The organism is Serratia sp. LTN-2, assembly GCF_059740205.1.
The window spans coordinates 342,612-399,556 of sequence record NZ_JCAXDO010000001.1; the positions used below are offsets into that span (position 1 = coordinate 342,612).

Consider the following 56,945-nt stretch of genomic DNA (forward strand, 5'->3'; position numbering starts at 1 on the left):
CAAGCATTCTAATAAAAGTTTAGCTGCTAGCTAACTGTGTACTAGAGAAGCCATTCCCCACACCCCCGTGGGGATTTTTTTGTCACTCGCCACCACCGTCGCCTTCCCTTCACCGTACCAAGCCCCCAGCGCAGCCCGACAGCGGCGATTTTGACCCTGTCGGAAATGGCTAACCAATTGTCGAATTTACTAAAATCTGTTAAATTGATCACAAAATCACGGTGGAGAAACCACGATGAAATTGGCGATATACAGTACCAAACAGTATGACCGTAAATATCTCGAACTGGTGAATCAGCAGTTTGGCTATGAGCTGGAATTCTTCGACTTTTTACTCAGCAAAAAAACCGCCAAAACGGCCGCCGGGTGCAAGGCGGTGTGTATCTTCGTCAACGACGACGGCAGCCGTGAAGTGCTCGAAGAACTGGCGGCGCTGGGGGTCGAGATCCTCGCCCTGCGCTGCGCCGGTTTTAATAACGTCGATCTGGACGCCGCCAAAGAGCTGGGCATCAAGGTGGTGCGCGTGCCGGCCTACTCGCCGGAGGCCGTGGCGGAACACGCGGTTGGCATGATGATGTGCCTGAACCGCCGTATTCACCGCGCCTATCAACGCACCCGCGACGCCAACTTCTCGCTGGAAGGGCTGATCGGTTTTAACATGCACAACCGCACCGCCGGCGTGATCGGCACCGGTAAAATCGGCGTGGCGACGATGCGCATTCTGAAAGGCTTCGGCATGAAACTGCTGGCCTACGATCCATTCCCGAGCGAACAGGCGCTGGAGCTGGGTGCGGAATATGTCGATCTGAAAACGCTGTACGCACAGTCCGACGTGATCACCCTGCATTGCCCGCTGACGCCCGAAAACCACCATCTGCTGAATGCCGACGCTTTCGCGATGATGAAAAACGGCGTCATGGTGATCAACACCAGCCGCGGTGCGCTGATTGACTCGACCGCCGCCATCGACGCGCTGAAGCAACAGAAAATCGGCGCGCTGGGGATGGATGTCTACGAGAACGAGCGCGACCTGTTCTTTGAAGACAAGTCTAACGACGTGATTCAGGATGACGTGTTCCGCCGCCTGTCGGCCTGCCATAACGTGCTGTTCACCGGCCATCAGGCCTTCCTGACCGAAGAGGCGCTGACCAGCATTTCGCAAACCACGCTGCAGAACATCAGCCAGTTGGATCGCGGCGAAACCTGCCCGAACCAGTTGAACGCCTGAACCTGATCTCAGGGCGCCGCCAAGGCGCCCTGTTTATTTGAGAGAGCGACGATGAGAAAAGTCACGACGGCCGCCCTGGCGGCGTTGGCCTTAGCGGGGTGCAATATGAAACCGCACGCGACCGTCACGCCCGGCGACCTGCTGCATCATAATTTCGTGTTGCAGAGCGTGGATGGCGAAGCGGCAAAAGCCCCAACGGGCAGCGGCCTGCTCAATCTGGAGTTCGGCGAGCACCTGCACGTGTCCGGCACGATGTGCAACCGCTTCTTCGGGCAGGGGCAATTACGCGACGGTGTGCTGACAGTGAAACCGCTGGCCACGACGCGCAAGCTGTGCCCTGATGCGCAGCGCAACCGCTGGGATCACGTCATCGGCGCCGTGCTGGAAAACGGCGCCGACGTGACGCTAAACGCCCAACGGCTGACGCTGAGCGGCAGCGGCCACACGCTGGTTTATACCCTGCGCGACTGGGTGTATTGACCTGCGCGCCGGGTCTGGCGCCGCGGGCTTATCCGGCGCAGCTGCCCAGGCCCAGCGTGCGTTCCTCACACTGTTTGCCGTTCGGCATCTGGCACATGCGCAGCGCTTCGCCGTTCAAGTTGTGCGCGATGGTGGTGACGCCGCCGACTGCCGCGCAACCGGCGCTGGTCTGCAACGTATTGATTCTGGCACTGTTACCCTGCTGTACTGGCTCTTCGTTATTGCTGCTGCAGGCGGCTAAAAGCAGCACGGCGCTGGCAAGCAGCCATTTTGATGTCGTCATTATCCCACTCCTGAACCCGGAACTGCGCTGTGTAAAATCGCCATTGCTGATAACGCGCGTCACTTGGCGGACACGTTTCGCTATCTTTGATGCAAACTTGTTTAATCTAGCTCGATATATAAATAATGAAAATATATTCCGGCCATTATTTATCGTTTTTTTGCGCCGGCCGGACATTTATTTTGTTTGCAGAATATTTCCGTCGCGGCGCGAAGCGCCAAACGTGACGGCGCCACCCGCGGTCTGGGCCCGGAGGCAGGCAGAAAGTGATAACGTCACCGCTGCCGGCTGCGCCGCTTTTAGCGGCGATATGGGTATTAATTAGCCCCGCGTGCTTTCGCCATGACGGCGCATTTTTTGCTACCGGAGAGAACGATATTTACGTCTATGCTGACGGCGCTAACTAATTAGCATTCCACTATTTTCAGTGAATGATGGCTGAATTCTTCAACCGGCGCGGCTCGCTGTCACGCCGGTTTTTTTTTACATCAAAATAACACTCAGTGCACCGAGGCTTTCGACAGTAAATTAATCACCAGCACGCCGGCAATAATTAATCCCATGCCGACGATCGCCGGCCAATCCAATTTTTGCTGATAAACGAATACCGCAGCAACTGACACCAGCACGATCCCCATGCCCGACCAGATCGCGTACACGATGCCCAACGGCATGCTTTTCACCACCATCGACAGCCCCCAAAATGCCACGCCGTAGCCCAGCACTACCAGCAACGACGGCCACAGGCGGGTAAAACCCTCGGAGGCTTTCAACATGGTGGTGGCGATCACTTCTGCGACGATCGCCATCGCTAAATACATAAATGCGCTCATGGTTTTCTTCTGTCAGTTTACCGATAGGCAATTATGACCCGCCGGAAATAAATTGTCTTTAAACGGCGAAAACAATTTATTGGCGTGACGTTTCTCCGCAGGGAAAATAGCCGCCCCCGGCCGCATTGCCGATTTATCGCTCGCCACACAAATGCGATAAAGCCACGTTCAAACCCTCTGTTAGACTTTTTTCCATTACTGCGAAAGCGTGCTTTCGCGGCTTTGTGAGCAATGAAAAGGTAACGTCGATGATAACTACAGATGGTAATAATGCAGTCGCTTCCGTGGCCTATCGCACCAACGAAGTGATTGCCATCTACCCTATCACGCCAAGTTCTACCATGGCTGAGCAGGCGGACGCCTGGTCCGGCGATGGCCGGCAAAATATCTGGGGCGATATCCCCCGGGTGGTGGAAATGCAGTCGGAAGGCGGCGCGATCGCCACCGTACACGGCGCTTTGCAAACCGGTGCGCTGTCGACCTCGTTCACCTCATCGCAGGGTCTGCTGCTGATGATCCCCACGCTGTACAAACTGGCCGGCGAGCTGACGCCATTCGTACTGCACGTCGCCGCGCGCACCGTGGCTACGCACGCGCTGTCGATCTTCGGCGACCATTCGGACGTGATGGCGGTACGCCAGACCGGCTGCGCCATGCTGTGCGCCGGCAGCGTGCAGGAAGCGCAGGACTTCGCGTTGATCTCGCAGACCGCCACCCTCAACGCGCGCGTGCCGTTTATTCATTTCTTCGATGGGTTCCGCACCTCGCACGAAATCAACAAGATCGTGCCGCTGAGCGACGATACGCTGCGACAAATGCTGCCGCAGGGAGCGATCGACGCTCACCGCAGCCGGGCGCTGTCGCCGGATCATCCGGTGGTGCGCGGCACTTCCGCCAACCCGGATACCTATTTCCAGTCGCGCGAAGCCACCAACCCGTGGTATGACGCCACCGGTCAGCACGTGATCGAGGCCATGGAAGCCTTCGCCGCCCTCACCGGCCGTCACTATCGGCCGTTCGACTATTACGGCCATCCGCAGGCCGAGCGCGTGGTGGTGGTGATGGGGTCCGCCGCCGGCACCTGCGAAGAAGTGATCGACACCCTGCTGACCCGCGGCGAGAAAGTCGGCGTGCTGAAAGTTCGGCTGTTCCGGCCGTTTTCCGCCAAACACCTGCTCGGCGCACTGCCCGACAGCGTGCACAGCGTCGCGGTGCTCGACCGTACCAAAGAACCGGGCGCGCTGGCCGAACCGCTGTATCTGGACGTGATGACCGCGCTGGCGGAAGCCTACAGCCGGGGGGAGCGCGCCACGCTGCCGCGGGTGATCGGCGGCCGTTACGGGCTGTCGTCGAAAGAGTTCGGCCCGGACTGTGCGCTGGCGGTGTTCCGCGAGTTGGCGCAGCCGCAGCCGCGCCCGCGTTTCACCGTCGGCATCTTCGATGATGTCACCGGCCTTTCGCTGCCGCTGAGCGACGAAATCCTGCCGCAGCGTGCCTCGCTGGAAGCGCTGTTCTACGGTTTAGGCAGCGACGGCTCGGTCTCGGCCACCAAGAACAACATCAAAATCATCGGCAACGCCACGCCGCTGTACGCCCAAGGCTATTTCGTCTACGACTCCAAAAAAGCCGGCGGCCTGACGGTATCGCACCTGCGCGTCAGCGAGCAGCCGATCAACTCGGCCTATCTGGTCAGCCGCGCGGACTTCGTCGGCTGCCACCAGCTGCAGTTTATCGATAAGTACCAGATGGTCGAACGCCTGAAGCCCGGCGGCACCTTCCTGCTCAATACCCCTTACGGCGCCGACGAGGTCTGGTCGCGCCTGCCGCAGGAGGTTCAGGCGCTGCTGCACCAACGCCAGGCGCGTTTCTATATCATCAACGCCGCCAAGCTGGCGCGTGAATGCCGGCTCGGCGCACGCATCAACACCGTGATGCAGATGGCGTTCTTCCATCTGACGCAGATCTTGCCGAGCGACGTGGCGCTGCAACAGCTGCAGGACGCCATCGCCCGCAGCTACAGCAGCAAGGGCCAGGAGATCGTCGAGCGCAACTGGCAGGCGCTGGGCGCCACCCGTGGCGCGCTGATTGAAATTCCGCTGCAGCCGGTCGACGGCAGCAGCCCGATGCGCCCGCCGGTGGTCTCGGACGCCGCCCCGGACTTCGTCAAAACCGTTACCGCGGCGATGCTGGCCGGGCTGGGCGATGCGCTGCCGGTTTCCGCCTTCCCGCCGGACGGCACCTGGCCGGTGGGCACTACCCAATGGGAAAAGCGCAACATCGCCGAAGAGATCCCGGTCTGGCAGCCCGATCTCTGTACCCAGTGCAACCACTGCGTCGCCGCCTGCCCGCACTCCGCCATTCGCGCCAAGGTGGTTCAGCCGGCCGAGATGGAACACGCGCCCGCTTCTCTGCAGTCTCTGGATGTGAAAGCGCGCGATATGCGCGGGCAAAAATACGTGCTGCAAGTGGCGCCGGAGGATTGTACCGGCTGCAACCTGTGCGTCGAGGTCTGCCCGGCGAAAGATCGCCAGAACCCGGAGATCAAGGCGATTAACATGGCTTCGCGCCTCGATAATCTGACGGCGGAAAAAGACAACTACGACTTCTTCCTGCAGCTGCCGGAAATCGATCCGGCGCAGCTGGAGCGCATCGACATTCGCACCTCGCAACTGATCACGCCGCTGTTCGAGTACTCCGGCGCCTGTTCCGGCTGCGGCGAAACGCCGTACATCAAACTGTTGACCCAGCTCTACGGCGATCGTTTGCTGATCGCCAACGCCACCGGCTGCTCGTCAATTTACGGCGGCAACCTGCCGACCACGCCGTATACCACCAACGCCGAAGGGCGCGGGCCGGCGTGGGCCAACTCGCTGTTCGAGGACAACGCCGAATTCGGCCTGGGCTTCCGCCTGACGGTCGATCAACATCGCGCGCGGGTGCTGCGCCTGCTGAACGCGCTGGCGCCGCAGCTGCCGGAGCAGTTGGTCAACGCTCTGCAGATGGCCGACGTGGCGCCGGAGCCGCGCCGTAAGCAAATCGCCGAACTGCGCACGCAACTTGCGAGTATTGAAGGCGCAGACGCGCGTCAGCTGGCGGCCGATGCCGACTATCTGGTGGATAAATCCATCTGGCTGATCGGCGGTGACGGCTGGGCCTACGACATCGGCTTCGGCGGTTTGGATCACGTTCTCAGCCTGACCGAGAACGTCAACGTGCTGGTGCTCGACACCCAGTGCTACTCCAATACCGGCGGCCAGCAGTCGAAGGCCACGCCGCTCGGCGCGGTGACCAAATTCGGCGAACACGGCAAGCGCAAAGCGCGCAAGGATCTGGGCGTCAGCATGATGATGTATGGTCATGTCTACGTCGCGCAAATCTCGCTGGGGGCGCAGCTCAATCAAACGGTGAAAGCGATTCAGGAAGCCGAGGCCTATCCGGGGCCGTCGCTGATCATCGCCTACAGCCCGTGCGAAGAGCACGGCTACGATCTGGCGCTCAGCCACGATCAGATGAAACAGCTGACCGCCACCGGCTTCTGGCCGCTGTACCGCTTCGATCCGCGCCGCAGCGCCGAGGGCAAGGCCGCATTGGCGCTGGACTCCCGGCCGCCGAACAGCAGCCTGGCTGAAACGCTGCTGAACGAGCAGCGCTTCCGTCGCCTGAACTCGCAGCAGCCGGAAGTGGCCAGCGCGCTGTACCAGGCCGCGGAAAAAGAGCTGAAGGAGAAATACGACTTCCTCAGCCTGCTGGCCGGCAAGGCGGAAAAATCTGCCGCCGAGTAACCCCATCAGGGCGCGAGCGATTCGCGCCCTGTTTTTTACCGCTGACGTAAGCCGTAGCGATAAAACCTGCTGGCATTCCTGCGCGCAATCCGTACCATACAGGCCTCGCGTCGGGTGTATGGATGCATGATGATGAATAATGATCAAAATCGACCGGTTGAATGGTAAACTTGCGGTCTAAAACGCCATGCCCCTAGTGCCCCCCATTGAGAATGAGCACGATTTAAATGTCAGAAAAGCAATCCGTTAGCCAAAAAGAGCAATACAACCTGAACAAATTGCAAAAGCGCCTGCGCCGCAACGTGGGCGAAGCGATCGCCGATTTCAATATGATTGAAGAAGGCGACCGCATCATGGTCTGCCTGTCCGGCGGCAAAGACAGCTACACCATGCTGGAAATCCTGCGCAATCTGCAGCAGAGCGCGCCGGTCAACTTCTCGCTGATCGCGGTAAACCTCGATCAGAAGCAACCCGGCTTCCCGGAGCATATTCTGCCCGCCTACCTGGAAAGCCTGGGGGTGGAGTACAAGATCGTCGAAGAGAACACCTACAGCATCGTCAAAGACAAGATCCCGGAAGGCAAAACCACCTGCTCACTGTGCTCGCGCCTGCGCCGCGGTATTCTGTACCGCACCGCCACCGAGCTGGGTGCCACCAAGATCGCGCTAGGTCACCACCGCGACGACATTCTGCAGACGCTGTTCCTCAATATGTTCTACGGCGGCAAGATGAAAGGCATGCCGCCCAAGCTGATGAGCGACGACGGCAAGCACGTGGTCATTCGCCCGCTGGCCTATTGCCGCGAGAAAGACATCGAGCGTTTCTCGATCGCCAAAGAATTCCCGATCATCCCATGCAACCTGTGCGGCTCACAGCCTAACCTACAGCGCCAGGTCATCGGCGATATGCTGCGCGACTGGGACAAACGTTACCCGGGCCGGTTGGAAACCATGTTCAGCGCCATGCAAAACGTGGTGCCTTCGCATCTGAGCGATATCAACCTGTTCGATTTCAAAGGCATCCAACACGGTAGCGCCGTGGTGGACGGCGGCGATTTGGCCTTCGATCGTGAAGACATTCCGATGCAGCCGGTCGGTTGGCAGCCGGAAGACGTGGATGACGCAGCGCCTGCGCCGGAGCGTTTGAACGTGCTGGAAATCAAATAACGCCCTTCGCCGCTTGCCCCCTGCAAGCGGCGACATTTCTCTCTCTCGACGATCTCGATCCTGTTCACAGTTTGCGCAAATTTTACTGGGCTGTGCCGTTTTTACCCTATACTGTGTATTTATACAGTCATATGGAGATCGCGCAATGAATATCACCCCCTGCCTGTCCCACGTCTCGCTTGGCACCAACGATTTCGCTGCCGCCGCCGCCTTTTACGATCGCACGCTGGCCGCCCTGGGTTGCCGCCGCGTACTGGAGCATCCCGGCGCTATCGGTTATGGCCGCGACTACCCGGAGTTCTGGCTGCAGGTGCCGATCGACGGCCACCCCGCCTCGCTCGGCAACGGCACGCACGTCGGCTTTTTCGCCACCAGCAAGCAACAGGTAGATGAGTTCCATCGCCAGGCGCTGCTGGCCGGCGCCGTCGATGAAGGCGCACCCGGTTCGCGGCCGCACTACGGCGAGGCCTACTACGGCTGCTTTGTCCGTGATTTGGATGGGCACAAGATTGAAGCCAGCTTCTGGGATGAAAGCGCGGCCTGAGGAAGCGAGAAAGCGGAATAAAAAAATGCCGGTGATTAAACCGGCATTGTACGAATCAAATGTGCTATGCAGTAATTCAAAAATAAGAAAGTAAGACAATTATGGAGCGCAACGCCCATCGCTTGACGTTGCATTCACCTGCGAGAGAGATCATGCCCCATTTGCCCCGGCTAAATGTTGATATTGCTCAATGTTAACCGGGTTTTCATCATTTTTGCCTATAGCCAGCGGCTGCGCTTCAGCCACCAGGCTACGCCTCCTACCAGCGCCAACAGCATTAGGCAGAACGTACCGAAACCAAATGGTGCCGTGTTGCCCGGGATGCCGCCCAGGTTGACGCCGAACAGCCCGGTCAGGAAGGTGGTGGGCAAAAATACCATCGCCAACAATGACATGGTGTAAGTGCGGCGGTTCATCGCGTCGGCCATCACCGTGGTGATTTCGTCGGACAATATGGCGGTGCGCGCGATGCTGCCGTCCAGATCGTCCAACCCCCGCCCCAGCCGATCGGCGATGTCCTGCATGCGGCGGCGATCGTCATCGCTCATCCACGGCAGGCGGTCGCTGGCCAGCCGCGCGAAGACGTCGCGCTGCGGCGCCATGTAACGACGCAACACGATCAGCTGTTTACGGATCAATGCCAGCTGGCCGCGCTCCGGCACCTGCTGCTCCAGCAATGCGTCCTCCAGGTCGATAATCCGGTCGTGCAGATCTTCGATGAATTCGCTGGTGTGATCGGTCAACGCATCGGAAATTTCCACCAGCCAGTTGCCGCTGTTGGTTGGCCCGGCGCCGCTTTGCAGATCGTTCACCACCTGATCGATGGAATAGACCTTGCGATGCCGGGTGGAGAGAATCAGTTTGTCGGTGATGTACACGCGGATGGTGACCAGCTGATCCGGCCGCGAGTTGGCGTTGAAGTTGATGCTGCGGAGGGTGATCATGGTGCCTTCGCCCTGGCGACTGACGCGCGGCCGTGAGCTTTCGCCGGAGAGCGCTTCACGCACCGAGTCCGGCAATAACGGTGTGGTGCTCAGCCATTCGGCGCTGGCCGGGTGCGCGTAATCAAGATGCAGCCAGCACGGTGCGTCGCAGGTAATCTTGTCATCCTGCTCGATCGACGTTACGCCCCCCTTACCGTCCAACTGGTAGGCGTAAACCGCATCGGCGACCTGCAGCTCGCTCCCCTCAATCACATCCATTCATTTATCCCCTCAAGTCTTGCTTATGTTGCTGAGTCTAGCGTTAACGCCTTGGAGATCAAAGGCCAAGCTGTAACGCCAGTTTTCACGTCAGACTAAAAGCGTGTTCTATACTTCTGGCCCAAGGAACGAATGGCAGTACGACAGGAGACAGCTATGTTAGAGATAAGCGCCGCAGATATTCTTAAAATCGGCTTGACCGTTATAACCATGTTCATCGCCGTGGTTAAAACCCCCTTCCGCATCCGGCGGGAAAACCACGACAAACTGCTCAAGTTGCTCGAATCCGTCGAAAAACCCCACAGTGAACCGGTTTGCCTGCTGCTGTTCCGGGATTACATCGGCAGTAAAACCGTCGGATTGGCGGAGTTGCGGCAGTTACTGGCGTTGCCGGACGGCGTAACGGCGCTGGAACGCTATAGATTCACCGGCGGCCGTCAACAGATCCTGCGCACCACATCTGCGGGTTTCGTTTTGCAGCGCCGTGCCGACAGTGCGTTAAAACGCTCCCTGCTCTCCTGCCGTTATCTGTTGAAATATCTGTTATTCGTCACGCTGCTGGTGCTAATGCCGATGCTGGCGCAATGGGGTCTGCGGCAGCTTGGCGTGCTGGTTATCCCGCCTTCGCTGGTGTTTATGTCCGGTGGGTATATCACCGACGGCTGGCAGCTGCTGTTCCCCGGCTTATTATTTATTATCATTATGCTCAGTCTGACATACTTAATCTTCAGGCAGTTGGCGCTGGCGGGCAACCTCAGCTCGGAACGCGCCTTTTATCGCTACTATCAACAGGCGCGTGAGGAACAAAGATGCCGGGAAGTATTGAGCCAACTGCGCGACGCTCTGCGCCAAACCTGACGGTGCTGCTCTGCAGCGTGATAGCGATGCTGTTGCCCATCAGCCAACCGGTGCGCCCCGAACCGATGCCAAAGCGCCCCGTCGCCACCTACCGCGTGGCGACGGTTGCCGGTGATTTACCTTACTTTGTCGCTCACGATCACACCCCCCAACCAAACGTCGCACTGGTGGTGATGCACGGTTATCCACGCGATGTCGCTAAGACGTTGCAAGCGGCGATCGACGCCGCGCAAGCAGCAGGAGCGGGAAGCGATACCCTGCTGGCCGCCCCGCTGTTCCAGGTACCGGAAAAACTCGCCACACACTGCCATTCCACCGGCCTGCCCCGGCCACAAGACGGCGATGCCCTGTGGCGCTGTGGCTCCTGGATCGAAGGCGGTTTGGATAATGGTGGGAAAGCCGGCTCGTTCAACGCCATGGATAAGCTGTTGGCCGATCTGCATCGGCGCTGGCCGTCGCTGCAGACGATAACCCTGGCCGGTTTTTCCGCCGGCGCCCAGTTCGTGCAGCATTATGTCGGCTTCGCCAACCCGCCGGACGGAGTGCGTGTGCGTTATGTGGTGGCCGATCCCGGCAGCTGGCTCTATTTTGACAGCCTGCGGCCCCAGCCGACAAACTGGGAGAACTGCACCAGTGAAAAAACGTGCCGTTTTCACTGGCAAACGGCGGACGCCGGACAGTGTCCACAGGCCAACCGCTGGAAATACGGCCTGGAAACGTTTCCCGCTCACCTGCAACGCACCGCCGACGCGGCCCGCCGGCGCTACGCCGCCGCCGATATCACCTATCTGGCCGCCGCCGATGATACCGGCGCCGTACCGGGTGCCTACTATCGGATACTCGACAAGTCCTGCGCCGCCGAGCTACAGGGTCCCTATCGGCTGCAGCGCGCCCTGGCCTATACTGACTATGATCGACGTTATTTGGCGCCGGATAAACCGCATCGGTTAACGATCGTACCCGGCTGTGGGCACAACGTCGCCTGTGTCTTTCCAGCTCCGGCGGCCAGGCCGGCGCTCTTTCCCATTAATGCAGACTAATAATAACGGCAATGAAATAAACCACCGCCGATAAATCAGACAATATCGCCGATAAAGCGCTGGCAATGCCGTTATTATTATGACTTAACATATTGCTATCAATTTTAATTCAAAATGATAATAATAAATCAACACAAAGCTGTTTCAGCGCAAATTTTAGGGGCATATACTTTTCTCACTACGAGGAGGTAGTTATGTTACGCGACCATTTAAAAATAAACGCCAGCGATACGTTGGAAAAAATCAGCAATATTCATTTGCAAAACCAGGGCCAGGAAGAGATCAGTGAGTTTGTCGTGAAAAACGCCGCCGGCCTGCAAATTGGCAAGGTTTCCGTTCACGATCGTTTCAGCACCCGCCGCTCTTACCCCACCAGCTACCGCATCACTCAAACCGATATGAGCGGCCGCGTGGTGGTGGATGCCATGCGGGACTGCCTATAAGCGTAGCCGCACTCTGAAATAGCGAAACAATAATGTGATGATAGCCGCCCTGTTTATTATTAAACGGGGTTTATCGCGTGGAAAAATTAATTACCTTCGCCATTGCAACGCCGAAAAAATAAAGCCCCCGCATTAGCCGGGGGCGATAAATAAACCGGTTCAGTGTTTGATGATATACATCGTCTGGCTGTAGGCCACGTCTTCCGGATTGGTGATCGGGTAGCCTTTTACCCACGGTTTGATCAGGCGGCCGTTAGTGTATTGATATATCGGCGCGATCGGCGCCTGATCGGCAATGATCTGTTCCATCTTGTTGTAATCGGCGGTCACCGCCGCCGGGTTGGTTTCCCGCCCCGCCTGCGCCAGCAGCTTGTCATAGTCCGCGCTCTTGAATTTGGCGATGTTGCCGCTGTGGGTTGAGGTCAGCAGCGACAGGAAGGTCGACGCCTCGTTATAATCCCCCACCCAGGAAGCGCGGATCACATCGAAATTGCCGGTATTGCGGCTGTCGATATAGGTCTTCCACTCCTGGTTTTGCAGCTTGACGTCAATCCCCAGCTTTTTCTTCCACATCGAGGCCACGGCGATGGCGATCTTCTGGTGGCTTTCCGAAGTGTTATACAGCAGCGTCAACTTCAGCGGGTTGTTCGGGCCGTAACCGGCCGCCTGCAGCAACGCCTTGGCCTGTGCGTCCAGTTCCGCCTGCGATTGCTGTTGCAGCAAGCTCGCTTCCGGTTTGAACCCGGCGGTCACGTCCGGGGTAAAGTGGTAGGCCGGTTTTTCGCCGGTACCCAACACTTTTTCCGCGATAATCTTGCGATCGATGGCGTAGGACAAGGCCTGACGCACCCGCACGTCGTTGGTCGGCGCGCGCTGGGTGTTGAACGCGTAGTAATAGGTGCCGAGCTGATCCGGGGTGTACACCTGCCCCGGAATGTCTTTCAGCAGCTTCTGATACATATTTTTCGGGAAGGATTCGGTGATGTCGATGTCGCCCGCCAGGTAGCGCTTGGTGGCGTTGGATTCCTGATTGATCGGCACGAAGGTCACTTTGGTCAGCACGGTGCGCGCATGATCCCAGTAATGGTCATTAGGCGTCAGCACCAACTTCTCGTTCACCACCCGCTCCTGCAGTTTGAACGCGCCGTTGCCCACCAGATTGCCGACCTTGGTCCAGTCGTTGCCGTATTTTTCCACCACCGCCTTATTCACCGGGAACAGGCTGAAATTGGCCGTCAGGCTGACGAAGTACGGTACCGGCTTATCCAGCTGCACCTTCAACGTGTAGTCATCGGGCGCCGACACGCCCAAGCGATCGGCCGGCAGCTTGCCGCTGATGATCTGCTCGGCGTTCTGGATCCCCGCCAGCTGGGCGAACCAGGCGAACGGCGACAGGTTTTTCGGCTCGACCAGCCGTTGCCAGCTGTAGACGAAATCCTTCGCAGTGACAGGGTCACCGTTTGACCAGCGCGCGTCTTTGCGCAGATGGAAAATATAAGTCTGGTTATCGCTGGTCTGCCAGCGGGTGGCGACGCCGGGGATCACTTTCCCGGTGGCGTCCTGGTTGACCAACCCTTCGAACAGATCGCGCGCCAGCTGCGCCTCCGGCAAGCCCACCGCTTTGATCGGGTCGAGCGAGGCCGGTTCGTCTTTAATGTGGCGCACGATTTCCTGTTTGTCCGCCAGCGCGGTGCCCGGGGGAACCTGCGCCGCCATGGCGCTGCTCATACAGGCGCCGATCGCCGCCGCGCAAAGCGCCAAACGAAAACCCCGTTGCATTTTTTTTCCCGTCATTGTGATTTGTCCCCCGTTAACCATCTGAATTTTTTATCATATAGCACAAGATCCGTCCGGCCTAGAGCCCGCGGCCGAGAAGTTGCAAAAAGTGCGATTCAGGCGATAAAAAACCCGTGCGGCGCAGGGCGGCACGGGTGGTGTTTACAGCAGCGACCGTCAGTCGTACAGGTGGATGCTGTTGATGCGGTAGCTGAACTCTTCACCCTCTTCTTCATCGAATACGGTGAAAAAGCCTTTCTCGGCCAGCGGGCGGGCCGAGATATCGGTTTTTTGCAGCTGACGCGCGTCGGCGTCATCGTAGCCGTAGTCGAGATAGAAGGCATCTTTCTGATAATCGATGTGCAGGGTGAACGGATAGTTCGATTCGTCCCCGCGCCCGTCGTCGTTTTTCACCACGCCGAACCATTCCCCCTGGCGGATCTGGTTTTCAGCGTCCACGCCGCACAGCAGCGTGATGGTGTCATTTTCATTTTCGCTATAGCTGGCGATGATTCTGGCTACTGGCATGTTAAATCCTCTTGCGGGTGATTGGCTTAGCTCTGCCGTTAGTATAACAACAGCCTCAGGCCAGGTGCGGTTTAATTGGCGTTTTCGCCGCCGCGGCGTCACAGATCGCGCAAACGCCGCACAATTGCGATGGGAAAGATGCCGCAAAGCGTAATACACTGAATAAAATGACAATGACTCTCGAACTTTAACTCAGGGACAACACCATGACCGAACATCGACCGCGCAGTGAACGTGGCCAGTTGGCCGTCGCAGGAGAGAACTACGGCAGCTCGCTGCTGGGCGCGCCGCTGCTCTATTTCCCGGCGGCGGTCAGCGGCCCCGAGACCGGGCTTATCATCGCCGGCACCCACGGCGATGAGAGCGCCGCCATCGTAACCCTGTCCTGTGCGCTGCGCAGCATCGCGCCGAGCCAGCTGCGTCACCATGTGGTGCTGGCGGTCAACCCCGACGGCTGCCAGCTGGGGCTGCGCGCCAATGCCAACGGCGTCGATCTGAACCGCAATTTCCCGGCCGCCAACTGGCGCTCCGGCGACACCGTCTACCGCTGGAACAGCGCGGCGCCGGTGCGTGACGTCAAGCTTTCCACTGGCGGGCGCCCCGGTTCCGAACCGGAAACCCAGGCGCTGTGCCATCTTATTCATCGCCTGAAACCGCACTGGGTGGTGTCATTCCATGAGCCGCTGGCCTGCATCGAAGATCCCGCCAGCTCGCGACTCGGCGTTTGGCTGTCGCACAAGTTCGAACTGCCGCTGGTAACCAGCGTCGGTTATGAAACCCCCGGTTCGTTCGGCAGCTGGTGCGCGGATCTGTCACTGCCGTGCATCACCGCCGAATTCCCGCCGATCTCCGCCGATGCCGCCAGCGAGCGCTACATCGATGCGATGACCGAGCTGCTGACCTACCCGAATTAATCGCTACGGGGCGATATCGACGATCGCCCCGCATTCGAACGCCAGTCCCGGCTCGACGTCCCGCGCCAGCCAGGTCGGGCCGTCCAGATCGACGAAGCGCGCCGCCGGCGCCAGCGGCAAGGCGGCGGATATCGCCCGCGACGTGCACAACATGCAGCCGAGCATGATGGCGAACCCCTGTTCGCGCGCGGCCTGCGCCAGCGCCAGCGCCTCGGTCAAGCCGCCGGTTTTGTCCAGTTTGATGTTGACCATCTGATAGCGCTGCGCCAGCTGCGGCAGATCGGCGCGGGTATGGCAGCTTTCGTCGGCGCAGATCGGCAGCGGATGAATGAAATGCTCCAGCGCGGCGTCGTCACCGGCAGGCAGCGGCTGCTCCAGCATCGCCACGCCGAGATCGGCCAGCAACTGGCAGCGCGCCGCCAGCCCTTCCGCCTGCCAGGATTCATTGGCGTCGACGATCAGCATCGCCTGCGGCACCGCAGCGCGGATCGCCACCAGCCGCTCGCTGATATAGTGATCGTCGAGTTTGATCTTCAGCAGCGTGGCGCCCTGCCGCGCCAGTTCGCGCGCGGCGAAGGCCATTGCCTCCGGCGTGCCGATGCTGACGGTCTGCGCCATGCGAATCTGCGCCGGCGCCGTCACGCCGCTGCGCTGCCACAGGCTCTGTTCGTGCAACCTGCACTCCAGATCCCACAGCGCCGAGTCCAGCGCGTTGCGGGCGGCGCCCGCCGGCATCTGCGTCAGCAGCTGCTCGCGGGTCATGCCCTGCGCGATCGCCGGCGCCATCTCAGCCAGCTGCGCCATCACCGACTCCTCGCTCTCGCCATAGCGCGGATACGGCGTGCATTCACCGACGCCGCGCACCTCCTGCTGTTCGATTTCGACCACCACCACCCGGGCTTCGGTGCGGCTGCCGCGCGCAATCACGAAGGCGGTATGCAGCGGCCAGGCTTCCGGGTAAAAACGCATGTCTCTCATAACGGCTCCTGAGCGAAAACCGCGCATCCAGGCGGGTGGATGCGCCGGTGATGTTTTATAGAACAGCCTAATATATACAACTATTTAGCAAACTTTGATATCCAATCCGCCCCGGTTGTCATAAACTGTCGCCAGGGTGTGAACCTGATGTTAACTGCCGTTACCGGCGCACCGTTTCATCAGGTTCATACCCTTTGTATAAACACCTGTAAAAGGAATCTAGCAATGACTCAGACAGTACATTTTCAAGGCAATCCGGTCGGCGTAGCGGGCAAGCTGCCACAGCAGGGCGAACAGGCCAAGGCCTTCTCGCTGGTTGCCAAAGACCTGTCAGACGTAGCGCTGAGCAGCTTCGCGGGTAAACGCAAAGTCCTGAACATCTTCCCAAGCATCGATACCGGTGTCTGCGCGACGTCGGTGCGTAAATTCAACCAGTTGGCCAGCGGCCTGGATAACACCGTGGTGCTGTGCATCTCCGCCGATCTGCCGTTCGCGCAGTCGCGTTTCTGCGGCGCGGAAGGCCTGAGCAACGTGGTCACCCTGTCCACCCTGCGCGGTGCCGAATTCAAGCAGGCGTACGGCGTCGAAATCGCCGAAGGTCCGTTGGCGGGCCTGACCGCGCGTGCGGTCGTGGTGCTGGATGGCCAGGACAACGTGCTGTACAGCGAGCTGGTGAACGAAATCACCACCGAGCCAGACTACGACGCGGCGCTGGCTGCGCTGAAATGACAAAGCCGGCGGATGCCGGCTTTGGATACACGTTAAAGGCGCCGCAAGGCGCCTTTTTTATTCTTCGCCTTCGGCGCCGCCCTTGCGGCTGCTCAGGCCATACTCGCGCAGCTTGTTGGCGATGGCGGTATGGGAAACGCCCAGCCGTTTCGCCAGCTTGCGGGTGCTGGGATAGGTGCGATACAGACGCGTCAGCACCGAGCGCTCGAAACGCTTGCTGATGTCGTCCAGCGAACCGTCCAACACCTCGTCGCCCAGCGACATCTCCACCTCGAACTCCGGCAGCACGATATCCTGCGGCCGCAGCTCGTAGCCTTCGGTTTGCGTCAGCGCGCGGTAGATGGCGTTTTTCAGCTGGCGCACGTTGCCCGGCCAGCCGTATTTGCTGAGGAAACCGCCCAGATCGCTCGCCAGCTTGGGCCGCGCTACACCCTGCTCGTCGGCGAAGCGCGCCACGAACAGCTCGGTCAGCGGCATGATGTCCTGCGGACGCTCGCGCAGCGGCGGGATAGTGATGGTCAGCACGTTGAGGCGATAGTAGAGATCTTCGCGGAATTCGCCGCGCTGCACCAGCTCGGTAAGGTTTTTCTGGGTGGCGCAGATCACGCGCACATCGACATGCACCTCATGCTCTTCGCCGACGCGGCGGAAGGTGCCGTCGTTGAGGAAGCGCAGCAGTTTGGTCTGCATGCGCGGCGACATCTCGCCGATCTCATCCAGCAGCACCGAACCGCCGTTAGCCTGCTCAAAGAAACCCTTCTTGCCTTCCAACGCATTGGGATACGCGCCCGGCGCATGACCGAACAGTTCGCTCTCCACCACGTCATCCGGCAACGCGGCGCAGTTCAGCGCCAGGAACGGCTGTTTGCCGCGCGGGCTGCGCAGATGGCAGGCGCGGGCCAGAATATCCTTGCCGGTACCGGTATCGCCGACGATCAGCAGCGGCGCGTCGAGCATCGCCAGTTTGCGCGCCTGCTCCAGCACATGGCGCATCTTGGCGCTCACCGCGACGATGTGATCGAATTCGGTATCGTCGTTCACCGACAGATTTTGCAGCTGGCGGCCCATGCGCGCGGTGGACTTCAGCATCACCACCGCGCCGACCGCGGCCGGCTGCTGCTGTTCGTCTTCCAGATAGATAGGCGTGATGTCCATCAGGAAGTCCTGGCTGCGGATCACCACCCGTTCCGAGTGCGGCGCCGTCTGCTCGCTCTCCAGCCAGCGGCTGAAGTTATAGCCGCCGATCAGCGCGCCGGCGGTCTGGTTACGGATTTTGTCTTCGTTCAGGCTGAACAACGCCTGCGCCGCCGGGTTGGCCAGCTCGACCTTGCCTTTCATATCGATGGAGAACACCGGTTCCGGCATCGACTCCAACAGCGCACGCAGCGCGCGATGTTCGCGTTCGGAAGGCATAAAGCTGACGGTGCGCACGTCGGTCACGCCGGCGATGCGGCGGATCTCCGCCATCAGCGCGCGGAAAGTATCGAAATCCAGCTGGGAGAAGTTGAGGTAAATGCGGCCGATGGGATCGATCTCGATACCACGCAGGTCAATGCTGCGCGATACCAAAAGATCGAGTAATTCTCGAGTGAGACCGAGACGGTCTTCGCAAAATACTTCCAAACGCATCAGTGTTGGCCTTATCTCTGCAGGTGCGGGGATCGTTGACGATGATGATACTCCCTCACACCGGGCGGTAGAAGCGATCTGTCAGCAAAAGTTGACAGAACTCTGATTTATTGCCGTGGCTGCTGATTTTAAACGCAAGTGAATAACAGCATCGGCGTCATTTTAGCCATCAAACAGAGAGTTATCACAACAAGAATTAATATGGCAGATATTTATCACGCATTCGCAGGGGGATCGACTATCGTCAAGTCTTGATTACGTCCCGCGCCGGTACCGCTCAGAAAACGGCGCTCTCGCGAGCGCCGTAGCGAGGTTATTTGGCCTTGCCGTCGTTTTTTTTCAACGTATCTTTCAACTGGCCGATCAGTTGGCTGCGGAAATCGCCGAGCTTCGGTTTTTCCCCTTCCAGCCACGGCAGCGGACGGCACAGTTCCATCGCCTTGATGCCCAACCGCGCGGTCAACAGCCCGGCGCCAATACCCTGCGCCGCGCGCGCCGACAGCCGCGCCGCCAGATCCTGCGACATCCAGTCCATCCCCACTTCGCGCACCAGCTCGGAGGCGCCGGCGAAGGCGATGTTCAACAACACCAACCGGAACAGGCGGATGCGGCTGAAGTAGCCCAGCTCGATGCCGTACAGCGCGGCGATGCGGTTGATCAAGCGGATGTTGCGCCAGGCGATGAACGCCATGTCTACCAGCGCCAGCGGGCTGACGGCGATCATCAGCGTCGATTCGGCGGCGGAGCGGCTGATTTCGCGCCGTGCCTGGTTGTCCAACACCGGCTGCACCAGTTTGGCGTACAGCTCCACCACTTCGCGATCGTTCTGCGTTTCATGCAGCGACGCCTGCCAGCGCTGCAGCGCCGGATGCCCCTGATCCAGCCCGGCCTGGCGCGCCAGCTTCTCGCAGAATTCGCGCCCTTGCCCCAGCCCGTGGCTGTGCAACAGCTCGCGCGCCACGTCGCGCTCCTCCGCACGCTGACGCAGCCGATACAAACGCCGCCACTCGGTGACTACCGAACCGACGCCGGCGAACACGATCAGGCCGCCGGCCACGCCGCCGCCCATGGCGATCCAGTCCTGCTGCACCCAGGCGGTATGCACCCACTGCACGCCCTGCGCCACCACGCTGACGCCGAACAGCGCCAGCCCGGCGGTGACCATTTTGCGCCACAGGCTGCGTTTCGGCTTTAGCGCAGCGTTGATGATGCCCTCGGCGCGCCCTTCTTCCTCTTCCTGCTGCAGCTCCGGCGCCGCCGGAAAGAAGCTTTCCGCCTGCTCGGCGTCAAAAGCGACGCCGGCGCGCAACGCCGGCTCCTGTGGCGGCTGCAGCGGCTCGTCAAAATCGATACGCGGTTTGATCGGCTCGCTCATCGCAATTTGTCTCCCAGTAAAAACTCCATCACCGCATCCAGCCGGATGTGCGGCAACGGGCTGTCCACGCTCATGGCGCGCGGACGAAACTCATCGAAGTGGAATCCCTGGCTCTGCCAGAACGCCGGCCCCGGCAGGCGCGCCGGCACTTCGCCGGGGAACACCGTCAGCGGCGCGCCGTCGCTCAGGCGGTTGCCCTTCAACGCCGGAATGCGCTGCCCCTGGTGATCGACGATGCCGCTCTCGGTCGCCTGCACCGAGGCCAGGCCGACGCAATCCATGCTGATGCCCTCGAACGCCGCGTTCTGCCACGCCTCTTGCACCAGCTGTTGCAGCAACGACACCAGATTGGCGTGCTGATCGGCGGTGATATGATCCGCCTTGGTGGCGGCGAACATCAGTTTGTCGATGGTCGGCGAGAACAAGCGACGGAACAACGTACGTTTGCCGTAATGGAAGCTCTGCATCAGTTGGGTCAACGCCAGACGCATGTCGTTGAACGCCTGCGGGCCGCTGTTCAGCGGCTGCAGGCAGTCGACCAGCACGATTTGCCGATCGAAACGAACGAAATGCTCTTTGTAGAAGTTTTTGACGATCGACTGGCAGTAGTAGTTGAAGCGAGCGCGCAGCATGCCGATGTTGGTGTGTTTGTCGGCCTGCGCCAGCTTCGATTCGCCGATCGCGGCCACATCGGGCCACGGGAAAAACTGCAGCGCCGGCGCGCCGGCCATGTCGCCCGGCAGCACGAAACGCCCCGGCTGAATGAAGTGCAGCCCTTCGCTTTTGCAGCGCAGCAGATAATCGGTGTAGGCCTGGGCGATCGCCGCCAGGCGGTTTTCGTCGGCCGGGGCCAGCGGATCGCAAGCCTTGCACAGCTCAAGCCAGGGTTTGGCCCATTCGGCGCGTTCGCCCTGCAGCAGCCCGGTCATCTGACGCGACCAGGCCAGGTAATCCTGCTCGAGCATCGGCAGATCCAGCAACCATTCACCCGGATAATCGACGATCTCCAGGTACAGCGTCGAGGTGTCTTTGAAGTGGCGCAGCAGCGAGTCGTTGGAGCGGTAACGCAGCGCCAGGCGGATTTCGCTGACGCCGCGCGTCGGCGTAGGCCAGGCCGGCGGCGTGCCGTAAAGCTGCGCCAGCCCTTCGTCATAGGTGAAACGCTGGATGCCGAGATCGCGCTGCGGGATGCGTTTGACGCCCAGCAGGCGCTCTTCGCGCACCGGTGAAAACAGCGGCATGCGCGCGCCGCTGTGCACATGCAGCAGTTGGTTGACGAAGGCGGTGATAAAGGCGGTTTTGCCGCTGCGGCTCAGGCCAGTCACCGCCAGGCGCAGATGGCGATCCATTCCGCGGTTGACCAGCGAGGTTAACTCATTTTGCAGTCGTTTCATTGCTCTCCTTGACGTAACGCCCGAATGCCTTGTTCAGGCCTTTACGGAACAGCGGTTCCAGCACCAGCGCCAGCACGAAGCGCACCGGTTTGCGGCCGACGGTCTTCAACAGCCAGCCGGCGGCACCCGCCGGGCCATAGTTCAATAACGCTATGATGATGACTTTAGCCAATGTCTTCAACATTGCCGCCGCTCCTCGTTTAAATCCACCCGTTCTGGCGGTGTTTGCGACATCGATTTTATTCATGACAATGCCCTCCGGCACAAGACGATTAAGGTTACATTCACGGGATAACGGCGGCGAAGATACCCGGCCTGTGCAGGCCGGGTATCGCAAGAAGGGTTACAGCTTGCGGAAACGGCTCTGTACGCCGAAGGTATCGGACGTCACATAGCGCTCGACCTGACGCAGCTGCTGCTCGCCGCTGCCCAGTTCATACTCCAGCTGATCGAGCAGCTGGCGCGGCGTCTTCTGATGCTCGCCTTCGAAACGGCTGGCCGGCGCTTCGTCCAACACGAACACCAGCGCGATATAGGCCACCAGCGTGAAGAAGAACAGCCCGAAGAACAGCGACAGCACCACCATCACGCGGATCAGGCGCACCGGCACGTCGAAATAGTGGGCCAAACCGGCGCAGACGCCTTTCACCATGCCTTCTTCGGGAACGCGATAAAGCTTTTTACTGCCCAGCGTTGTGCTCATCAGGACTGTCTCCAGTTCGGGTGTTCCGCATCGAGGATCTCTTCCAGCGCCTGAATGCGTTCACGCATGCGTTTGGCGTCTTCCGCCAGCTGCGCCAGGCGCTGCATTTCTTGCTGACTCAGCTGGATGCCGGTCTGTTGCCGATTGCTGTAATGCAGCCAAAGCCAAATCGGCGCGACAAACAGCACGAAAATTGTCAGCGGAATGGCAAGTAATAAAGCACTCATTGTTATTCCTTCTTATCGGGTCCTGGGTAGCGGCCACCTCCGGCGTGTGGCCGCGGTTCGCCTTACTCGGAGCGGTTCATCTTGGCTTTCAGCGCCGCCAGTTGCTCACTGATGGCGTCGTCGGCTTTCAGCTCGGCAAACTCTTGCTCCAGCGACTTCTTTTTACCGATGCTGATGCTTTCCGCTTCAGCTTCCATGTGGTCGATGCGTCGTTCGAACTGTTCGAAACGCGCCATCGCCTCGTCCAGCTTGCCGCTGTCGAGCTGGCGGCGCACTTCACGCGAAGAAGACGCGGCCTGATGGCGCAGCGCCAGCGCCTGCTGCCGCGCGCGAGTTTCGGTCAGCTTGTTTTCCAGCTCGCCGATTTCGCTCTTCATGCGCGCCAGCGTTTCTTCTACGGTCGCCACTTCCTGCGTCAGCGTGGCGATCAGATCGGCAACCTTCTGTTTTTCGATCAGCGCCGCGCGGGCCAAGTCTTCTTTATCTTTACGCAGCGCCAGTTCGGCTTTTTCCTGCCAGTCGCCAACCTGGTTTTCACCCTGCTCGATGCGACGCAGCAACTGCTTTTTCTCCGCCAGCGCGCGCGCCGACGTGGAACGAACTTCGACCAACGTGTCTTCCATCTCTTGGATCATCAACCGCACCAGCTTTTGCGGATCTTCTGCCTTGTCCAGCAGAGTGTTGATGTTGGCGTTCACGATGTCGGCAAAACGAGAAAAAATACCCATAATTCACTTCCTCTTGGTTCTGATGGCGTCTGAAGCGCCGCGTTAAGTCGTACAGCTTGCCCAAAGATATAATCAAAACCCGTGCCAACTTTTATTTGATTGAAAAAGAACAACATTTTATTTTTGACTCTCTGTGAGCTTGCTGTAGAGTGATTATTTTCACCAAACATTGGCGAATTTCATCATGAACGAGCAGCCAGAGAATTTGTTGGGCGAAGCAAACGCCTTTGTCGAAGTGTTGGAGCAAGTCTCCCAGGTCGCCAAGTTGAACAAACCGGTACTGGTGATCGGCGAGCGCGGCACCGGCAAGGAGCTGATCGCCCACCGCCTGCACTACCTCTCCAACCGTTGGCAAGGGCCATTCATCTCGCTCAACTGCGCGGCGCTGAATGAAAACCTGCTGGACTCCGAGCTGTTCGGCCACGAGGCCGGCGCCTTTACCGGTGCGCAGAAACGCCATCTGGGCCGCTTTGAGCGCGCCGACGGCGGCACGCTGTTCCTGGATGAGCTGGCGACCGCGCCGATGTTGGTGCAGGAGAAATTGCTGCGGGTCATCGAATACGGCCAACTGGAGCGCGTGGGCGGCAGCCAGCCGCTGCGGGTGGATGTGCGGTTGGTGTGCGCCACCAACGACGATCTGCCGGCGCTGGCAGCCGCGGGCAAGTTCCGCGCCGATCTGCTGGATCGGCTGGCGTTCGACGTGGTGCAGCTGCCGCCGCTGCGCCAACGCCGGCCCGATATCATGCTGCTGGCCGAACACTTCGCCATTCAAATGTGTCGCGAGCTGGCGCTGCCGCTGTTTCCCGGCTTTACCGAACGCGCCAGGCACACGCTGCTCGGCTATGGTTGGCCGGGCAACGTGCGCGAACTGAAAAACGTGGTTGAACGCTCGGTCTATCGTCACGGCGACAGCGACCACCCGCTGGATGAGATCGTGATCAACCCGTTTGCACCGCGCGAGGCCCCGCCGGTCGCGCTCCCGCTTGAAGGAGCCGGCGCGCTGCCGGCGCTGCCGCTGGAGTTGAAAAATTGGCAGTTGGAGCAGGAGAAGGCATTGATCGAAGCGGCGTTGCAGCAAGGGCGGTTCAACCAACGCAAGGCGGCGCAGCTGCTGGGGCTCACCTACCACCAGTTGCGCGGCATGCTGAAAAAACATGCGCTGCTGCAAAACGGCGAGCCGGACGACGCATAGCGGCGATGGGAAATGGGTGCCGGTCTTTCCCGGCTGTCAGCTATTAACCCCAGGTTGAGTTATACGGACAAAGAGCGGACACCTGGGGATGTCGGCCTTTCCCGACGGTCATTTCTATCCCAGCCAGGCCCCACCCGCGCTTCCGGGCACGCCATCACGCCGGCGTTGTTGATGACGACATCCTCTCGCCGCCCCGACTCGACAACGTCTGTGGCAAAGCGACGCACGCTGTTTAAATCGCCGAGGTCAAGTTCGGCGATCTCGACGCCGGCCCTGCTCCCTAACGCCTCCCTGGCGGCGGCCGGGCCGCAACGATGACCTCAGAGCCAACGTCGTCTCCAGGCCGAGACCGGAATGACCGCCGGTGACAATGGCCACTTTCCGGACAAATCCAGCTCCGCAGCCACCTCACTGGCGGTCGTTTTAGGCCCGAGTCCTGATTTGATGGGGGGTTGTTGGATAATCACAGGCATTCTCCTCGTGGCCAGCGCGTCGATGAGCAAGAGTATGAAATGCCGCAACGGGACTGTGAATATGTGAGAATCCAAGCTTCTGTCGAGATCGTCCGGCGTAAGCGGCAGAAAAAGAGTTAGACCACTATTTGCTATATTACCATCAGGAAGATAATATTTTTTTGAATAGCCATACAGCTCACAAATCTGTTGGTTTCATTATGTGAATGTACTGCTTTATCTTGCAGTAATCGCGAACTTTAACTATTACCAATATCGGCCACCATCTTTATAATAAATGGAATGCGGCTGAAACACATTGAACAACGTTCTATTTTCAGGTCAGACTCGCGTCGCGACCGGACAAATTCAACATACAGCAACCAACTAATTAAATCAGGAGCCTTTTCGTGGGTCACTCACACAAAATAGACGACTGCGCCATTCAAATATTGATATGCATCGATGAAAATCTTGCCCAAGAAGGCACAATAAAGGGTATTTATCTGATGGATAATCAATTGGGAAACAATTCCGCTCACCCCGCGCTCCCCAGTGTTGCAACAACAGTTGCAAAGGGGGATAAGATTTATTGGCAAATTACTCTGGTCGACCCAAACTCAGGGGGCACAGTCGGATTGACTGAAATTGGCAATTGCCGGGCATGGGGGTTCAGCGGACAACCTGAACCCGCTTATGATAACCCAAATGCATACTCCGGGGAGGCCGAAGAATCCGGAAGTTACAGTTACAACATCGCCATTGAACTTGTTACCAGTGATGGAGATGGTATGACGTTAAGTGTACCACATAATTTGCACGTTATTTAATCCATCAGAAGATTAAAGGAACCCCAATGAGCAATCAAGAAACCATTCCTGGTGCCAACAATAATAGCAATCCAAAGATCATTCGGAGCGAAGCATGGAGTGAGTATAAGCCGCAAACAGTTATCCGTATTTTTGTGGATACTGCCAGTGTATCCGCCAATGCCGGCACGAGCGTGATCAATAAAGGTGTCTACATGATTGACAACCGTGGCAATCTCGGCAGCACCGGACAGGGAGGATTAAATCCAAACACGCATGTACGTCTCCGGGATTTTGTTGGATTTTATATCGATCCTATCGACACCACTTTGGGAGATATAGTGTCAATTGAAGGCTTTCAAGTTTTGTCTGGTGATATATTCGGTTCAGACGGCTTTCCAATTAAGGTGGAAAATGTGCACCCCAACTTTTGGGTGGGGCAAGTTATAAATAACAGCAACTCAACTTACAGGATCAAATGCAAATTGGTAACCGGGGGTTTACGAGCCCGTACTATCTATTTCCAGTGGGATCCCTACTTCACCGTAGTCGTGTAGGACAATGAAAATTCTGTGATTCTGCTTACTCTCTGCGAAACGATTTTCTACACCAAGGCGTGAATAAAAATGGCTGACAATCTGTTTTACATTCCAGAATCTTCTCCTAGCAAATACGAAATCAGAAATTTCAGTAAATATTTCCAGCCGCAGCAACAGAGCAACTGGTGCTGGATAGCCACTTCGGTTGCGGTGGCGAACTATTATGCAGCGGAGAAATCTGTTTTTCCGGTTGAGCAGAGCAGGCAATGCCAAGTGTATGCTGACGTCGTCACCACAGGCAGAAACGCCTGTGTGGAGAATCAGCAGTTTCCAAATAAACTCCCAGGCACTCACCCATGCAATCAAACGGGATATCCTGATGTACCAATGAGACATTTGCAAATATTTAGTCATCAAACACTTTTTTCCACCTTGGATCCGAGTGTTACCCCGCTAATACTTCAAGCTTTGGAAGCGGACGAGCCCATCGTTATTGGGTATAATTCTGGTCATGCAGCTACCTTGTACGGGTACGACAATGAACAATACCTTATCGCTGACCCCTGGTATGGCAAAAAGAAATACTCGTTGGCTCAATTACAGGATTTTCGCATTGACAGCTCTTGGCTTTTCTTTTCGAAAAGTCCGTACTGATCGTACGCATCATTTGCAGGCCGCATGAACAAGGCTAACACGGGTTCCAATAATACCCATGACTTGACTCCGGCACGAGCGTGGCGACCCAGTAGCCGCAGCTCTTTTCCCGAGCTGATACTCTGCCGCATAATTCCATGCCCGGCAAAACTGCTTGACTGCAGTTATTGTGGGTCGGTAAATGATAAAGACGGGCCGTTGCAAGTACCGGGCGGCGCTTTTCAGCGCGGAAAAGATAAGGCAAAAAAAAAGCCAGCACCCGAGCTGGCTTAAAAAAACACTGGAAGCAATGTGAGCAATGTCGTGCCTTCCACATCAGAGCCGCAAACTGTGGCCTTCCGTGAACTGCCAGGCGATGATAATAGTTATCAGTATCGTCTGTAAAGCACTTTGTTGAGAATTTTTCTCATTACCACACGAAGATTGCGCAATTACCACTCAGGGAACGGGTCCGCCATATCCAGCCAATAGTCCACGCCGGCGGCCATTTCGTCGTCGCTCAGCAGGCAATCGTCCAGCAGACGCGCGATCGTCGCCTGCTGCAGATGCTGGCCGATAAACACCAGCTCCTGGCGCATGTCGCCGAACGGCTCCACCCATTTTTCCTGAATATGCGCCCTCGTTTCGGGATCCTGCGGCCAATTGTCTTGTGGAATGGCGCGCCAAAAGGTGCCCGCCAGACCATAGTGGGCGATGCCGCCGGCCTGGCTCCACTGCCCGGCCTGCCGCGGCCGCGTCGCCAGCCAGAAAAAGCCTTTCGAGCGCAGCAGCTGGCCGCCGCCCCAATCGCCGTTGATCACCCGGTAGAACTTGTCCGGTGCAAAAGGCCGCCGCGCCTGATAAACAAAGCTGCTGATGCCGTAGTTTTCCGTTTCCGGCAGGTGTTCGCCGCGTAGCTCTTTCAACCAGCCGGGTGCCTGCTGCGCCTTTTCAAAGCTGAAGCTGCCGGTATTCAGCACCGCCTCCAGCGGCAGTTTTCCCGGCGCGATCGGCACAATGCGGGCGTCGGGATTCAGGCTGGCCAACAGCGCCATCACTTCGCCCTGCTGCGTTTGCGTCAACAGATCGGTCTTGCTGACCAGAATCACGTCGCAGAACTCAATTTGCTCAATCAGCAGATCCGCCACGCTGCGCAGATCGTCCTCGCCCAGACTTTGGCCGGCCTCCTGCAAGCTTTGCGCCTGTTGATACTGCTGGATGAAATTCACCCCGTCGACCACCGTCACCAGGGTATCCAGCCGGGCGAACTGCGACAGGCTTTCGCCTTTTTCGTCCTCAAAGGTAAAGGTTTCCGCCACCGGCAGCGGCTCGGAGATGCCGCTCGATTCGATCAGCAGGTAATCGAAACGCCCGTCCTGCGCCAACTCGCGCACCGATACCAGCAGATCTTCGCGCAGCGTGCAGCAGATGCAGCCGTTGCTCATCTCCACCAGCTTCTCTTCCTGGCGATCGAGATGCACTGCATTTTCCACCAGCGCGGCGTCGATGTTCACCTCGCTCATATCGTTGACGATCACCGCCACGCGCATGCCCTGCCGGTTGTTCAGGATATGGTTCAGCACCGTGGTCTTGCCGGCGCCGAGAAAGCCGGAAAGCACGGTCACGGGAAGTTGCTTCATGGGAACCTCATTAAAATTCATTGCGTAATGCCTGGTAACCGCGCACCAATTCGACGTTGGTGGCGGCCACTTCTTCGGAGAATTGCAGCGCGCCGCGATCGACCTGGCGATAACGCGACAGGTCGCTGTCCGGCCCCACACGCTCGGTTGACGGGATATAGCGGTTTTCCGGCAGCGTCACGCCGTCCACCACCGCGTTGTAACGCACTACGCAGCCGGACTGAATGTGGCAGTTGAACAGCACGCTGTTGAAACCGATAAACACCCGATCGTCGATGCGACACGGGCCATGGACGATGGCGCGGTGGGCGATAGAGCTGTAACGGCCGATGGTGACCGCCGCCCCGCTTTTGGAGTGGATCACCACGCCGTCCTGAATATTGGAATGCGAGCCGATGACGATCGGCTCCATGTCGCCACGGGCGTTCAGCTCGTCGGCACGGATCACCGCATAAGGGCCGACGTAGACGAAGTCTTCGACGATCACCCGGCCGCATAGAATGGCGGTCGGATCGATGTAGGCCAGCGGCGAGACCTGCGGCAGATGGCCGCTGGGATTTTTACGCAGCATGATTCTCTCCCCGCCAGCTCAGCTCCGCCACCGCATTGTGGGCATGCAGGCTCTCCTGATGTTCGACGCGCAGCGAGAAGGCGCGGTAGTCGCACTGGCTGCGCAGCATGCGATACAGACGCCGCGCCGCATCTTCGCAAAACATCAGGTTCTGGCCGTTAGCCAGCGCGAAGGCCTGCTCATCGCGGCGTTTCACCAGCGTTTGCACCGGCGTGCCCAGCGCGTGTTCGATGCAGTCGATCAGTTTTACCGGTTCGAACGCCCGGTCATTATCCGGCGTCACGGTGACCCAGGCCCAGCTGCGCTGGCTGTGTGGCGTGGCCGGCATGCCCTGCTCCAGCAGCCAATCGCTCACCTGCCGTTGGCTGACACGCTCCGCCGCCTGTTCAAAGTCAAACTGAAACTGTTGTTGCGCCAGCTGGCGGCTGAGCGCCGCCGAACTCGGGCAGGTGGAGGAGTAAGGCACGCCGACGGTCAGCGCCAGCGTCTGTGTGTTCGCCAGCGCCGCCTCGATGCGCAGCGGGTAGGCTTTCCAGCCGCGCTGCGGCGACAGCAGCGCCGGGCGCGACAACAACAGCTCGCCGCTGAGCGTCAGGTTGGCGCGATCGCTGTGCTCCGGCTGCGAATCCAGAAAGGCCTGCAACGTCCGGCCGATGCGCTGCGGCGTCAGCTCGCCCTGCGTCAATTCGTCCAGCGCCAGATACAGCCGCGACATGTGAATGCCGCGTTCGCCCGCCGCTTCGGCGTGCAGGTTGATACCGGCGTCGACCTTCGCCATCAATGGCTTGCCGACCAGTTCCAGCGGCAGCGCGATCCCTTGCATCCCGACCCAATCGAGCCCGACATCACTCATTTCGCCGCGCCATGCCTGAGCGTCTGGCAGCGAACGGCGTGGTGGAAGTGCAACTTCGTTCATACATCCCCTTGCGTTATTGTGACTTTGCCGGGGAACGGTAACACGATTTTGTTATGTTATAACATATCAAATAAGATTTTTTTCACGTCGCGAACCGCCTTGCTTAATCAAGTAGCAGAAAACTCAGCGATTTTGTTCAATGGATTGGGCTGTTGGTCAGAGTGCGATACACTAACGCTATTGCTGATTAACCCCATGAGCCTCTATGCGTGGTTTACCCCTTTGGATACTGTCGTTGTGCCTGACGGGCTCTGCCCTGGCCGCGACCACACCGCCCGCGCCCGTCGCGGCGCCGCTGCCGGACATTCGCCAGAGCGGCTTTGTCTATTGCGTCAGCGGCATACTGAATACCTTCAACCCGCAAATGGCCAGCAGCGGCCTGACGGTGGATACTCTGGCCGCCCAGCTGTACGATCGCCTGTTGGACGTCGACCCGTACACCTATCGCCTGATCCCCGAACTGGCGCAAAGCTGGGAAGTGCTGGACAACGGCGCCACCTACCGCTTCCATCTGCGTAAAGACGTGCCGTTCCAGACCACCGCCTGGTTCACGCCCACCCGCAAGATGAACGCCGACGACGTGGTGTTCAGCTTCGCGCGCGTATTTGACCAGAAACACCCGTATCACGACGTTAACGGCGGCGAATACCCCTATTTCGACAGCCTGCAGTTCGGCGATTCGGTACAGAGCGTGAGAAAGCTCGACGACTACACGGTGGAGATTCGTCTGCAGTCGCCGGACGCCTCGTTCCTGTGGCACCTGGCCACCCACTACGCGCCGGTGCTGTCCGCCGAATACGCCGACGTGCTGACGCGCGAGGGCCATCAGGAGCTGATCGACCGCGAGCCGGTCGGCAGCGGCCCGTTCCTGCTCAACGAATACCGCTCGGGGCAATATATTCGTCTGGCGCGCAACGCCGTCTACTGGAAAGGCCTGCCGCGCATGCCGCAGGTAGTGATCGATCTGGGGGCCGGCGGCACTGGCCGCCTCTCCAAGTTGCTGACCGGCGAGTGCGACGTGCTGGCCTATCCGGCGGCCAGCCAGCTGTCGATTCTGCGCGACGATCCGCGCCTGCGCCTGACGCTGCGCCCGGGGATGAACATCGCCTATCTGGCGTTCAACACCCGCAAACCGCCGCTCGACAACCTCAACGTGCGCCAGGCGATTTCGCTGGCGATCAACAATCAGCGCTTGATGCAGTCGATCTATTACGGCACGGCGGAAACCGCCGCCTCGATCCTGCCGCGCGCCTCCTGGGCTTACGACAACGACGCGCACGTCACCGAGTACGATCCGGCCAAATCGCGCGAGATGCTGCGGCAGGCCGGCGTCGGCCAGCTGAACCTGAAGCTGTGGGTGCCGACCGCATCGCAATCTTATAACCCGAGCCCGCTGAAGACCGCCGAGCTGATCCAGGCCGATCTCGGCCAGGTGGGCATCAACGTCACCATCGTACCGGTGGAAGGCCGCTTCCAGGAAGCGCGCCTGATGGAGATGAACCACGATCTGACCCTGACCGGCTGGGCCACCGACAGCAACGATCCGGACAGCTTCTTCCGGCCGCTATTGAGCTGCGCGGCAATCCGTTCGCAAACCAACTATGCTCACTGGTGTGACCCGGGCTTCGACGAGGTGCTGCAAAACGCGCTGCTGTCGCAGCAACTGTCTCAGCGCATCGACAACTACCGCAAGGCGCAGAAAATTCTCGAGCAGCAGTTGCCGGTGCTGCCGCTGGCCTCTTCCCTGCGCCTGCAGGCCTACCGTTACGACATCAAGGGATTGGTGCTGAGTCCGTTCGGCAACGCCTCGTTCGCCGGGGTGTACCGTGAATCCGCGCCGGAGGTGAAAAAGTGATTATCTTTACCCTGCGCCGCATCCTGCTGCTGCTGATCACGCTGTTTTTCCTGACGCTGGTCAGCTTCAGCCTGAGCTATTTCACGCCGCGCGCGCCGTTGAACGGCGCCGCCCTGCTGGACGCCTATCAGTTCTACTTCGTCAGCCTGCTGCACTGGGACTTCGGCGTTTCCAGCATCAACGGCCAGGCGATCAGCGAACAGCTGCGCGAAGTGTTCCCGGCCACCATGGAACTGTGCCTGCTGGCCTTCGCCCTGGCGCTGTTTATCGGCATTCCGCTGGGCATCATCGCCGGCGTGCTGCGCGGCAAGTGGCAGGACACCGCCATCAGCACCTTCGCGCTGCTGGGCTTCTCAATGCCGGTGTTCTGGCTGGCGCTGCTGCTGATGTTGTTCTTCTCGCTGCATCTGGGCTGGTTGCCGGTTTCCGGCCGTTTCGACCTGCTGTATCAGGTGAAACCGATCACCGGTTTCGCGCTGCTCGACGCCTGGCTGTCGGATTCGCCGTACCGCAACGAGATGATCGGCAGCGCGCTGCGCCACATGATCCTGCCGATCGCCGCGCTGGCGGTGGCGCCCACCACCGAAGTGGTGCGCCTGATGCGCATCAGCACCGACGATGTCCTGAGCCAAAACTACATCAAGGCCGCCGCCACCCGTGGTCTGTCGCGCTTCACCATCATTCGCCGCCACGTGTTGCACAATGCGCTGCCGCCGATCATCCCCAAACTGGGGCTGCAGTTCTCCACCATGCTGACGCTGGCGATGATCACCGAAGTGGTATTCAGCTGGCCCGGCCTCGGCCGCTGGCTGATCAACGCCATCCGTCAGCAGGACTATGCGGCGATCTCCGCCGGCGTCATGGTGGTCGGCACGCTGGTGATCACCATTAACGTCCTGGCCGACATTCTGGGCGCGGCAACCAACCCGCTGAAACATAAGGAATGGTATGCCCTTCGATAACGTATACCGCGAAAAAAAGATGCCGAGCCCGCTGCGCTACACCTGGCGGATTTTCTACGGCGACGCGCTGGCGATGATCGGTTTTTACGGGGTGATCGCCCTGCTGCTGCTGTCGCTGTTCGGCAGCCTGCTGGCGCCCTACGCGCTGGATCAGCAGTTCCTCGGTTATCAGCTGCTGCCGCCTTCCTGGTCGCGTTACGGCAATGTGTCGTTCTTCCTCGGCACCGACGATCTCGGGCGCGACATCCTCAGCCGCCTGTTGACCGGCACCGCCGCCACCTTCGGCTCGGCGCTGGCGGTGACGCTGGCCGCGGCGTTCTGCGGGGTGATCCTCGGCGTGTTCGCCGGCGTCACTCACGGGCTGCGCTCGGCGGTGCTCAACCACATTCTCGATACCCTGCTGTCTATCCCGTCTCTGCTGTTGGCGATCGTGGTGGTGGCGTTTATCGGCCCCAAACTCGAACACGCCATGTTGGCGGTGTGGCTCGCCTTGTTGCCGCGCATGGTGCGTACCATCTACAGCGCGGTGCACGACGAACTGGAGAAAGAGTACGTGGTGGCGGCGCGGCTCGACGGCGCTTCCACGATGCAAATCCTGTGGTACGCGGTCATGCCGAACATCGCGGCGGTGCTGGTGACCGAATTCACCCGCGCGCTGTCGATGGCCATTCTGGATATCGCCGCGCTCGGCTTTCTCGATCTTGGCGCGCAGCTGCCTTCGCCGGAATGGGGAGCGATGCTCGGCGATTCGCTTGAGCTGGTGTACGTCGCACCCTGGACGGTGATGCTGCCCGGCGCGGCCATCCTCGTCAGCGTGCTGCTGGTCAACCTGTTGGGCGACGGTATGCGCCGCGCAATCAATGCCGAGGTGGAATAATGCCGTTACTCGATATCCGCAATCTGACGATTGAATTTATGACCGCCGAAGGGCCGGTCAAGGCGGTCGACCGCGTCAGCATGACGCTGACCGAGGGCGAGGTGCGCGGCCTGGTGGGCGAATCAGGCTCCGGCAAGAGCCTGATCGCCAAAGCCATCTGCGGCGTGACCAAAGACAACTGGCGCGTCACCGCCGATCGTTTCCGCTTCGACGACATCGACCTGCTGCAGCTGAGCCCGCGCGAACGGCGCAGGCTGGTGGGCCACAACGTGTCGATGATCTTCCAGGAACCGCAGTCCTGTCTCGATCCTTCCGAGAGCATTGGCCGCCAGCTGGCGCAAGCCATCCCGGGGTGGACCTACAAGGGCCGCTGGTGGCAACGCTTCAACTGGCGCAAACGCCGCGCCATCGAATTGCTGCACCGCGTCGGCATCAAGGATCACGACGACATCATGGGCAGCTTCCCGTACGAGCTGACCGAAGGCGAATGCCAGAAAGTGATGATCGCCATTGCGCTGGCCAACCAGCCGCGTCTGCTGATCGCCGATGAGCCGACCAACGCCATGGAGCCGACCACCCAGGCGCAGATTTTCCGGCTGTTGGCGCGCCTCAATCAGAACAACAACACCACCATTCTGCTGATCAGCCACGACCTGCAAATGATGAGCAAATGGGCCGACCGGGTAAACGTGTTGTACTGCGGGCAAACGGTGGAAAGCGCCCAGTGCGAAGAGCTGCTGGCGGCGCCGCACCACCCGTACACCCAGGCACTGATCCGCGCCATGCCGGACTTCGGCCGCTCGCTGCCGCACAAGAGCCGGTTGAATACGCTGCCGGGCGCCATTCCTTCGTTGGAACACCTGCCGATCGGCTGTCGTCTGGGGCCGCGTTGCCCTTACGCGCAGAAGAAATGTATCGAAACGCCGCGCCTGCGCCCGGTCAAGAACCACTTCTTCGCCTGCCACTTCCCGCTGAACATGGAGGAGCAATAACATGGAAACGCTGTTGGAAGTGCGCAACCTGAGCAAAACCTACCGCTATCGCACCGGGCTGTTCCGCCGCCAGCACGTTGAGGCGGTGAAATCGGTCAGCTTTACCCTGCGCGAAGGCCAGACGCTGGCGGTAATCGGCGAGAACGGCTCCGGCAAATCCACGCTGGCGAAGATGCTCTCCGGCATGGTGGAGCCGACCGCCGGCGAACTGTTGATCGACGATCATCCGCTGGAATTCGGCGACTACCGCTACCGTAGCCAGCGCATTCGCATGATTTTTCAGGATCCGAGCACCTCGCTCAACCCGCGCCAACGCATCGGCCAGCTGCTGGACGCGCCGCTGCGGCTGAACACCGATCTTGAGCCCGCCGAGCGCGAGCAGCGCATCAACCAGACGCTGCGCCAGGTCGGCATGCTGCCGGATCACGCCTACTACTACCCGCACATGCTGGCTTCCGGGCAGAAACAGCGCGTCGCGCTGGCGCGTGCGCTGATCCTGCAGCCTAAAGTGATCGTCGCCGATGAGGCGCTGGCCTCGCTGGACATGTCGATGCGCTCGCAAATCATCAACCTGATGCTGGAATTGCAGGAAAAACACGGTATTTCCTATATCTATGTTACCCAGCACCTCGGCATGATGAAACACATCAGCGACCAGGTGTTGGTGATGCACGAAGGGGAAATCGTCGAGCGCGGCAGCACCGCCGAAGTGTTGGCGGCGCCGCTGCACGAGTTGACCAAGCGGCTTATCGCCAGCCACTTCGGCGAAGCGCTGACCGCCGACGCCTGGCGGCGCGACGGCGGCCGTTTCTGAGTTACGGCCTCACTTCCAAACCCGCTGCGGCGGGTTTTTTATTGCCGCGCGTCTGCCGCTTAGCGAGAAAGCGCACATACAAATTACATTATTGTTATATATCCTTATATTTTATTCCTTTCAGTTATTGATTAGTCCGTAACATTATTTTATCTCGCCAGGGCGATCGGTGAGGATATCCCCTACGTTGCGCTTCTCATACGACAGGATATCGCACTGATGAACAGCATTCGCCATCGCCGCCTCACGCAGTTTCTGCTCACCCTGGCCGCCGGTTTCTCTGTTTACGGCCACGCCCTGTGCTGCGATGAGCTGCGCTAAATCCGCCTTTCGCCCCGCCTGCGGGCATGTTGCCTCTTTGTCCAGCCGTCGCTGCCAGCGCAGCGGCGGCTGTTGATCATGATTAAGGATTGACCCTATGGAACGACTCCGTCGACAACATAACGCCCAGTGGTATCACGAAACCCAAAGCAGCGTGCGCGGCGATGCGCCGCTGGAGCCGCAGGCGGCCACCCATCGCGATCGTTTTCTGCTGGGGCTGGGCGCCTTTGCCGATGAAGCATTAAACAATGCACTCAGCGCCCGCTCCGGGGTGTTCAGCGCTTCGCTGGCCGGCTACCATGCCCTGTTTCCCGACCATGTGCCGCTATCGCGCTACGTGACATTGTCACCCTACGATCGCCTGAGCACCGCCCTGACCGTCGCTCAGGTGACGGGGGTGCAATCGCTTTGTAGCCACTACGCCGCCCGCCTCGCCCCGCTGCATAGCCCGGACGCCTCCCGGGAAAGCAATATCCGCCTCGCTCAGATCACCCAATATGCCCGTCAGCTTGCCAGCCAGCCCACGCTGATTTGCCGCAAGGCGCTGCAACAGCTTGGCGACGTCGGGCTGAGCCAGGCGGATATCGTTACCTTTTCGCAAGTCATCGGTTTTGTCAGCTATCAGGCGCGCGTGGTGGCAGGCATCGCGGCGTTGGCCGGCCGGCCGGCGGTGGTGGTTCCCGGTTTCCCTAACGTCGAAGACGCCGAGGGCGTCGCGTTCAGCGCCGAGGAACTGAATTGGACTGCGCGCCTGCCGCCGATCGACGCGGAAAACGCCGCCGCCGAACAGCTCGATGTGCTGGATCAAAGCCACCCGCAGGCGCGAGCCGAGTCTTATTACCTGCTGCTGGCCCACGACGCCGCCACGCTGCGCGAACGCAACGGCGTATTCAATGGCATCAATGCCGAAGGATATGGATTGTCGGCCCGCCTGAAGGCGCTGGCGACGCTGGCGGTCTCGCGCATCAACGGCAGCCGCTACTGCGCGGCGACGGTGGCGCAAGAGCTGCAGGACGACGGACTGGCCGAGGCGCTGTTCGCCGGGCTGCCTCAGGGATTGGCGTATACCGAAGACGCGGTAAAACGCGCGGTGATGCGCACCGCCGCCGAATTGACGCGCGCGCCGGAGAAGTTCACTCCGCAGAGCGTGCAGCCGCTGTTCAACAGCGGCCTGAATCAGGCACAGGCGCTGGAGGTGATCCTTACCACCGCGCTTTACGCCTGGGAAAACCGCCTGCGCCAAACGCTGGGCGATGCTGAAACCTTCACCGTCTCCGACTGAATAGCGCTTGCGGCCTTACCCTCGGCCGCAAGACAGCCTGTCCTCAGATATTCTGCCGCCGCAGCCACTCGCTGGCGGCGTCGAAAAACTTCTGCGCCAGCGGCGTAGCGCGCTCCGCCATATCGACCACCACCGCCGCATGACGCGGCATGGCGCCGATGGCCACCGGGCGCCGCTGCAACGCCGGCATCAGCGGTGATTGCAGTTGGCCGCGCGGGAACAAGCCGCAACCCAAACCGACGAAAATGCCCTCGAGCAATTGGAAGATCGAAGCGGTTTCCAGCCGCGGGTGCAGCGTCAACCCGGCGTCACGGAAGTGCTGATCGAGATAACGACGGAAGTAACGCGTCGGTTCGGCCAGGCACAGCGGTAACGCGGCCACCGCCTCCAGCGGCAACGGCGCATCGCCCACCAGCTTCGGAAAATGCTGCGGATGAAACACCAGCTCGACGCCGGTTTCCACCAGCGGTTGCGATTGGAAATGCAGTTCCTTCAAGGTCGACAGCTCGAAAAAGCCGATGCCGATGTCGACGGTATGCGCCGTCAGCGCCTCCAGCAGTTGATCGGCACTCAGCACCGCCAGCCGGTAATCGAGGTGCGGATAACGCTCGCTGACCGCCTTGAGCATTTCCGATACCGAGATACTGCACTGAGGCACCACGCCAAGGCGCAGCGTGCCATGCAAGCCATGCTTGAGCGACTCCACCTCCAGCTTCAGCCCCTGGTAAACCGAGACGATCTCACGCGCCCATGCCAGCACCCGTTCGCCTTCGGCGGTAAAACCGCCGAAATGGTTGCCGCGGTTAATCAGCGAAACGCCCAGCTCTTTTTCCAGATTTTTCAATCGCATGGATAGCGTCGGCTGGCTAACGAAGCTAGCCTCCGCCGCCCGGCCGAAGTGGCGTTCTCGTTCTAAATTACACAAATAAATCAGTTGTTTAATATCCATAGCGCGGCTCAATGATCGGCATTCGCACCAGTATACCACCGGGCGCCGCCGCCCGCCCGGTGAGTCAGAGTTTGAGCTTCACGTAATCCATCAGCCGTGAGAACACGCTACCTTGCGGCACCGCCTGCAGCGCCACCAGCGGCAGGGTTTTCACCACCTGGCCATTGTCGCTGATGCGGATCTCGCCGACGGTCTGCCCTTTATTGATCGGCGCTTCCAGCCGCGCGACGTTGAGCACGTACTGCGCCTTCAGCTTGTCCGCCTCGGTTTTCGGCAGGCTGAGCGACTGGTCCTGCGCGCTGCCGACCGGCAAGCGATGGCTTGCACCGTACCAGACCGGCTCATCCCCCAGGCTCTGGCTGGCACTGAACAGATGCGCGGTGGTAAAATCGCGCAGCCCCCAGGTCAACAGCTTACGCGCCTGCTCCTCACGCCCTTTCGCGCTTTTGCCACCCATCACCACAGCGATCAAGCGGCGATCCCCTTCGGTGGCGGAGGCGATGATGTTGAAGCCGGCCGAGGCGGTATGGCCGGTTTTCAAACCGTCGACGTGCAGGGTTTTGTCCCACAACAGGCCGTTGCGGTTCTGCTGCGTGATACCGTTCCAGGTCAGCGACTTCTCGCTGTACATGTGGTATTCCGCCGGTTCGCTCATGATGATGGCGCGCGCAATCACCGCCAGATCGCCGGCGGTGGTGAACTGCCCCGGCGCATCCAGCCCATGCACCGTTTCAAAATGGGTATTCTGCAACCCCAGCTGCGCGCTCTTCTCGTTCATCAGCTTGACGAAGTTGGCCTGGCTGCCCGCCACGTAGTCCGCCATCGCCACGCAGGCGTCGTTGCCGGAATCGATGATGATGCCGCGACTGAGATCGCGAACAGTGACCCTGTCACCCGGCTTCAGGAACATCAGCGAGGAACCTTTGAACACCGGGTTGCCCTGCGCCCAGGCATCCTTCCCTACGGTGACGACATCGTCGAGGCCAATTTTATGCTGATCGAGCGCGTGGTCGATCACCAACCCGGTCATGAGTTTGGTCAGGCTGGCCGGGTTGCGCCGTTCGTCGGCATTGCCGGCAGCCAACACCTGGCCGGTGGTGTAATCCATCAACACGTAAGAGGCGGCGTCTATCGCCGGCGGGGTCATGGTGGGAAAATTGGGCGACGTTTCCGCCGCCTGCGCCGCCAAAGGCAGTAAAATACCGCCGATCACCACTGATACTGAACGCTTCACGCTGTGTTCCTCAGGCCCGCAGGCTAAATAAAATACCAATATAATCCGCGAGATAGACTGCATTAATTCACATTCAGACGAAACCATTACTCTTTTGCAGCGAGTGTCTTTATGCAACCATTTGTTTACGTCACCGCCCGCCCGCGATAGATATGCTCTATGCCGCCATTGCCCCATTCGATTAGACGCCACCCCGCAACGCCCCTAAACTTGTGACATAAATACGCAAGACGCATAAAAAAGCGTTTACTTTTTAGCTACAACCACCTGCGAAGTGTCACCATGAAATTCAAACCGTCAATCAAGCCTTATACCGGCCCAGCGGGCGGCTGGGGTTCGCTTGAAGCCACCACCCGCTTTGTCCTCGACAGTAAACAAACGCTAAAAAACATGCGCAACCTGATGCGCGTCAACAAGGCACGCGGCTTCGACTGCCCCGGTTGCGCCTGGGGCGACGACAACCACAGCACCTTCAGCTTCTGCGAAAACGGCGCCAAAGCGGTCAGTTGGGAAGCGACGCGCAGCGCGGTCGAGCCCGAATTCTTCGCCGCCCACATCGTCAGCACCCTGCAGCAGCAGAGCGATTATTTCCTCGAATATCAGGGGCGCCTCACGCATCCGATGCGTTACAACGCCGAAACCGACCACTATGAACCTATTCATTGGCCGGACGCGCTGGCGCTGATCGCCAAACACATCAACGGCATGGACAACCCGAACCAGATCGAGCTGTATACCTCGGGCCGCGCCAGCAACGAAGCGTCGTACCTTTATCAGCTGTTCGGCCGCATGCTCGGCACCAGCAATTTCCCCGACTGCTCCAATATGTGTCATGAAGCGAGCGGCGTTGGGCTGAAACAGAGCATCGGCGTCGGTAAAGGCACCATCCGCATCGACGACTTTGAAAAAGCCGACGCCATCTTCGTGTTCGGCCAAAACCCCGGCACCAACCACCCGCGCATGCTGCACAGCCTGAAAAACGCCGCCCGGCGCGGCGCGCGCATCGTCAGCTTCAACACCCTGCGCGAGCGCGGGTTGGAAAGGTTCGCCGATCCGCAGGATCCGGTGCAAATGCTGACGCCTAAGTCCTCGCCGATCAGCTCGTCCTATTACCAACCGAATCTGGGCGGCGATATGGCGGCGGTGCGCGGCATGGTGAAAGCGCTGCTGGAAACCCACCGTCAGCGTCTGGCCACCGGTGAACCCGCCCTGTTCGACCTGACGTTTATCGAACAGCACAGCGTCGGCGTGGAGGCTTACCTGGCGCAGGTGGACGCGACCGAGTGGCAGACCATTACCGCACAGTCAGGCCTGAGCGAAGCGCAACTGCGCCAGGCGGCGGCCACCTACCAGGGCGCCGAGCGGGTAATCTGCACCTGGGCGATGGGCGTGACACAGCATAAACACTCTATCGCGACGGTGCGCGAAATCACCAACCTGCAGCTGCTGTTCGGGCAACTGGGCAAGCCGGGCGCCGGTCTGTGTCCGGTGCGCGGCCACAGCAACGTCCAGGGCAACCGCACCATGGGGATCGATGAGAAGTCGCCGAAGGCGCTGCTCGACAGCCTGGAACGCCACTTTAACTTCACCGCCAATCGCGCGTTGGGCCACAACACGGTAGAAGCGATCGAGGCGATGCTGCGCGGCGAAGTGAAAGTGCTGATCGCGCTGGGCGGCAACCTGGCCGCCGCGGCGCCGGACACCGAGCGCACCGCCCGCGCCCTGCGCAACTGCGATTTGACGGTGCATATCAGCACTAAACTTAACCGCAGCCACCTGGTGACCGGCAAAGACGCGCTGATCCTGCCAACGCTGGGCCGCACCGAGTTGGATATGCAGGCCAGCGGCTCGCAGTACATCACGGTCGAAGACTCTTTCAGCATGGTTCACGCTTCGGAAGGCATCGGCAAACCGCTGGCGGATACCCAACGCTCGGAAACCGCGATCGTTTGCGGCATTGCCGACGCGGTGCTGGGCACGCAACAGCTGGACTGGCTGGAACTGGCCGACGACTACTCGCTGATCCGCGATCATATCGCCGCCACCATTCCCGGCTTCGAGGATTTCAACCGGCGCTGCGACCAGCCCGGCGGGTTCTACCTGGGCAACGCCGCCGCCGAACTGCGCTTCGCCACGCCGAGCGGCAAGGCGGAATTCAGCGCCGCCGCGCTGCCGGCGACCCTGTTCCCGCAGCTGGGCGACGAGCAAGCGCCGTTTACCCTGCAAACCCTGCGTTCGCACGATCAGTACAACACCACCATCTATGGCCTGGATGACCGTTACCGCGGCGTATACGGCCAACGCGAAGTGTTGTTCATCCATCCGGAAGATCTGGCGGCGCTGGGCCTGCAGGATGGCGAACGGGTAGAGATAGAAACCCTGTGGAACGACGGCGTGGTGCGCAAGGTGGACGGCTTCAAGCTGGTGAGTTACGACATTCCGCGTGGCAACCTGGCGGCCTACTATCCGGAAACCAACCCGCTGGTGCCGCTGGCGAGCTTCGGCGACGGCACCGGCACCCCGACGTCGAAGTCAATCCCGGTGGTAATTCGCCGCAGCGAACAGCAACCCTCGCTGCGTATTGCCTGAAAACGCGCGCCCGGTTCACGCCGGGCGCGCCAATATCTCCAGGATGGTCTGCAATTCGTCAGACAGCTGATGCCTGCGCCAGACAAAGTAGAGATCGCTCACGCCCTCCTCGCCCATTTCCACCACCTTCAGCCCCGGCGCCGGCAAGATCTGCGGCAGCAAAGAGCCAGGCACACAGGCAACGCCGCAACCGGCCTGCACGCAGGCCGCCATCGCGGCATAAGATTCCATTTCCAGCGTCATACGCGGCTTCAGCCCGCGCGAGGCGAGCCAGTGATCGACCTTCAGGCGGAACGAGCATTCGCGGCTGAAGGTGTAAAACTCCAGCGCCGCCAGGGTAGCGGCGTCGGGTTGCCCGGCGCCGGCCGGCATCAGCAGCACCAGCCGTTCGTCAAACGCCTTTTGGCTGGCCAGCAGCGGATGTTCAATCGGGCCATCGCTGATCGCCAGATCGAGATCGCTGTCGATCAGCATGCGCTCCAGCACCAATGAATCGCGGCTCAGCACGTTGATCTGCAGATGAGGCTGTAAACGGCGCAGCCGGGCGATACGCGCCGGCAAATGGCTGACCAGCGAGAAATCCAGCGCCCCGAGGTTCAGCAGCCCGTGCTGGTACTCGCCGGCGAACAGTTGCTTGCTGCGCTCCGCCTGCGCCACGATGTCGCGCGCCTGCTGGTAGAACAACCGGCCTTTGGGATTGACGTACAGCCGGTTCTTGTCGCGAAAAAACAGTTCGCCGCCCAACGACTCCTCCAGCTCGCGCAGCCGCAGCGTGACGTTGGAAGGCACGCAGTGCAGCTCGCGGGCGGCGGCGGCGATGGTTTTGTGTTCCACCACGGTACAGAAAAACTTCAGTTGGCTCAGCTTCATGTTTCATTCACTTTTAGTAAGTGTTTTAGTTAAAAACAATCACTTTAGATTAGCATCGATTTCACCTACAGTCTGCCGACACCCTGAGGAGGATCACTGATGCCACTGAATGATTTATTGACGCTGCCCGGCGTGGCGGCCCAACCCGACGCGGTAACCGACGGTTACGTATTCAACCACACCATGATCCGCGTGAAAGACCTGACCAAAGCGCTGGATTTCTACACCCGCGTGCTGGGCTTTACCCCAGTCTATCTGGAAGAGTTTAAAGAAGCCGCCTTCACCATCTGCTACCTGACGCGCAGCCCGCGCGAGCAGATCCCGCAGGATGACGACGAGCGCAAACGCTGGGCGCTGAGCCAGCCGGGCATTCTCGAACTGACCCATAACCACGGCACCGAAAATCAGGCAGATTTCCACTACCACAACGGCAACGGCGAGCCGCGCGGCTTTGGCCACCTGTGCGTCACGGTGCCGGACGTGCGCGCCGCCTGCGAGCGTTTTGAGCGCCTCGGCGTCACCTTCCAGAAACGCCTGCATGAAGGCCGTATGAACTACGTCGCGTTCATTCGCGATCCGGACGATTACTGGATTGAAATCCTGCAGCCGACGCCGCTGCAGGACTGATTGTCACCCCCCCTTCACCCCGGCCTGCGCGCCGGGGTTTTTCATCTATCGCATTTCGATTGACCGATCTTGCGCAAAAACGGGCGGCAACGCGGGGATCCGTGACGTTAGGCTTGCTCGCAGCGGGTGATTCGCGTAAAACTGTCAGCCGCAAATCTTGCCACTCACAACCCATTCACTGGACGATATGTTTCAAGATAACCCGCTGCTGGCGCAGCTAAAACAGCAACTTCACTCTCAGACCCCGCGCGTTGAAGGCGTCGTGAAAGGGACTGAGAAAGGCTTTGGCTTTCTTGAAGTAGACGGTCAAAAAAGCTACTTCATTCCGCCGCCGTACATGAAGAAAGTCATGCACGGGGATCGCATTATCGCCACCCTGCACACCGAGAAAGAACGTGAAATCGCCGAGCCGGAAACCCTGGTCGAGCCATTCCTCTCGCGCTTCGTCGGCCGCGTGCAAAAGCGCGACGATCGCCTGTCCATCGTGCCCGATCATCCGTTGCTGAAGGATGCGATTCCGTGCCGCCCGGTGCGTGAACTGGCCCACAATTTCCAGGCCGGCGACTGGGCGGTGGCGGAAATGCGCCGCCACCCGCTGAAAGGCGATCGCGGCTTCAACGCCGACCTGACCCAGTTTATCACCGACGGTGAAGACCATTTCGCCCCGTGGTGGGTGACGCTGGCGCGTCACAACCTGGAGAAAGAGGCGCCGGAGATGCAGGCCCTCAGCGAGCCGGACGCGGCGCTGGTGCGTGAAGATCTGACCGCGCTCGAATTCGTCACCATCGACAGCGCCAGCACCGAAGACATGGACGATGCGCTGTACGTGACCGACAACGGCGACGGTTCGCTGCAGCTGACCATCGCCATCGCCGATCCGACCGCCTACGTTGAACAAGGCAGCAAGCTGGATGAGATCGCCCGCGTGCGCGCCTTCACCAACTACCTGCCGGGCTTCAACATCCCGATGCTGCCGCGCGACTTGTCGGACAACCTGTGCTCGCTGCGCCCTAACGAGCGCCGCCAGGTGCTGGCCTGCCGCGTGACCATCGCCGCCGACGGCGCGCTGGGCGACGATATTCAGTTCTTCGCCGCCGAGATCGAATCCAAAGCCAAGCTGGTGTACGACGAAGTCTCCGACTGGCTGGAAGGCATTGCCGGCTGGCAGCCGCCGAGCGACGCCATAGCGCAACAGGTTACCCTGCTGAAACGCGTTTGCGACGCACGCAACGCCTGGCGCCACCAGCACGCGCTGGTGTTCAAAGATCGCCCGGACTACCGCTTCGTACTGGGTGAAAAAGGCGACGTGCTGGAGATCGTCACCGAGCAGCGCCGCAGCGCCAACCGCATCGTTGAAGAATGCATGATCGCCGCCAACGTCTGCGCCGCCATCGTGCTGCGCGATCGCCTGGGTTTTGGCGTGTACAACGTGCACACCGGTTTCGATCCTGCGCTGGTCGAGCAAGCAGTCAGCGTGCTGCAGGCCAACGGCGTGGAAGCCGAAGCCGAGAAGCTGCTGACCCTCGACGGTTTCTGCGAACTGCGCCGCCATCTGGATGCGCAGCCGACCCAGTTCCTCGACAGCCGCATCCGCCGCTTCCAGACCTTCGCCGAGATCAGCACCACGCCGGGGCCGCACTTCGGTCTGGGGCTGGAGGCTTACGCCACCTGGACATCGCCGATCCGTAAATACGGCGATATGGTCAACCATCGTCTGCTGAAGGCGATCATCAACCAGCAGCCGGCGGAAAAACCGCAGGATGACGTGACGGTGCAGCTGGCGGAACGCCGCCGCCTGAACCGCATGGCGGAACGCGACGTCGGCGACTGGCTGTACGCCCGCTTCCTGCAGGACAAGGCCGGTACCGATACCCGTTTCAACGCCGAGATCATCGACGTGACCCGCGGCGGCCTGCGCGTACGTCTGCTGGACAACGGCGCGGTTGCCTTTATCCCGGCGCCGTTTATTCACGCGGTGCGTGACGAGATGCAATGCAGCCAGGAAACCGGCACCGTGCAGATCAAAGGTGAAGTGGTTTACCGCCAGAGCGACACCTTGCAGGTCACCATCGCCGAAGTGCGCATGGAAACCCGCAGCGTGATCGCCCGCCCTGCGGCCTGACGGCCGGATAACGTGCGGTAACAAGCGTCAAGCGCCGGCGGTGAAAACCGCCGGCGTTTTTTTTGCCTCGCACCCGCTATTGCAACTTATCACCGCCGGTTTCGCGCAACAGCGGCAGCGCGGCCAGCGAGATTAGCGTCGCCAGCATCAGATAGCCGGCGGGCGCCAACAATGAACCGCTGAGCACGATCGACTGGGAAGCGATGTATTGGGCAAAGCCACCGAAAATTGCGACGCCGAGGCTATAAACCAGCGCAAACCCCAACGCACGCACTCGCTGCGGAAACAGCTCGGAAATCATCAACAACGTCGGAACAGAACCTAACGTTGTCAGCGCAACCATCAACGCCACCACGCTCAGCAACACCGCCGGATGCGGCGCCACCGTCAGCAGCCAGAAAACCGGCAACGCCAACAACAAAATGGCGATCCGCGCCCAAAGGATCAGCGGCAGGCGACCGTAGCGATCGCACCAATGCCCGACCAGCAAGCTGCCGGCGAAGGTGATGATCCCGGCCAGCAGCATCGCCGCATACCCGTAGGTCTGCGCCATCCCCAGATACTTGACCGCAAAGGTGCCCAGATAGTACATCGAGATATAGGTAGCGACGGTGGCGCCGATGGTCAACATCACGCCGAGCATCACCGCCCGGGAATGTTTGCGCAGTGGTACAGGCGCTTCATGGGTACGCTCAGCCGGCGGCCGGTCGCTTTCCAGCCCGAGACGCAGCCAGCAACCGAGCGGCGCCAGCGCCACGCCGATGAAGAAAGGAATGCGCCATCCCCAACTGGCCATGGCCTGCGGATCGCCCGTGAGCACCGGCAGCCAACCGCTGAGCCCCAACGCCGTCACGCCGCCGATCACGCTGGCGATGCCCTGCGTCGCCAGCGCCCAGCTGGAGTAGAATCCTCGCCGGCCAGGCGGCGCCGATTCCACCAGAATCGACATGGAGGCACCCACCTCGCCGCCCGCCGCCACGCCCTGGATCAGGCGCGCTGCCACCAGCGTGATCGTGCCCCAATAGCCGGCGCTGGCATAGGTCGGCGCAAAACCAATCATCGCCGTGCCCAGACTCATCAGGGATATCGTCAGAATCATCGCGGATTTTCGCCCGCAGCGATCGGCATAAGCGCCGATCAAAATGCCCCCCAACGGCCGCATGATAAAACTGACGCCGAATGTGGCGAACGCCAGCAGCAGCGCCAAATTGGGATCGCTGGAGGGAGGGAAAAACAGTACGCTGATATAAATAACGAAAAAATTGTAAATACCGAAATCGAAGAACTCTAACGCATTGCCAAAAGAGGCGGCGAATATCACCTTCTTGCCGCCGACTTTCGGTCGCGTCGTTATTTCCTGCCGGGCCGCAAGCGTATTTTCACTCATTATGACCTTCCCTGTTATTATTCTTTGAGTTTATTTTAAATAGGCTTCCACCAGCGCTCCCCAATAATGGCTGCCCGCCACCAGACATTCATCGTTAAAGTCGTATCCCGGGTTATGCACCATACAGCTTCCTTCACCGTCGCCATTACCGATCAGCAGATAACACCCCTGCGGCTGCGCCTCGAGCATGAAGGTGAAATCTTCGCTGCCCATCAGCGGCTTGGCGCCGTAGTGCGCGCGCGCGGTGCCAAACTGCTGTTCCGCCACCTGATGCGCGAAGCGCGTCATGGCCTCATCGTTGACCAATACGGGAGCGCCGTTGATGTGGTTCACGATTGCCGTGGCACCGAAGCTTTGCGCCTGCGCCTGAATCAGCGCAGGAATGCGCGTTAACAGCTCGGTTCGCCACTCGCGCCCCAGCGATCGCACGCTAAGCCGCATTTCCGCGCTGTCCGGGATCACATTGGCCGCCTCACCGGCCTTAATGCTGCCGACGGTGATCACCGCCGCCTCCAGCGGATCGGTATTACGCGAGACAATGCTTTGCAGCGCGACGACAATATGCGAGGCCACGAGCACCGGATCGACGGTCAGATGCGGCATAGCGCCGTGCCCACCGCAGCCTTGCACGGTAACGACGAATTGGTCCGTCGAAGCCATAAAGGCGCCGTGACGGAAGAAAAACTCGCCCACCGGCAGACCCGGCATGTTGTGCATGGCGAAGATGGCGTCACAGGGAAAGCGTTCGAATAACCCTTGCTCCACCATCAACGCGCCGCCGCCCAGCGTCTCTTCCGCCGGCTGAAAGATCAGGTGCAGCGTGCCGTTGAAGCGGCGGGTTTGCGCCAGGTAACGCGCAGCGCCGAGCAACATGGTGGTATGGCCATCGTGGCCGCAACCGTGCATGCGGTTGGGCACGCTGCTGCTCCAGGATTTGCCGTTGTTTTCTTCGATCGGCAGCGCATCCATATCGGCGCGCAGCCCGAGACGCTTCGCACCGGCGCCCGCTCGCAGCGTACCGACGACGCCGGTGCCCGCCAATCCGCGGTGCACCTCATACCCCCACGAACTCAGATAATCCGCCACCAAATCGCTGGTACGAAACTCCTCGAAGCCAAGCTCCGGGTGCTGGTGAATATCATGACGAATAGCCGTTAACTGCGGTAAATATCCTGCAATGACTTTATCTATCATTATTAATTCCTTTTATTGACTTTATTATTTGTGAAATAAATGAATGGCACCTCAAGCGCGAGCCAAGATATATCACGCAAAACGTTTATTGGTATCCCTCGCGTCGGCAATACAGAAAAATAATGCCAAAGGGATCGCGCAAGCGATGGGTTTAAATATTATCCGCCAGATAAAAATTAAAAATGCAGCAGGAAACGCTGCCGGGCCACATTGTGACGACAGCCTGCACCAATGGGGTTTCATCACGTTGTTTTTCCACCAAAACCCCACTTGCTTCACATTTCTCATCCGACCTGCCACGGTTCGGCGGCAAAACTTCTACTGTTAAAACGTCATTCCTAATAACAAGGTCGATTTTTACCTCTGCACGCCAAGGAGTTGTTTCATGAAAAACATCAGGTCCGGACTTATCTGGCTGCTGGTGGCGTTGGTCGGCGCTTTCGCCTTCGCCATGCTGGCGCTCAGCCGCGGCGAACACGTCAACGCCGTCTGGCTGGTGGTCGCCGCCGTCGCCTGCTACAGCATCGCCTACCGCTTCTACAGCCGGTTCATCGCCGATAAGGTTTTTGAACTGGATGACCGCCGTCTAACCCCGGCCGAACGTCACAACGACGGCCTGGACTATGTGCCCACCAACAAATGGGTGCTGTTCGGCCACCACTTCGCCGCCATCGCCGGCGCCGGGCCGCTGGTGGGGCCGATTCTGGCCGCGCAGATGGGCTTCCTGCCGGGAACCATCTGGATCCTGGTCGGCGTCATGCTGGCCGGCGCGGTGCAGGATTTCCTGGTGCTGTTTATCTCCACCCGCCGCGACGGGCGTTCGCTGGGGGAGATGGCCAAACAGGAGCTGGGGGCGTTCGCCGGGGTGATTACCATGCTCGGCGCGCTGGGGGTGATGATCATCATCCTGTCGGCGCTGGCGCTGGTGGTGGTGAAGGCGCTGGCCGACAGCCCGTGGGGGCTGTTCACCATCGCCGCCACCATCCCGATCGCGCTGTTCATGGGCGTCTACATGCGTTTTATTCGCCCGGGTAAGATCGCGGAAATCTCGGTAATCGGCTTCGTGCTGATGCTGCTGGCGATCATTTACGGCGGCAACGTGGCGCAAGATCCCTACTGGGGGCCGTTCTTCACGCTGCACGGCACCACCTTGACCTGGGTGCTGGTGATCTACGGCTTCGTCGCCTCGGTGCTGCCGGTGTGGCTACTGCTGGCGCCGCGCGACTACCTTTCGACCTTTATGAAGATCGGCGTCATCATCGGTCTGGCCATCGGCATCGTTTTCGCCATGCCGGAGATGAAAATGCCGGCGGTTTCGCGCTTTATCGACGGCAGCGGCCCGGTGTTCGCCGGCGCCCTGTTCCCGTTCCTGTTCATCACCATCGCCTGCGGCGCCATTTCCGGCTTCCACGCGCTGGTTTCCAGCGGCACCACGCCCAAACTGGTGGAGCGCGAAAGCCACATTCGCTTTATCGGTTACGGCGCCATGCTGATGGAGTCTTTCGTCGCCATCATGGCGTTGATCTGCGCCTCGGTGCTGGATCCGGGCGTTTACTTCGCCATGAACTCACCGGCGGCGCTGATCGGCACCACGGTGGAAAATGCTTCACAGGTGATTAACAGCTGGGGCTTTATCGTCACGCCGGAAACGCTGGCGCTGATCGCCAAAGAGGTGGGTGAAAATTCAATACTGTCGCGCGCCGGCGGTGCCCCGACCTTCGCCGTGGGCATGGCGCACATCATCAGCGAGGTGTTCAACAGCCGGGCGATGATGGCGTTCTGGTACCACTTCGCCATTCTGTTCGAAGCGCTGTTCATCCTGACCGCCGTCGACGCCGGCACCCGCGCCTGCCGCTTTATGGTGCAGGATCTGGTAGGCGTGGCGGTGCCGCAGTTGGCCAACAACCGCTCCTGGTTCGGCAACCTGGCGGGCACCACGGTGGCGGTGGCCGGCTGGGGCTTCTTCGTGTATCAGGGGGTGGTCGATCCGCTCGGCGGCATCAATACCCTGTGGCCGCTGTTCGGCATCGGCAACCAGATGCTGGCATCGATGGCGCTGATCCTCGGCACCGTGGTGCTGTTCAAGATGAAGAAGCAGCGTTACGCCTGGGTCACCATTCTGCCGACCGCCTGGCTGTTCGTCACCTCGATGACCGCCGGCTGGCAGAAGATCTTCCATGAGAAACCGAGCATCGGCTTCCTGGCGCAGGCGAAGAAGTTCTCCACCGGCATCGAGCAAGGCACGATCATTGCGCCGGCCAAGTCGCTGAAGGACATGGAGACCATCGTGTTCAGCAACCAGATCAACGCCGCGCTGTGCGGGTTCTTTATGCTGGTGGCTGTGACCATGCTGATCGCCGCTTTCTTCGCCATCCGCCGGGCGCTGCGTTCCGAACAACCGACGGCTCACGAAGTCAGCGCCGCGCTGCGGGAGGAAACCAGCCGTGGCTGAGTCCCGGGGTTGAGATAGACGGCCGGCCCCTTGAGCAATGCGCTGCTCGAGGGGTTAGGTCGTTACCGCGCCGGTGGGCAATTTTGCGTTTACGGCGGCATCCGCCTCCGCCTCACCGATCAACGGACTGCTGCAGCTGTTTTATTTCTTGCCTGCCTAGGCTATTCATCAAACGCTATTTATTAAATCTCAGCGATAACAACGCTGCCTTCGCCACGTCATCATACTGCTTCTCCAAATCTTTGGTCATATTGAACGACACCTGCACTACTTTTTCGTTAGCTGAGGTCATCAATAACATGTTGAGAATCTCAGTATCCATAGCCTGAGAACGGAAGGTAATCAGCCACGCTTTATGCCCGTCCACCATCACGGCCTCCGCCTGTGGGCTGTAGTTAGTCATCATTTTCAGCATAGTCTCTTTCATCATATCAAGCTTGGCAGCGGGCATGGCACTACGCCCGGCAGTAATACCTAAAGAGGCTTTACCACGCTCATCGCCATAAATAACCATTGGACGATTTTCGGAAGGATATTTAAATTTTGCCATATCTTCCGGCATAGGCATAAAAGTCTGCGGGATTTCGATGCTCAGTTTCAGAGATGGAAAATCTGTACGTTCCATTTTCATTTCTGAATGCGCGGAAATTGCCACCATCATAGAGAAAGAGGCCACCAAAATTTTATGAAAAATAGTCATTATCACCTCGTAATTAATTTTCAACCACGGCAGTGCACACGAGAGGGTAAGTTATTTTGAGGAACTGGCTTTGTGATAGTCCAGACCCCTGTTGGCACCCACTCATACTGTTTTGATACTGGATTTAGAATCTTGTCCATTGGTACTTTAATAACATTACCCACGGCATAACCTGCTGAAGCACCAGCCTTACTCAGCAGCGCCACCATAAATGGATCATCACCGCTGATTTCAGCCTGGTAATAACCGCCTGCCGCATTCCAGGCCATTGTCGGGTTATAACCTTTACCAGCAGTAATGGCACCAATAACACCGGAGCCAATTACATCAGATAGTTTCACTTCGCCAGTTGTGCCATATTGAATACCAGCCCCCAATCCGGCACCCACACCGACAGCAATCAACTGCTCTTTGGTATTATTAACCGCATTGGTGATGATCGCTTTTCCGCCCATTATGGCCACCGGCCACGATGTCGGGTCCATGACAACAGACATCATCCGATCACCCGTGGTGATATTCTCCTCTAGGAATTTCAAATCCGTTCCGTCAAGGTAATTCACCAGCGCTGCCGCGCTCGGGTCTCTCAGCTTTTCATCCAGCCGGTTCTGCTCCTTCTCCTTGTTGAATATCGGGCTGATGCTGCCGTCGTTGGCATGTTCGGTATCCCGGTTTAGCTGCGCCACATCCTGCTGCTGTTTGTCGGTGTCACGGACTATCAGCGTTCCCTCACTGACCCCGGCTTTTGTCGTGCCCTCGGCGTGCCCGCTGTTGTTGGCGCCCGACAGCATGCCGCCGGCCGTTACACATAAAAGCGACTACCCCAGCCAAGGACTGGCAACTACTTATGGATGGTAAGGTTGGTAATCTTCGAATTCCCAAGCAAAAACACGAGAGAGTTTCTGAGCAATCTCCATCCAGTCACTCCCCTCACACTGGTCAATATAATCCGTGATGGTTTTGGTGATCTCATCAAGATCGTACTTTCGAACCAGCAGAGTATGGCGTATCAGCTCAGGCACCCAGCGATGCTTACAAAGCCATTCGGGAGTGCAAATTAACACTTGATAATCATTCCCTCCGACCTCATTTTCAGGACCGATACATAAGTTGATCCATAACCCAAAACAATCGACCTCATCAGGTTGATAAGTTTCTGGAGTGAATTCTGCTGAGTAAACACCTAAAGATTTAAGCTCACCTTTCATTGAGTTATCACCATGTGCGCATTACCTATTTTTTGACCGTCTTTTAATGTTTCAAAGTTAGCTTGAACACCTGTTGGGCTTAGTTCTTGTGGTGTATTCGGCTTAGAGGCGGGATAACGATAAACACGAGTGCCGTCGGCACTTATTAAGCCTTTTCCATCACTGAGTGGCCTAGCTCCATCGCCCACCCAAATTTTACCCAAGCGATCGGCTTCTTCTTTGCTGCCTGAGCCAATACCGTAGTTAAGCTTTCCATTGTCACCTTTAACTGCCGCTGCCAACCGAGGATCTTGCTTGGCAATATTATTCAGGTTTTGCTGTTTTAACTCTTCTTTCAATTTTGGGTAAGTGGCAGCATTATGTGCTGATATTTCACTACTAGCTTTATTTAGCTGCTTAGACGCTTCAGCAACATCCCCCTTCTTCAGCGCCGCCTCTGCCGCCTTGATCGCCTTACCGGCCGCATCACCAGCACCTGGGATAATCCCTATCGCCGCAACCAGATAATCCAGCGCACTCTGCGCTTCCGCAAAGCTCTTGATATCACTAATGATAGGCACGAAGTCTAAACCAAAGCCCGCTGCGCCTTTCAGCAGTTCGTCACTGTTGGCCTGCATCTTCGCTGAACACGCTTCTGCACTTATCCCTGCACAGTTTTTCTTCTTATACTCTTCTACTGCCGCTTTTAAGCTATCCTGCGCTTTCTGGTATTTCTCTTCCTGTGATACGCCCGAGACTTTATTCTCGATGATGTCACTCAGCGCATTATTCTCCACCGCCGTCTTCCCTGCCTGCCCGCCGGTCACCGCTCCCGCAGTATCGCCCGTCGCCAGCCCGCCTGCAAGCCCTGCGGCCAACTGGCTCAGTGCGCTGACCTGTTGTTTCTCGCTTTCGCTCAGCTGCTGCGTCGTTTTGCCCGGGAACAGCTGGCCGGCAATGTAGCGCGCCGCCAGTTCCCCGCTGCCCGCGCCCAGCCCCCCTGCGGTAGCTGACTGATTGTTCAGCTGCGCCGTCACCGCACCCAGCACTGCATGCGCCATCGCGTTGGCGGCGATGTTGTCTTCACCGACCCGTTTCTTGATTTCCGTCGCCAGGTACGGCGAAGTACCGCTCGCCAGTGCGCCCGCCAGGTTATTGCCCGCCAGCGCCGTCAGCGCCGTCAGCGCCCCCGTTACCGCCTGCGCCGCCTTCTGCAGATCGCTCCGGTGCCGTATTGCCGCATCGCGTTGTCGTACGCCCGCTGCAACATGTCCGCCTCGCGGAACGGTTTGCCGCCCTGCTCAAGCTGCTCCCTGGCCTGCGCCAGCGCCGCCGGGTCTTTCTGCACCTTCAGCCCGGCGATATCGCCCAGTTGTAACGCCGAGAAGTGGAGATTTTTAGGGCTTAGATTTAAGAATCCCGGCTAGACTAGATGGGGTTCTTACTATCCAACTTATTCTATTTCTACAGATCACGATAATAGAAAAACCATACCGGCAATCCTATCAATATTCCAACAAGAGCTATTTTAAAATAAGTAAATAGCTTAGCGATAAAAAATGATAGTAAGTTTTCCCCTCCTCCAACCCAGTAACCAAGGAGACTGAATAACACAGCCATAATAAATAAAACAATAAAAAGGCTTGAGCAGAGATAAAATAAAGCAATAACAGATCTATACTTACTATTCATCACTGATTTTCCTTTTTATTTTTCAGAGCCTCATTCATTCCCTCTGTAAACAACCCCGCAGCTACAGAGTCCCCTGCGTTACCCACTATAGAAGGCAATGGGTTTTGCGGAGCTGGCTTACTAATAGTCCAGACTCCTGTTGGTACCCATTCGTACTGTTTTGATATTGGATTCAGTTTTTTATCAAACGGTACCTTGATAAGGTTACCAGCGACATAACCAGCAGATGCCCCTGCCTTACTTAGTAGGGCACCCATGAGCGGATCATCACCATTGATTTCCGCTTGATAATAGCCACCTGCGGCATTCCAAGTTACTGTTGGATTATAGCCTTTACCGGCTGTAATGAGGCCGATAACTCCAGCACCGATAACATCAGACAGTTTGACCTCGCCTGTTTTGCTTGTTCCATATTGGATGGCTGTATTAGCAGCGCCGGATACCCCCGCAGCTATTAGTTGCTCCTTGACTCCTGCTCTGCTGGTAATAATGGCTTTCCCACCCATTACCACAACTGGCCATGAAGTTGGATCGCTAACCACCGAAAGCACCCTATCACCTGTAGTAATATTATCTTTCAGGAATTTCAAGTCTGTGCCGTTGAGATAATTAACCAACGCTGCTGCATCCGGATCTTTCAGTTTTTCATCCAGTCGAAACTGTGAAGGATGGGCATCATTTGCAATATTGGTTGCTCCCTGGACAAGCTCCTCCCAAGTCACGCAAGCAACTCCGCCACCAGTACAAGCTTCTATCAGTGCTTTGCTTTTCTTATTACTGATTCCAATATACCTTTCTAGCACTGGCTTGCAATCGCCTCCTGAAGCTTTGCAGGCAGACAGCTCTTTATCAAGAGCCCTGGCTTCTGTCGTATTCAGCCAGTTATTCTCCACCGCATTCTTGCCGGCCTGCCCGCCCGTCACCGCTCCCGCAGTATCGCCCGTCGCCAGGCCGCCTGCAAGCCCTGCGGCCAACTGGCTCAGCGCGCTGACCTGCTGTTTCTCGCTTTCGCTCAGCTGCTGCGCCGTTTTGCCCGGGAACAGCTGGCCGGCAATGTAGCGCGCCGCCAGTTCCCCGCCGCCCGCGCCCAGTCCCCCTGCGGTGGCTGACTGGTTGTTCAGCTGCGCCGTTACCGCACCCAGCACAGCGTGTGCCATCGCGTTGGCGGCAATGTTGTCTTCACCGACCCGTTTCTTGATTTCCGTCGCCAGGTACGGCGAAGCACCGCTCGCCAGCGCGCCCGCCAGGTTATTGCCCGCCAGCGCCGTCAGCGCTCCCGTCACCGCCTGCGCCGCTTTCTGCAGATCGCTGCCGGTACCGTATTGCCGCATCGCGTTGTCGTACGCCTGCTGCATCACCGCCGTATCGTTCGTCGGTTTGCCGCTCTTCTCAAGCTGCTCCCTGGCCTGCGCCAGCGCCGCCGGGTCTTTCTGTGCCTTCAGCCCGGCGATATCGCCCTGCGTGCGGATGACGTCCATCGCCTGGCCGCCAATCTCGCCGATAAGCTGCGCCTGCTTCAACCGGTTCTGCTCCTTCTCCTTGTTGAATATCGGGCTGATGCTGCCGTCGTTGGCATGTTCGGTATCCCGGTTTAGCTGCGCCACATCCTGCTGCTGTTTGTCGGTGTCACGGACTATCAGCGTTCCCTCACTGACCCCGGCTTTTGTCGTGCCCTCGGCGTGCCCGCTGTTGTTGGCGCCCGACAGCATGCCGCCGGCCGTGTTGGTCAACAGCTCTTTGCCCACCGGCCCGCCAGTGCTGAAGCTGCCGCCGCTGTGCGTCGCGCTGTAGTCCGCCTGGTTGTGGATGTCCTTCCAACCCAGCGTGCCGGTATCGAGGCGGTTGTTCTCTTTGTCTGCCTGGCTGGCTATCACCGCGCCATCGAGCTGGGTATGTTCTTTGACCTTGACGTCATACCCGCCTTTGCCGGCAAACAGCCCAGTCTGTTCTTTTACCGAGTCGAAGTTGCTGTGCAGCTTGTCCTTGCTGGCACTTACGTTGGCGGAGCCGGTCATCGAGCCGAAGGTGAAACTGCCGCCCGCGCTGGCGTTTTGCTGTTTGGCATCATAGCGGTCGCTATCCTGTTCACTTTGCAGCGTCAGGTCACGGCCCACGTCGACGGTAACCTTTTCACCGCTGGCCTGCGCGCCGGTAAGCGTGGTGTCGCGGCCGCTGGTCAGGTTGAGACGGCTGCCCGCATCCAGGGTGGTTTCGGTATGGGTCAGGCCGTTGCCGCTCTCATGCCCTTTGCCGGCATTGACGCCGGCCGAGACGCTGATGCCATACCCGCCCGAGCCCGCACCAATGCCGACGCCGACGTTACCGCCCTTGCTGCTGTTCTTGCCGACGGTGCTTTCGCTGTTCTGCGCAGATTGCAGGCTGATGTCCCGCGCCGCATCGAGCGACAGGTCTTTGCCCGCTTTCAGCTGACTGCCGGCGATGGCGATATCGCCACTCTGTGCGCTGTGGTTATTGCCCTGCGCCGTTATCGACAGGTTTTGTCCGGCGGTGAGCGTGCTGCCTTGCGACTGGCGGCTGTCGGTGCGGGTTTCGCTCTTCGACGACTGACTGCCGTAGGAGGCGCTGATGCCCACCGTGTTGGTGGCGCCTTTCCCTGTATCTGTATTGAGTTTGTCGAGCTCAACGGCTTGCGCCGCCTGCACGCCGGACAGCGCCGCCTTGGTGTTTTGCAGCGCGTTCAGGCGCCCATCGCCTTCCTTTCTCGCCTGCTGCGCAGTGCTGACGGCGGTGTTGAGCGCGCCGCCCACGGTGCCCGACAGCGCCACGCTCAGGCCGCTCTGCTTTTGCTCGAAGGTTTCTTTGCGCGTGCGTTGATCGTAGCCGGGATCGATAGTCACGCTGTCGCCGGTCAGGGCCAGATCCTTGCCCGCCACCAGGTCGGCACCGCCAATGTGCAGTTGGTTGCCCGCCGTGATATTGACGCTGCCCTGGCTGCTGCCGACGGTACTGACGCTTTGGCTCTGGGTGGTGGCTTTCTCGTCGATTTCGTGTTTGCTCGACTGCTTGCCTATCGTGAAGCCGATGCCGCCGCTACCCAGCAGGCCGCTCTTTTTCTTCTCTTCCAGCAGGTAATGTGTGTCGGTCTCGGTGGCCGCACCGATATCGACATTACGGCCGGCCTGCAGGTTCACGTCCCGGTCGGCGGCAATGGCCGAGCCGGTGACCGTCAGATCATTACCGGCGCTGACGCTGACGCTGTCGCCGCTCAGCAGCGTGCCTTTCTCAC

Annotated in this window: 52 protein-coding genes and 1 pseudogene (1 of these 53 only partly in view); 25 read left to right on the plus strand and 28 right to left on the minus strand. The window is 59.2% G+C overall.

Annotated elements, in window-relative coordinates; all coding sequences use genetic code 11:
- The first annotated feature begins 235 nt into the window (after window positions 1-235).
- Together AC6BYQ_RS01555 and hslJ are read left to right on the plus strand one after the other, a co-directional pair.
- Entirely contained in the window at window positions 236-1,228 is a 993-nt protein-coding gene (locus AC6BYQ_RS01555; protein WP_015377997.1) for a 2-hydroxyacid dehydrogenase, read from the plus strand.
- Between the two features lie 51 nt (window positions 1,229-1,279).
- On the plus strand, window positions 1,280-1,708 hold the full coding sequence (gene hslJ, locus AC6BYQ_RS01560; RefSeq protein ID WP_025159775.1) for a heat shock protein HslJ: 429 nt from the start codon (window positions 1,280-1,282) through the stop codon (window positions 1,706-1,708).
- 28 nt (window positions 1,709-1,736) lie between these two features.
- On the opposite strand, the gene AC6BYQ_RS01565 is transcribed toward hslJ, so the two are convergent.
- On the minus strand, window positions 1,737-1,991 hold the full coding sequence (locus tag AC6BYQ_RS01565; RefSeq protein WP_015377999.1) for a DUF333 domain-containing protein: 255 nt from the start codon (window positions 1,989-1,991) through the stop codon (window positions 1,737-1,739).
- Between the two features lie 500 nt (window positions 1,992-2,491).
- Entirely contained in the window at window positions 2,492-2,824 is a 333-nt protein-coding gene (ssmE, locus tag AC6BYQ_RS01570; protein WP_025159776.1) for a multidrug efflux SMR transporter SsmE, read from the minus strand.
- A 248-nt stretch (window positions 2,825-3,072) separates the two neighbouring features.
- Between ssmE and nifJ the strand changes: the two genes are divergently transcribed.
- The 3 genes from nifJ to AC6BYQ_RS01585 all read left to right on the plus strand — a co-directional run bounded on the left by nifJ (window position 3,073) and on the right by AC6BYQ_RS01585 (window position 8,316).
- Complete coding sequence (nifJ, locus tag AC6BYQ_RS01575; RefSeq protein WP_498056183.1) at window positions 3,073-6,606, plus strand: pyruvate:ferredoxin (flavodoxin) oxidoreductase; 3,534 nt, start codon at window positions 3,073-3,075, stop codon at window positions 6,604-6,606.
- Between the two features lie 227 nt (window positions 6,607-6,833).
- Entirely contained in the window at window positions 6,834-7,772 is a 939-nt protein-coding gene (gene ttcA / locus AC6BYQ_RS01580) for a tRNA 2-thiocytidine(32) synthetase TtcA (protein ID WP_063919557.1), read from the plus strand.
- Between the two features lie 145 nt (window positions 7,773-7,917).
- The gene (locus AC6BYQ_RS01585) at window positions 7,918-8,316 is read left to right on the plus strand and encodes a VOC family protein (RefSeq protein WP_019452657.1); all 399 of its coding nucleotides are present in this window, start codon (window positions 7,918-7,920) and stop codon (window positions 8,314-8,316) included.
- 218 nt (window positions 8,317-8,534) lie between these two features.
- Here the strand turns inward: AC6BYQ_RS01585 and zntB are convergent, their stop codons facing one another.
- Window positions 8,535-9,518 carry a zinc transporter ZntB gene (gene zntB, locus AC6BYQ_RS01590; RefSeq protein WP_074054110.1) on the minus strand — a complete coding sequence of 328 codons (984 nt, stop codon included), beginning with the start codon at window positions 9,516-9,518 and terminating at the stop codon, window positions 8,535-8,537.
- 156 nt (window positions 9,519-9,674) lie between these two features.
- Here zntB and AC6BYQ_RS01595 point away from each other — a divergent pair, with 156 nt between their 5' ends.
- The 3 genes from AC6BYQ_RS01595 to AC6BYQ_RS01605 all read left to right on the plus strand — a co-directional run bounded on the left by AC6BYQ_RS01595 (window position 9,675) and on the right by AC6BYQ_RS01605 (window position 11,859).
- On the plus strand, window positions 9,675-10,376 hold the full coding sequence (locus AC6BYQ_RS01595) for a hypothetical protein (protein WP_498056184.1): 702 nt from the start codon (window positions 9,675-9,677) through the stop codon (window positions 10,374-10,376).
- Entirely contained in the window at window positions 10,328-11,416 is a 1,089-nt protein-coding gene (locus AC6BYQ_RS01600) for a hypothetical protein (protein ID WP_498056185.1), read from the plus strand. The genes AC6BYQ_RS01595 and AC6BYQ_RS01600 overlap by 49 nt, the downstream gene beginning before the upstream one ends.
- Before the next feature lie 194 nt (window positions 11,417-11,610).
- Complete coding sequence (locus tag AC6BYQ_RS01605) at window positions 11,611-11,859, plus strand: hypothetical protein (RefSeq protein ID WP_004930507.1); 249 nt, start codon at window positions 11,611-11,613, stop codon at window positions 11,857-11,859.
- A 159-nt stretch (window positions 11,860-12,018) separates the two neighbouring features.
- Here the strand turns inward: AC6BYQ_RS01605 and AC6BYQ_RS01610 are convergent, their stop codons facing one another.
- Together AC6BYQ_RS01610 and AC6BYQ_RS01615 are read right to left on the minus strand one after the other, a co-directional pair.
- Window positions 12,019-13,653, minus strand: a complete 1,635-nt coding sequence (locus AC6BYQ_RS01610) for a peptide ABC transporter substrate-binding protein (RefSeq protein WP_026036095.1) — start codon at window positions 13,651-13,653, stop codon at window positions 12,019-12,021.
- 159 nt (window positions 13,654-13,812) lie between these two features.
- The gene (locus AC6BYQ_RS01615) at window positions 13,813-14,163 is read right to left on the minus strand and encodes a hypothetical protein (RefSeq protein WP_015378006.1); all 351 of its coding nucleotides are present in this window, start codon (window positions 14,161-14,163) and stop codon (window positions 13,813-13,815) included.
- 206 nt (window positions 14,164-14,369) lie between these two features.
- On the opposite strand from AC6BYQ_RS01615, the gene mpaA reads away from it, so the two are divergent.
- On the plus strand, window positions 14,370-15,077 hold the full coding sequence (mpaA, locus tag AC6BYQ_RS01620; protein ID WP_063919560.1) for a murein tripeptide amidase MpaA: 708 nt from the start codon (window positions 14,370-14,372) through the stop codon (window positions 15,075-15,077).
- A gap of 3 nt (window positions 15,078-15,080) precedes the next feature.
- Here mpaA and ycjG read toward each other — a convergent pair whose 3' ends face one another.
- Window positions 15,081-16,055, minus strand: a complete 975-nt coding sequence (gene ycjG / locus AC6BYQ_RS01625; RefSeq protein WP_498056187.1) for an L-Ala-D/L-Glu epimerase — start codon at window positions 16,053-16,055, stop codon at window positions 15,081-15,083.
- Window positions 16,056-16,280: 225 nt separating this feature from the next.
- Here ycjG and tpx point away from each other — a divergent pair, with 225 nt between their 5' ends.
- Window positions 16,281-16,784, plus strand: a complete 504-nt coding sequence (tpx, locus tag AC6BYQ_RS01630; RefSeq protein ID WP_019452663.1) for a thiol peroxidase — start codon at window positions 16,281-16,283, stop codon at window positions 16,782-16,784.
- Between the two features lie 57 nt (window positions 16,785-16,841).
- Here the strand turns inward: tpx and tyrR are convergent, their stop codons facing one another.
- The 7 genes from tyrR to pspA all read right to left on the minus strand — a co-directional run bounded on the left by tyrR (window position 16,842) and on the right by pspA (window position 22,840).
- The gene (gene tyrR / locus AC6BYQ_RS01635) at window positions 16,842-18,413 is read right to left on the minus strand and encodes a transcriptional regulator TyrR (RefSeq protein ID WP_025159779.1); all 1,572 of its coding nucleotides are present in this window, start codon (window positions 18,411-18,413) and stop codon (window positions 16,842-16,844) included.
- Window positions 18,414-18,726: 313 nt separating this feature from the next.
- On the minus strand, window positions 18,727-19,788 hold the full coding sequence (locus tag AC6BYQ_RS01640) for a YcjF family protein (protein ID WP_019452665.1): 1,062 nt from the start codon (window positions 19,786-19,788) through the stop codon (window positions 18,727-18,729).
- Window positions 19,785-21,182 carry a YcjX family GTP-binding protein gene (locus tag AC6BYQ_RS01645; protein WP_038880359.1) on the minus strand — a complete coding sequence of 466 codons (1,398 nt, stop codon included), beginning with the start codon at window positions 21,180-21,182 and terminating at the stop codon, window positions 19,785-19,787. Before AC6BYQ_RS01645 ends, AC6BYQ_RS01640 begins: the two co-directional genes overlap by 4 nt.
- Entirely contained in the window at window positions 21,163-21,429 is a 267-nt protein-coding gene (gene pspD / locus AC6BYQ_RS01650; protein WP_031299672.1) for a phage shock protein PspD, read from the minus strand. Before pspD ends, AC6BYQ_RS01645 begins: the two co-directional genes overlap by 20 nt.
- A gap of 96 nt (window positions 21,430-21,525) precedes the next feature.
- Entirely contained in the window at window positions 21,526-21,885 is a 360-nt protein-coding gene (pspC, locus tag AC6BYQ_RS01655) for an envelope stress response membrane protein PspC (RefSeq protein ID WP_004930552.1), read from the minus strand.
- A complete protein-coding gene (gene pspB / locus AC6BYQ_RS01660; RefSeq protein WP_004930553.1) occupies window positions 21,885-22,112 on the minus strand; it encodes an envelope stress response membrane protein PspB in 228 nt (75 codons plus the stop codon). Before pspB ends, pspC begins: the two co-directional genes overlap by 1 nt.
- A gap of 62 nt (window positions 22,113-22,174) precedes the next feature.
- Window positions 22,175-22,840, minus strand: a complete 666-nt coding sequence (gene pspA, locus AC6BYQ_RS01665) for a phage shock protein PspA (RefSeq protein ID WP_019452667.1) — start codon at window positions 22,838-22,840, stop codon at window positions 22,175-22,177.
- Between the two features lie 184 nt (window positions 22,841-23,024).
- Between pspA and pspF the strand changes: the two genes are divergently transcribed.
- The 4 genes from pspF (at window position 23,025) to AC6BYQ_RS01685 (ending at window position 26,486) form a co-directional block, all read left to right on the plus strand.
- Window positions 23,025-24,032: a phage shock protein operon transcriptional activator gene (pspF, locus tag AC6BYQ_RS01670; protein WP_498056188.1), complete on the plus strand. Its 1,008-nt coding sequence runs from the start codon at window positions 23,025-23,027 to the stop codon at window positions 24,030-24,032.
- Between the two features lie 862 nt (window positions 24,033-24,894).
- Window positions 24,895-25,314, plus strand: coding sequence for a DUF8788 domain-containing protein (locus AC6BYQ_RS01675; protein WP_498056189.1), 420 nt, complete (start codon window positions 24,895-24,897; stop codon window positions 25,312-25,314).
- Between the two features lie 26 nt (window positions 25,315-25,340).
- Window positions 25,341-25,850 (plus strand): DUF8788 domain-containing protein, encoded by a 510-nt coding sequence (locus tag AC6BYQ_RS01680; RefSeq protein ID WP_498056191.1) that lies wholly within the window; start codon window positions 25,341-25,343, stop codon window positions 25,848-25,850.
- Window positions 25,851-25,919: 69 nt separating this feature from the next.
- Complete coding sequence (locus AC6BYQ_RS01685) at window positions 25,920-26,486, plus strand: C39 family peptidase (protein WP_498056192.1); 567 nt, start codon at window positions 25,920-25,922, stop codon at window positions 26,484-26,486.
- A 431-nt stretch (window positions 26,487-26,917) separates the two neighbouring features.
- Here AC6BYQ_RS01685 and zigA read toward each other — a convergent pair whose 3' ends face one another.
- Genes zigA through folE2 form a run of 3 tightly spaced genes read right to left on the minus strand, consistent with a single transcriptional unit; the run spans window position 26,918 to window position 29,592 of the window.
- Window positions 26,918-28,105 (minus strand): zinc metallochaperone GTPase ZigA, encoded by a 1,188-nt coding sequence (zigA, locus tag AC6BYQ_RS01690; RefSeq protein ID WP_074054106.1) that lies wholly within the window; start codon window positions 28,103-28,105, stop codon window positions 26,918-26,920.
- A 10-nt stretch (window positions 28,106-28,115) separates the two neighbouring features.
- Window positions 28,116-28,676 carry an LbetaH domain-containing protein gene (locus AC6BYQ_RS01695; RefSeq protein WP_063919564.1) on the minus strand — a complete coding sequence of 187 codons (561 nt, stop codon included), beginning with the start codon at window positions 28,674-28,676 and terminating at the stop codon, window positions 28,116-28,118.
- Window positions 28,666-29,592, minus strand: a complete 927-nt coding sequence (gene folE2, locus AC6BYQ_RS01700) for a GTP cyclohydrolase FolE2 (protein WP_498056193.1) — start codon at window positions 29,590-29,592, stop codon at window positions 28,666-28,668. Before folE2 ends, AC6BYQ_RS01695 begins: the two co-directional genes overlap by 11 nt.
- Window positions 29,593-29,797: 205 nt before the next feature.
- Here folE2 and sapA point away from each other — a divergent pair, with 205 nt between their 5' ends.
- The 6 genes from sapA (at window position 29,798) to AC6BYQ_RS01730 (ending at window position 36,695) form a co-directional block, all read left to right on the plus strand.
- Window positions 29,798-31,447: an ABC transporter substrate-binding protein SapA gene (sapA, locus tag AC6BYQ_RS01705; RefSeq protein ID WP_063919566.1), complete on the plus strand. Its 1,650-nt coding sequence runs from the start codon at window positions 29,798-29,800 to the stop codon at window positions 31,445-31,447.
- On the plus strand, window positions 31,444-32,409 hold the full coding sequence (sapB, locus tag AC6BYQ_RS01710; RefSeq protein WP_498056194.1) for a putrescine export ABC transporter permease SapB: 966 nt from the start codon (window positions 31,444-31,446) through the stop codon (window positions 32,407-32,409). The genes sapA and sapB overlap by 4 nt, the downstream gene beginning before the upstream one ends.
- Window positions 32,396-33,286, plus strand: coding sequence for a putrescine export ABC transporter permease SapC (gene sapC / locus AC6BYQ_RS01715; protein ID WP_498056195.1), 891 nt, complete (start codon window positions 32,396-32,398; stop codon window positions 33,284-33,286). Before sapB ends, sapC begins: the two co-directional genes overlap by 14 nt.
- Entirely contained in the window at window positions 33,286-34,278 is a 993-nt protein-coding gene (gene sapD / locus AC6BYQ_RS01720) for a putrescine export ABC transporter ATP-binding protein SapD (protein WP_019452674.1), read from the plus strand. The genes sapC and sapD overlap by 1 nt, the downstream gene beginning before the upstream one ends.
- A 1-nt stretch (window position 34,279) precedes the next feature.
- On the plus strand, window positions 34,280-35,092 hold the full coding sequence (sapF, locus tag AC6BYQ_RS01725; protein WP_004930589.1) for a putrescine export ABC transporter ATP-binding protein SapF: 813 nt from the start codon (window positions 34,280-34,282) through the stop codon (window positions 35,090-35,092).
- A 418-nt stretch (window positions 35,093-35,510) separates the two neighbouring features.
- On the plus strand, window positions 35,511-36,695 hold the full coding sequence (locus AC6BYQ_RS01730; protein WP_498056196.1) for a CMD domain-containing protein: 1,185 nt from the start codon (window positions 35,511-35,513) through the stop codon (window positions 36,693-36,695).
- A gap of 43 nt (window positions 36,696-36,738) precedes the next feature.
- Here AC6BYQ_RS01730 and AC6BYQ_RS01735 read toward each other — a convergent pair whose 3' ends face one another.
- Window positions 36,739-37,644: a LysR family transcriptional regulator gene (locus AC6BYQ_RS01735; protein ID WP_025159783.1), complete on the minus strand. Its 906-nt coding sequence runs from the start codon at window positions 37,642-37,644 to the stop codon at window positions 36,739-36,741.
- 64 nt (window positions 37,645-37,708) lie between these two features.
- Window positions 37,709-38,878, minus strand: a complete 1,170-nt coding sequence (gene dacD, locus AC6BYQ_RS01740) for a serine-type D-Ala-D-Ala carboxypeptidase DacD (RefSeq protein ID WP_498056197.1) — start codon at window positions 38,876-38,878, stop codon at window positions 37,709-37,711.
- Between the two features lie 282 nt (window positions 38,879-39,160).
- Between dacD and AC6BYQ_RS01745 the strand changes: the two genes are divergently transcribed.
- The gene (locus tag AC6BYQ_RS01745) at window positions 39,161-41,467 is read left to right on the plus strand and encodes an FdhF/YdeP family oxidoreductase (RefSeq protein WP_498056198.1); all 2,307 of its coding nucleotides are present in this window, start codon (window positions 39,161-39,163) and stop codon (window positions 41,465-41,467) included.
- 15 nt (window positions 41,468-41,482) lie between these two features.
- On the opposite strand, the gene AC6BYQ_RS01750 is transcribed toward AC6BYQ_RS01745, so the two are convergent.
- A complete protein-coding gene (locus tag AC6BYQ_RS01750) occupies window positions 41,483-42,337 on the minus strand; it encodes a LysR family transcriptional regulator (protein WP_019452680.1) in 855 nt (284 codons plus the stop codon).
- Between the two features lie 99 nt (window positions 42,338-42,436).
- On the opposite strand from AC6BYQ_RS01750, the gene gloA reads away from it, so the two are divergent.
- Both gloA and AC6BYQ_RS01760 read left to right on the plus strand, forming a co-directional pair.
- The gene (gene gloA / locus AC6BYQ_RS01755) at window positions 42,437-42,964 is read left to right on the plus strand and encodes a lactoylglutathione lyase (protein ID WP_019452681.1); all 528 of its coding nucleotides are present in this window, start codon (window positions 42,437-42,439) and stop codon (window positions 42,962-42,964) included.
- A gap of 187 nt (window positions 42,965-43,151) precedes the next feature.
- Window positions 43,152-45,086, plus strand: a complete 1,935-nt coding sequence (locus AC6BYQ_RS01760; protein WP_498056199.1) for an exoribonuclease II — start codon at window positions 43,152-43,154, stop codon at window positions 45,084-45,086.
- Between the two features lie 76 nt (window positions 45,087-45,162).
- On the opposite strand, the gene AC6BYQ_RS01765 is transcribed toward AC6BYQ_RS01760, so the two are convergent.
- Window positions 45,163-46,473, minus strand: a complete 1,311-nt coding sequence (locus AC6BYQ_RS01765) for an MFS transporter (RefSeq protein ID WP_498056200.1) — start codon at window positions 46,471-46,473, stop codon at window positions 45,163-45,165.
- Between the two features lie 30 nt (window positions 46,474-46,503).
- Window positions 46,504-47,667: a M20 aminoacylase family protein gene (locus AC6BYQ_RS01770; protein ID WP_498056201.1), complete on the minus strand. Its 1,164-nt coding sequence runs from the start codon at window positions 47,665-47,667 to the stop codon at window positions 46,504-46,506.
- A 43-nt stretch (window positions 47,668-47,710) separates the two neighbouring features.
- On the opposite strand from AC6BYQ_RS01770, the gene AC6BYQ_RS01775 reads away from it, so the two are divergent.
- The gene (locus tag AC6BYQ_RS01775) at window positions 47,711-47,995 is read left to right on the plus strand and encodes a hypothetical protein (protein WP_498056202.1); all 285 of its coding nucleotides are present in this window, start codon (window positions 47,711-47,713) and stop codon (window positions 47,993-47,995) included.
- A 57-nt stretch (window positions 47,996-48,052) separates the two neighbouring features.
- Window positions 48,053-50,119 carry a carbon starvation CstA family protein gene (locus AC6BYQ_RS01780; RefSeq protein WP_211130243.1) on the plus strand — a complete coding sequence of 689 codons (2,067 nt, stop codon included), beginning with the start codon at window positions 48,053-48,055 and terminating at the stop codon, window positions 50,117-50,119.
- A 175-nt stretch (window positions 50,120-50,294) separates the two neighbouring features.
- On the opposite strand, the gene AC6BYQ_RS01785 is transcribed toward AC6BYQ_RS01780, so the two are convergent.
- From AC6BYQ_RS01785 to AC6BYQ_RS01815, 7 genes and pseudogenes are all read right to left on the minus strand, one after another.
- Window positions 50,295-50,819 (minus strand): hypothetical protein, encoded by a 525-nt coding sequence (locus AC6BYQ_RS01785; protein ID WP_498056203.1) that lies wholly within the window; start codon window positions 50,817-50,819, stop codon window positions 50,295-50,297.
- Between the two features lie 593 nt (window positions 50,820-51,412).
- A pseudogene (locus AC6BYQ_RS01790) lies at window positions 51,413-51,616 on the minus strand (VENN motif pre-toxin domain-containing protein); the annotation flags it as partial.
- Window positions 51,617-51,664: 48 nt separating this feature from the next.
- Window positions 51,665-52,027 (minus strand): immunity 8 family protein, encoded by a 363-nt coding sequence (locus AC6BYQ_RS01795; RefSeq protein ID WP_498056204.1) that lies wholly within the window; start codon window positions 52,025-52,027, stop codon window positions 51,665-51,667.
- Window positions 52,024-53,055 carry a VENN motif pre-toxin domain-containing protein gene (locus AC6BYQ_RS01800; RefSeq protein ID WP_498056205.1) on the minus strand — a complete coding sequence of 344 codons (1,032 nt, stop codon included), beginning with the start codon at window positions 53,053-53,055 and terminating at the stop codon, window positions 52,024-52,026. Before AC6BYQ_RS01800 ends, AC6BYQ_RS01795 begins: the two co-directional genes overlap by 4 nt.
- 143 nt (window positions 53,056-53,198) lie before the next feature.
- A complete protein-coding gene (locus AC6BYQ_RS01805; RefSeq protein ID WP_498056206.1) occupies window positions 53,199-53,354 on the minus strand; it encodes a hypothetical protein in 156 nt (51 codons plus the stop codon).
- 116 nt (window positions 53,355-53,470) lie between these two features.
- Window positions 53,471-53,698, minus strand: a complete 228-nt coding sequence (locus AC6BYQ_RS01810) for a hypothetical protein (RefSeq protein ID WP_498056207.1) — start codon at window positions 53,696-53,698, stop codon at window positions 53,471-53,473.
- Window positions 53,698-56,945, minus strand: partial view of a hemagglutinin repeat-containing protein gene (locus tag AC6BYQ_RS01815; RefSeq protein ID WP_498056208.1) — the final stretch only. The gene runs 7,546 nt beyond the window's last position; the window shows 3,248 of its 10,794 coding nt (coding positions 7,547-10,794); the start codon falls outside the window, past its right edge; it ends in the stop codon at window positions 53,698-53,700. Before AC6BYQ_RS01815 ends, AC6BYQ_RS01810 begins: the two co-directional genes overlap by 1 nt.

Bases quoted from the DNA above. Each gene is read 5' to 3' on its own strand.
- sapD (WP_019452674.1), top strand. From the start codon at position 33,286: ATGCCGTTACTCGATATCCGCAATCTGACGATTGAATTTATGACCGCC.
- pspB (WP_004930553.1), bottom strand. From the start codon at position 22,112: ATGAGTGCTTTATTACTTGCCATTCCGCTGACAATTTTCGTGCTGTTT.
- AC6BYQ_RS01765 (WP_498056200.1), bottom strand. From the start codon at position 46,473: ATGAGTGAAAATACGCTTGCGGCCCGGCAGGAAATAACGACGCGACCG.
- AC6BYQ_RS01585 (WP_019452657.1), top strand. From the start codon at position 7,918: ATGAATATCACCCCCTGCCTGTCCCACGTCTCGCTTGGCACCAACGAT.
- sapA (WP_063919566.1), top strand. From the start codon at position 29,798: ATGCGTGGTTTACCCCTTTGGATACTGTCGTTGTGCCTGACGGGCTCT.
- AC6BYQ_RS01795 (WP_498056204.1), bottom strand. From the start codon at position 52,027: ATGAAAGGTGAGCTTAAATCTTTAGGTGTTTACTCAGCAGAATTCACT.
- zigA (WP_074054106.1), bottom strand. From the start codon at position 28,105: ATGAAGCAACTTCCCGTGACCGTGCTTTCCGGCTTTCTCGGCGCCGGC.
- AC6BYQ_RS01780 (WP_211130243.1), top strand. From the start codon at position 48,053: ATGAAAAACATCAGGTCCGGACTTATCTGGCTGCTGGTGGCGTTGGTC.
- pspD (WP_031299672.1), bottom strand. From the start codon at position 21,429: ATGAATAAAATCGATGTCGCAAACACCGCCAGAACGGGTGGATTTAAA.
- AC6BYQ_RS01785 (WP_498056203.1), bottom strand. From the start codon at position 50,819: ATGACTATTTTTCATAAAATTTTGGTGGCCTCTTTCTCTATGATGGTG.
- pspA (WP_019452667.1), bottom strand. From the start codon at position 22,840: ATGGGTATTTTTTCTCGTTTTGCCGACATCGTGAACGCCAACATCAAC.
- nifJ (WP_498056183.1), top strand. From the start codon at position 3,073: ATGATAACTACAGATGGTAATAATGCAGTCGCTTCCGTGGCCTATCGC.
- AC6BYQ_RS01745 (WP_498056198.1), top strand. From the start codon at position 39,161: ATGAAATTCAAACCGTCAATCAAGCCTTATACCGGCCCAGCGGGCGGC.
- tyrR (WP_025159779.1), bottom strand. From the start codon at position 18,413: ATGCGTTTGGAAGTATTTTGCGAAGACCGTCTCGGTCTCACTCGAGAA.
- pspF (WP_498056188.1), top strand. From the start codon at position 23,025: ATGAACGAGCAGCCAGAGAATTTGTTGGGCGAAGCAAACGCCTTTGTC.
- ssmE (WP_025159776.1), bottom strand. From the start codon at position 2,824: ATGAGCGCATTTATGTATTTAGCGATGGCGATCGTCGCAGAAGTGATC.
- AC6BYQ_RS01695 (WP_063919564.1), bottom strand. From the start codon at position 28,676: ATGCTGCGTAAAAATCCCAGCGGCCATCTGCCGCAGGTCTCGCCGCTG.
- AC6BYQ_RS01600 (WP_498056185.1), top strand. From the start codon at position 10,328: ATGCCGGGAAGTATTGAGCCAACTGCGCGACGCTCTGCGCCAAACCTG.
- AC6BYQ_RS01770 (WP_498056201.1), bottom strand. From the start codon at position 47,667: ATGATAGATAAAGTCATTGCAGGATATTTACCGCAGTTAACGGCTATT.
- sapF (WP_004930589.1), top strand. From the start codon at position 34,280: ATGGAAACGCTGTTGGAAGTGCGCAACCTGAGCAAAACCTACCGCTAT.
- AC6BYQ_RS01555 (WP_015377997.1), top strand. From the start codon at position 236: ATGAAATTGGCGATATACAGTACCAAACAGTATGACCGTAAATATCTC.
- AC6BYQ_RS01730 (WP_498056196.1), top strand. From the start codon at position 35,511: ATGGAACGACTCCGTCGACAACATAACGCCCAGTGGTATCACGAAACC.
- AC6BYQ_RS01610 (WP_026036095.1), bottom strand. From the start codon at position 13,653: ATGACGGGAAAAAAAATGCAACGGGGTTTTCGTTTGGCGCTTTGCGCG.
- hslJ (WP_025159775.1), top strand. From the start codon at position 1,280: ATGAGAAAAGTCACGACGGCCGCCCTGGCGGCGTTGGCCTTAGCGGGG.
- AC6BYQ_RS01595 (WP_498056184.1), top strand. From the start codon at position 9,675: ATGTTAGAGATAAGCGCCGCAGATATTCTTAAAATCGGCTTGACCGTT.
- folE2 (WP_498056193.1), bottom strand. From the start codon at position 29,592: ATGAACGAAGTTGCACTTCCACCACGCCGTTCGCTGCCAGACGCTCAG.
- AC6BYQ_RS01750 (WP_019452680.1), bottom strand. From the start codon at position 42,337: ATGAAGCTGAGCCAACTGAAGTTTTTCTGTACCGTGGTGGAACACAAA.
- AC6BYQ_RS01775 (WP_498056202.1), top strand. From the start codon at position 47,711: ATGGCACCTCAAGCGCGAGCCAAGATATATCACGCAAAACGTTTATTG.
- ycjG (WP_498056187.1), bottom strand. From the start codon at position 16,055: ATGAGAGACATGCGTTTTTACCCGGAAGCCTGGCCGCTGCATACCGCC.
- mpaA (WP_063919560.1), top strand. From the start codon at position 14,370: ATGACCGAACATCGACCGCGCAGTGAACGTGGCCAGTTGGCCGTCGCA.
- AC6BYQ_RS01685 (WP_498056192.1), top strand. From the start codon at position 25,920: ATGGCTGACAATCTGTTTTACATTCCAGAATCTTCTCCTAGCAAATAC.
- AC6BYQ_RS01640 (WP_019452665.1), bottom strand. From the start codon at position 19,788: ATGAGCGAGCCGATCAAACCGCGTATCGATTTTGACGAGCCGCTGCAG.
- gloA (WP_019452681.1), top strand. From the start codon at position 42,437: ATGCCACTGAATGATTTATTGACGCTGCCCGGCGTGGCGGCCCAACCC.
- ttcA (WP_063919557.1), top strand. From the start codon at position 6,834: ATGTCAGAAAAGCAATCCGTTAGCCAAAAAGAGCAATACAACCTGAAC.
- AC6BYQ_RS01760 (WP_498056199.1), top strand. From the start codon at position 43,152: ATGTTTCAAGATAACCCGCTGCTGGCGCAGCTAAAACAGCAACTTCAC.
- pspC (WP_004930552.1), bottom strand. From the start codon at position 21,885: ATGAGCACAACGCTGGGCAGTAAAAAGCTTTATCGCGTTCCCGAAGAA.
- AC6BYQ_RS01735 (WP_025159783.1), bottom strand. From the start codon at position 37,644: ATGGATATTAAACAACTGATTTATTTGTGTAATTTAGAACGAGAACGC.
- AC6BYQ_RS01605 (WP_004930507.1), top strand. From the start codon at position 11,611: ATGTTACGCGACCATTTAAAAATAAACGCCAGCGATACGTTGGAAAAA.
- tpx (WP_019452663.1), top strand. From the start codon at position 16,281: ATGACTCAGACAGTACATTTTCAAGGCAATCCGGTCGGCGTAGCGGGC.
- sapC (WP_498056195.1), top strand. From the start codon at position 32,396: ATGCCCTTCGATAACGTATACCGCGAAAAAAAGATGCCGAGCCCGCTG.
- AC6BYQ_RS01615 (WP_015378006.1), bottom strand. From the start codon at position 14,163: ATGCCAGTAGCCAGAATCATCGCCAGCTATAGCGAAAATGAAAATGAC.
- AC6BYQ_RS01680 (WP_498056191.1), top strand. From the start codon at position 25,341: ATGAGCAATCAAGAAACCATTCCTGGTGCCAACAATAATAGCAATCCA.
- AC6BYQ_RS01565 (WP_015377999.1), bottom strand. From the start codon at position 1,991: ATGACGACATCAAAATGGCTGCTTGCCAGCGCCGTGCTGCTTTTAGCC.
- AC6BYQ_RS01645 (WP_038880359.1), bottom strand. From the start codon at position 21,182: ATGAAACGACTGCAAAATGAGTTAACCTCGCTGGTCAACCGCGGAATG.
- zntB (WP_074054110.1), bottom strand. From the start codon at position 9,518: ATGGATGTGATTGAGGGGAGCGAGCTGCAGGTCGCCGATGCGGTTTAC.
- AC6BYQ_RS01810 (WP_498056207.1), bottom strand. From the start codon at position 53,698: ATGAATAGTAAGTATAGATCTGTTATTGCTTTATTTTATCTCTGCTCA.